Annotated in this window: 51 protein-coding genes (2 of these 51 only partly in view); 26 read left to right on the plus strand and 25 right to left on the minus strand. The window is 49.3% G+C overall.

Annotation, left to right across the window (positions count from 1 at the left end):
- Both atpD and EHSB41UT_RS11150 read left to right on the plus strand, forming a co-directional pair.
- Positions 1-415 carry the 3' end of a F0F1 ATP synthase subunit beta gene (atpD, locus tag EHSB41UT_RS11145; RefSeq protein WP_087109739.1) on the plus strand. Its footprint begins 962 nt before the window's first position, so only the last 415 of its 1,377 coding nucleotides appear in the window; its start codon lies beyond the left edge, outside the window; its stop codon occupies positions 413-415.
- A gap of 22 nt (positions 416-437) precedes the next feature.
- On the plus strand, positions 438-875 hold the full coding sequence (locus tag EHSB41UT_RS11150; protein ID WP_087109741.1) for a F0F1 ATP synthase subunit epsilon: 438 nt from the start codon (positions 438-440) through the stop codon (positions 873-875).
- A 274-nt stretch (positions 876-1,149) separates the two neighbouring features.
- Here the strand turns inward: EHSB41UT_RS11150 and EHSB41UT_RS11155 are convergent, their stop codons facing one another.
- From EHSB41UT_RS11155 to EHSB41UT_RS11175, 5 genes are all read right to left on the minus strand, one after another.
- Positions 1,150-1,827 (minus strand): TetR-like C-terminal domain-containing protein, encoded by a 678-nt coding sequence (locus EHSB41UT_RS11155; RefSeq protein ID WP_087109743.1) that lies wholly within the window; start codon positions 1,825-1,827, stop codon positions 1,150-1,152.
- A gap of 330 nt (positions 1,828-2,157) precedes the next feature.
- Positions 2,158-2,940, minus strand: a complete 783-nt coding sequence (locus EHSB41UT_RS11160) for a hypothetical protein (RefSeq protein WP_087109745.1) — start codon at positions 2,938-2,940, stop codon at positions 2,158-2,160.
- 149 nt (positions 2,941-3,089) lie between these two features.
- Positions 3,090-3,644, minus strand: coding sequence for a carboxymuconolactone decarboxylase family protein (locus tag EHSB41UT_RS11165; protein ID WP_087109747.1), 555 nt, complete (start codon positions 3,642-3,644; stop codon positions 3,090-3,092).
- A 30-nt stretch (positions 3,645-3,674) separates the two neighbouring features.
- Positions 3,675-4,181, minus strand: coding sequence for an NUDIX hydrolase (locus EHSB41UT_RS11170; RefSeq protein WP_087109749.1), 507 nt, complete (start codon positions 4,179-4,181; stop codon positions 3,675-3,677).
- 89 nt (positions 4,182-4,270) lie between these two features.
- On the minus strand, positions 4,271-5,035 hold the full coding sequence (locus tag EHSB41UT_RS11175; protein ID WP_087109751.1) for a sulfite exporter TauE/SafE family protein: 765 nt from the start codon (positions 5,033-5,035) through the stop codon (positions 4,271-4,273).
- A 229-nt stretch (positions 5,036-5,264) separates the two neighbouring features.
- Between EHSB41UT_RS11175 and EHSB41UT_RS11180 the strand changes: the two genes are divergently transcribed.
- The 5 genes from EHSB41UT_RS11180 (at position 5,265) to EHSB41UT_RS11200 (ending at position 11,563) form a co-directional block, all read left to right on the plus strand.
- The gene (locus EHSB41UT_RS11180) at positions 5,265-5,603 is read left to right on the plus strand and encodes a cupin domain-containing protein (RefSeq protein WP_165767225.1); all 339 of its coding nucleotides are present in this window, start codon (positions 5,265-5,267) and stop codon (positions 5,601-5,603) included.
- Complete coding sequence (locus EHSB41UT_RS11185; RefSeq protein WP_087109754.1) at positions 5,530-6,972, plus strand: 2-hydroxycarboxylate transporter family protein; 1,443 nt, start codon at positions 5,530-5,532, stop codon at positions 6,970-6,972. Before EHSB41UT_RS11180 ends, EHSB41UT_RS11185 begins: the two co-directional genes overlap by 74 nt.
- Before the next feature lie 84 nt (positions 6,973-7,056).
- Entirely contained in the window at positions 7,057-7,593 is a 537-nt protein-coding gene (locus tag EHSB41UT_RS11190; protein ID WP_087109755.1) for a YaeQ family protein, read from the plus strand.
- A gap of 360 nt (positions 7,594-7,953) precedes the next feature.
- On the plus strand, positions 7,954-8,973 hold the full coding sequence (locus EHSB41UT_RS11195) for an adenosine kinase (protein WP_242667284.1): 1,020 nt from the start codon (positions 7,954-7,956) through the stop codon (positions 8,971-8,973).
- A 595-nt stretch (positions 8,974-9,568) separates the two neighbouring features.
- Positions 9,569-11,563 (plus strand): cytochrome P450, encoded by a 1,995-nt coding sequence (locus EHSB41UT_RS11200; protein ID WP_087109758.1) that lies wholly within the window; start codon positions 9,569-9,571, stop codon positions 11,561-11,563.
- A 43-nt stretch (positions 11,564-11,606) separates the two neighbouring features.
- Here the strand turns inward: EHSB41UT_RS11200 and EHSB41UT_RS11205 are convergent, their stop codons facing one another.
- Positions 11,607-12,347 (minus strand): TrmB family transcriptional regulator, encoded by a 741-nt coding sequence (locus EHSB41UT_RS11205; protein WP_087109760.1) that lies wholly within the window; start codon positions 12,345-12,347, stop codon positions 11,607-11,609.
- Positions 12,348-12,655: 308 nt separating this feature from the next.
- On the opposite strand from EHSB41UT_RS11205, the gene glmU reads away from it, so the two are divergent.
- Both glmU and glmS read left to right on the plus strand, forming a co-directional pair.
- Positions 12,656-14,026, plus strand: coding sequence for a bifunctional UDP-N-acetylglucosamine diphosphorylase/glucosamine-1-phosphate N-acetyltransferase GlmU (gene glmU / locus EHSB41UT_RS11210; protein ID WP_087109762.1), 1,371 nt, complete (start codon positions 12,656-12,658; stop codon positions 14,024-14,026).
- Between the two features lie 32 nt (positions 14,027-14,058).
- Complete coding sequence (glmS, locus tag EHSB41UT_RS11215) at positions 14,059-15,888, plus strand: glutamine--fructose-6-phosphate transaminase (isomerizing) (RefSeq protein ID WP_087109764.1); 1,830 nt, start codon at positions 14,059-14,061, stop codon at positions 15,886-15,888.
- Between the two features lie 177 nt (positions 15,889-16,065).
- On the opposite strand, the gene EHSB41UT_RS11220 is transcribed toward glmS, so the two are convergent.
- From EHSB41UT_RS11220 to EHSB41UT_RS11235, 4 genes are all read right to left on the minus strand, one after another.
- Complete coding sequence (locus EHSB41UT_RS11220; protein ID WP_087109766.1) at positions 16,066-17,142, minus strand: SAVED domain-containing protein; 1,077 nt, start codon at positions 17,140-17,142, stop codon at positions 16,066-16,068.
- Between the two features lie 20 nt (positions 17,143-17,162).
- On the minus strand, positions 17,163-19,475 hold the full coding sequence (locus EHSB41UT_RS11225) for a ThiF family adenylyltransferase (protein WP_165767226.1): 2,313 nt from the start codon (positions 19,473-19,475) through the stop codon (positions 17,163-17,165).
- On the minus strand, positions 19,390-20,484 hold the full coding sequence (locus EHSB41UT_RS11230; protein ID WP_087109769.1) for a nucleotidyltransferase domain-containing protein: 1,095 nt from the start codon (positions 20,482-20,484) through the stop codon (positions 19,390-19,392). The genes EHSB41UT_RS11225 and EHSB41UT_RS11230 overlap by 86 nt, the downstream gene beginning before the upstream one ends.
- Positions 20,485-20,783: 299 nt before the next feature.
- Complete coding sequence (locus EHSB41UT_RS11235) at positions 20,784-21,815, minus strand: Preprotein translocase subunit SecY (protein WP_087109771.1); 1,032 nt, start codon at positions 21,813-21,815, stop codon at positions 20,784-20,786.
- A gap of 177 nt (positions 21,816-21,992) precedes the next feature.
- On the opposite strand from EHSB41UT_RS11235, the gene EHSB41UT_RS11240 reads away from it, so the two are divergent.
- Positions 21,993-22,436, plus strand: a complete 444-nt coding sequence (locus EHSB41UT_RS11240) for a DUF411 domain-containing protein (protein WP_087109773.1) — start codon at positions 21,993-21,995, stop codon at positions 22,434-22,436.
- 86 nt (positions 22,437-22,522) lie between these two features.
- On the opposite strand, the gene EHSB41UT_RS11245 is transcribed toward EHSB41UT_RS11240, so the two are convergent.
- Both EHSB41UT_RS11245 and EHSB41UT_RS11250 read right to left on the minus strand, forming a co-directional pair.
- Positions 22,523-23,743, minus strand: a complete 1,221-nt coding sequence (locus tag EHSB41UT_RS11245; protein WP_133060478.1) for a benzoate/H(+) symporter BenE family transporter — start codon at positions 23,741-23,743, stop codon at positions 22,523-22,525.
- Positions 23,744-23,855: 112 nt separating this feature from the next.
- Positions 23,856-25,211, minus strand: coding sequence for an FAD-dependent oxidoreductase (locus EHSB41UT_RS11250; protein WP_087109778.1), 1,356 nt, complete (start codon positions 25,209-25,211; stop codon positions 23,856-23,858).
- A gap of 196 nt (positions 25,212-25,407) precedes the next feature.
- Here EHSB41UT_RS11250 and EHSB41UT_RS11255 point away from each other — a divergent pair, with 196 nt between their 5' ends.
- Positions 25,408-26,046, plus strand: a complete 639-nt coding sequence (locus EHSB41UT_RS11255) for a GntR family transcriptional regulator (protein ID WP_087109780.1) — start codon at positions 25,408-25,410, stop codon at positions 26,044-26,046.
- 72 nt (positions 26,047-26,118) lie between these two features.
- Here EHSB41UT_RS11255 and EHSB41UT_RS11260 read toward each other — a convergent pair whose 3' ends face one another.
- Positions 26,119-26,382 (minus strand): hypothetical protein, encoded by a 264-nt coding sequence (locus EHSB41UT_RS11260; protein WP_087109782.1) that lies wholly within the window; start codon positions 26,380-26,382, stop codon positions 26,119-26,121.
- Positions 26,369-27,457, minus strand: a complete 1,089-nt coding sequence (locus tag EHSB41UT_RS11265) for a hypothetical protein (protein WP_087109784.1) — start codon at positions 27,455-27,457, stop codon at positions 26,369-26,371. Before EHSB41UT_RS11265 ends, EHSB41UT_RS11260 begins: the two co-directional genes overlap by 14 nt.
- A gap of 626 nt (positions 27,458-28,083) precedes the next feature.
- On the opposite strand from EHSB41UT_RS11265, the gene EHSB41UT_RS11270 reads away from it, so the two are divergent.
- The 4 genes from EHSB41UT_RS11270 (at position 28,084) to cutD (ending at position 32,369) form a co-directional block, all read left to right on the plus strand.
- Positions 28,084-28,365: a BMC domain-containing protein gene (locus EHSB41UT_RS11270; protein ID WP_087109786.1), complete on the plus strand. Its 282-nt coding sequence runs from the start codon at positions 28,084-28,086 to the stop codon at positions 28,363-28,365.
- Positions 28,366-28,415: 50 nt separating this feature from the next.
- On the plus strand, positions 28,416-28,700 hold the full coding sequence (locus tag EHSB41UT_RS11275; RefSeq protein ID WP_087109788.1) for a BMC domain-containing protein: 285 nt from the start codon (positions 28,416-28,418) through the stop codon (positions 28,698-28,700).
- 78 nt (positions 28,701-28,778) lie between these two features.
- Complete coding sequence (cutC, locus tag EHSB41UT_RS11280; protein WP_207626619.1) at positions 28,779-31,337, plus strand: choline trimethylamine-lyase; 2,559 nt, start codon at positions 28,779-28,781, stop codon at positions 31,335-31,337.
- A 78-nt stretch (positions 31,338-31,415) separates the two neighbouring features.
- A complete protein-coding gene (gene cutD, locus EHSB41UT_RS11285) occupies positions 31,416-32,369 on the plus strand; it encodes a choline TMA-lyase-activating enzyme (protein ID WP_087109790.1) in 954 nt (317 codons plus the stop codon).
- A 77-nt stretch (positions 32,370-32,446) separates the two neighbouring features.
- On the opposite strand, the gene EHSB41UT_RS11290 is transcribed toward cutD, so the two are convergent.
- Complete coding sequence (locus tag EHSB41UT_RS11290; RefSeq protein WP_087109794.1) at positions 32,447-32,800, minus strand: DMT family transporter; 354 nt, start codon at positions 32,798-32,800, stop codon at positions 32,447-32,449.
- A gap of 231 nt (positions 32,801-33,031) precedes the next feature.
- Here EHSB41UT_RS11290 and EHSB41UT_RS11295 point away from each other — a divergent pair, with 231 nt between their 5' ends.
- The 3 genes from EHSB41UT_RS11295 to EHSB41UT_RS11305 are packed head-to-tail and all read left to right on the plus strand — an operon-like array spanning position 33,032 to position 36,140.
- Complete coding sequence (locus tag EHSB41UT_RS11295; protein ID WP_165767227.1) at positions 33,032-33,589, plus strand: paraquat-inducible protein A; 558 nt, start codon at positions 33,032-33,034, stop codon at positions 33,587-33,589.
- Positions 33,586-34,185, plus strand: coding sequence for a paraquat-inducible protein A (locus EHSB41UT_RS11300; RefSeq protein ID WP_087109798.1), 600 nt, complete (start codon positions 33,586-33,588; stop codon positions 34,183-34,185). The genes EHSB41UT_RS11295 and EHSB41UT_RS11300 overlap by 4 nt, the downstream gene beginning before the upstream one ends.
- On the plus strand, positions 34,182-36,140 hold the full coding sequence (locus EHSB41UT_RS11305; protein ID WP_087109800.1) for a PqiB family protein: 1,959 nt from the start codon (positions 34,182-34,184) through the stop codon (positions 36,138-36,140). Before EHSB41UT_RS11300 ends, EHSB41UT_RS11305 begins: the two co-directional genes overlap by 4 nt.
- Before the next feature lie 343 nt (positions 36,141-36,483).
- Here EHSB41UT_RS11305 and EHSB41UT_RS11310 read toward each other — a convergent pair whose 3' ends face one another.
- On the minus strand, positions 36,484-38,034 hold the full coding sequence (locus tag EHSB41UT_RS11310; protein WP_087109802.1) for an SGNH/GDSL hydrolase family protein: 1,551 nt from the start codon (positions 38,032-38,034) through the stop codon (positions 36,484-36,486).
- A gap of 93 nt (positions 38,035-38,127) precedes the next feature.
- On the opposite strand from EHSB41UT_RS11310, the gene EHSB41UT_RS11315 reads away from it, so the two are divergent.
- A complete protein-coding gene (locus EHSB41UT_RS11315) occupies positions 38,128-38,418 on the plus strand; it encodes a Lar family restriction alleviation protein (RefSeq protein ID WP_087109804.1) in 291 nt (96 codons plus the stop codon).
- A 38-nt stretch (positions 38,419-38,456) separates the two neighbouring features.
- On the opposite strand, the gene EHSB41UT_RS11320 is transcribed toward EHSB41UT_RS11315, so the two are convergent.
- The 4 genes from EHSB41UT_RS11320 to znuA form a co-directional block, all read right to left on the minus strand.
- The gene (locus tag EHSB41UT_RS11320) at positions 38,457-39,509 is read right to left on the minus strand and encodes a pyridoxal phosphate-dependent aminotransferase (RefSeq protein WP_087109806.1); all 1,053 of its coding nucleotides are present in this window, start codon (positions 39,507-39,509) and stop codon (positions 38,457-38,459) included.
- Between the two features lie 119 nt (positions 39,510-39,628).
- On the minus strand, positions 39,629-40,567 hold the full coding sequence (locus tag EHSB41UT_RS11325; RefSeq protein ID WP_133060479.1) for a hypothetical protein: 939 nt from the start codon (positions 40,565-40,567) through the stop codon (positions 39,629-39,631).
- Complete coding sequence (locus EHSB41UT_RS11330) at positions 40,564-41,082, minus strand: hypothetical protein (protein WP_087109810.1); 519 nt, start codon at positions 41,080-41,082, stop codon at positions 40,564-40,566. Before EHSB41UT_RS11330 ends, EHSB41UT_RS11325 begins: the two co-directional genes overlap by 4 nt.
- Before the next feature lie 78 nt (positions 41,083-41,160).
- The gene (znuA, locus tag EHSB41UT_RS11335) at positions 41,161-42,141 is read right to left on the minus strand and encodes a zinc ABC transporter substrate-binding protein ZnuA (RefSeq protein WP_165767228.1); all 981 of its coding nucleotides are present in this window, start codon (positions 42,139-42,141) and stop codon (positions 41,161-41,163) included.
- 174 nt (positions 42,142-42,315) lie between these two features.
- Between znuA and EHSB41UT_RS11340 the strand changes: the two genes are divergently transcribed.
- Positions 42,316-42,870, plus strand: coding sequence for a methyltransferase domain-containing protein (locus EHSB41UT_RS11340; RefSeq protein ID WP_087109814.1), 555 nt, complete (start codon positions 42,316-42,318; stop codon positions 42,868-42,870).
- 7 nt (positions 42,871-42,877) lie between these two features.
- On the opposite strand, the gene EHSB41UT_RS11345 is transcribed toward EHSB41UT_RS11340, so the two are convergent.
- Entirely contained in the window at positions 42,878-43,063 is a 186-nt protein-coding gene (locus tag EHSB41UT_RS11345; protein WP_087109816.1) for a PA3496 family putative envelope integrity protein, read from the minus strand.
- A 124-nt stretch (positions 43,064-43,187) separates the two neighbouring features.
- The gene (hexR, locus tag EHSB41UT_RS11350; protein ID WP_242667285.1) at positions 43,188-44,042 is read right to left on the minus strand and encodes a transcriptional regulator HexR; all 855 of its coding nucleotides are present in this window, start codon (positions 44,040-44,042) and stop codon (positions 43,188-43,190) included.
- 182 nt (positions 44,043-44,224) lie between these two features.
- Between hexR and EHSB41UT_RS11355 the strand changes: the two genes are divergently transcribed.
- Positions 44,225-45,637, plus strand: coding sequence for an MATE family efflux transporter (locus EHSB41UT_RS11355; RefSeq protein WP_087109818.1), 1,413 nt, complete (start codon positions 44,225-44,227; stop codon positions 45,635-45,637).
- A gap of 43 nt (positions 45,638-45,680) precedes the next feature.
- On the opposite strand, the gene EHSB41UT_RS11360 is transcribed toward EHSB41UT_RS11355, so the two are convergent.
- Positions 45,681-47,117 carry a histidine-type phosphatase gene (locus EHSB41UT_RS11360; protein WP_087109820.1) on the minus strand — a complete coding sequence of 479 codons (1,437 nt, stop codon included), beginning with the start codon at positions 47,115-47,117 and terminating at the stop codon, positions 45,681-45,683.
- 59 nt (positions 47,118-47,176) lie between these two features.
- Positions 47,177-50,062, minus strand: a complete 2,886-nt coding sequence (locus tag EHSB41UT_RS11365; RefSeq protein WP_087109822.1) for an EAL domain-containing protein — start codon at positions 50,060-50,062, stop codon at positions 47,177-47,179.
- A 274-nt stretch (positions 50,063-50,336) separates the two neighbouring features.
- Between EHSB41UT_RS11365 and uvrD the strand changes: the two genes are divergently transcribed.
- The 3 genes from uvrD to EHSB41UT_RS11380 all read left to right on the plus strand — a co-directional run bounded on the left by uvrD (position 50,337) and on the right by EHSB41UT_RS11380 (position 55,308).
- Entirely contained in the window at positions 50,337-52,529 is a 2,193-nt protein-coding gene (gene uvrD, locus EHSB41UT_RS11370; RefSeq protein ID WP_087109824.1) for a DNA helicase II, read from the plus strand.
- A 146-nt stretch (positions 52,530-52,675) separates the two neighbouring features.
- The gene (locus EHSB41UT_RS11375; RefSeq protein ID WP_087109826.1) at positions 52,676-54,094 is read left to right on the plus strand and encodes a PepSY-associated TM helix domain-containing protein; all 1,419 of its coding nucleotides are present in this window, start codon (positions 52,676-52,678) and stop codon (positions 54,092-54,094) included.
- 89 nt (positions 54,095-54,183) lie between these two features.
- On the plus strand, positions 54,184-55,308 hold the full coding sequence (locus EHSB41UT_RS11380; RefSeq protein WP_087109828.1) for a TRAP transporter substrate-binding protein: 1,125 nt from the start codon (positions 54,184-54,186) through the stop codon (positions 55,306-55,308).
- A 55-nt stretch (positions 55,309-55,363) separates the two neighbouring features.
- Here EHSB41UT_RS11380 and murI read toward each other — a convergent pair whose 3' ends face one another.
- Complete coding sequence (murI, locus tag EHSB41UT_RS11385) at positions 55,364-56,149, minus strand: glutamate racemase (RefSeq protein ID WP_165767229.1); 786 nt, start codon at positions 56,147-56,149, stop codon at positions 55,364-55,366.
- A 173-nt stretch (positions 56,150-56,322) separates the two neighbouring features.
- Here murI and EHSB41UT_RS11390 point away from each other — a divergent pair, with 173 nt between their 5' ends.
- Positions 56,323-56,640, plus strand: a complete 318-nt coding sequence (locus EHSB41UT_RS11390; protein ID WP_087109832.1) for a hypothetical protein — start codon at positions 56,323-56,325, stop codon at positions 56,638-56,640.
- Between the two features lie 65 nt (positions 56,641-56,705).
- A protein-coding gene (gene cdd / locus EHSB41UT_RS11395; RefSeq protein ID WP_087109834.1) for a cytidine deaminase crosses the window boundary here: on the plus strand, positions 56,706-57,391 show its 5' portion. It continues 214 nt past the right edge of the window; only the first 686 of its 900 coding nucleotides appear in the window; it begins with the start codon at positions 56,706-56,708; the stop codon falls past the right edge of the window.

The following is a 57,391-nucleotide window of genomic DNA, read 5'->3' on the forward strand; positions in this document are numbered from 1 at the left end:
CCGTGATATCGCTTCCAAGGGTATCTACCCTGCGATCGACCCACTGGATTCCACCTCTCGTCAGTTGGATCCACTGGTTATCGGTCAGGAGCACTATGAAGTTGCCCGTGGCGTTCAGACTGTTCTGCAGCGTTACAAGGAACTGAAAGATATCATCGCGATTCTTGGTATGGACGAACTGTCTGAAGAAGATAAGCAGACTGTATCCCGTGCGCGTAAGATCGAACGTTTCCTGTCCCAGCCATTCTTCGTAGCGGAAGTCTTCACCGGCTCTCCTGGTAAGTACGTGCCGCTGAAAGAAACCATCCGCGCCTTTAAGGGAATCCTTAGCGGCGAGTATGACTCCTTGCCAGAGCAGGCGTTCTACATGGTTGGTGGCATCGACGAAGCGATCGAGAAGGCCAAGTCTCTCTAAGGGCTGACAGGAGGGATATCCCATGGCAGTAACAGCTAAGACAGTTACTTGCGATATCGTCAGCGCCGAAGAGTCCATCTTCTCCGGTACGGTGGAGATGGTAGTGGCGACTGGTACCGAGGGTGACCTCGGTATCACTCCTGGCCACGCCCCGCTGATGTCTGCCCTGAAGCCTGGCCCTATCCGCATTGTGCGTGAAGGCGGCGAAGAAGAGATCTACTACATCTCTGGCGGCTTCGTAGAAGTGCAGCCAAACAGTATCAACGTGCTTGCAGACACTGCTCTGCGTGCTGGTGATATGGATGAAGCTGCAGCTCTTGAAGCCAAGAAGCAGGCTGAGAAGGCTCTTGCAGATCAGAAGGGCGAGTTCGACTACAGTCGTGCTGCTGCCCAGCTGGCTGAAGCGGCTGCTCAACTGCGTACTCTGCAGGCTATTCGCAAGAAGGTTGGTAAGCGCTGATCCCAGGGTCAGTGCTTCAGCTGGAGCATTGAGGTTATACAGGGCTTAAGTTAGATAAAAAGCTTGGATAACTTTGTGAACAAAATGCTCTAACTGATTGAAAAACAGCCAAATTAAAACCCTCGAAACCAGTTTTGGTTCTCGAGGGTTTTTTTGTATCTGTGGGTATTGTGTTTTTTAGCCTATTTGCTTTGGAATCAGTGAGTTACCTTCAATTGAACAGTGTTATGAACACTGTTTCTCTACCCTTTTGAGGCCTTGTATTCCGGGCTTCTCACTTCAATGTGGACAGTTTGTCTGGCTTCACTGCTGCCCGTGTATAACTTCTGCCGTCACTATTGGTATAGCTCTGCAGGAAGTTGCTGAGAAACATATCCAGCATTTGCTCACCACTGGCATTCTTCTCCTGCAGAACCCCGCCACCTGCTGCCAACAGGCAGATTCCGTGAACTCCTGCCCATAACACCCGTGATGCGATATGAATCTCCTGCAGACTCTTTCGCTTTCCTGCCTCGCTAAGGGCTCTGGTACGACTTAACTGTTCGGTAAACAGGGCGTATAAACGCTCTACACGGCTCTTTTGCCACTCCGGCAGAACTTTCTGATCCGGTATTCGGTGTTCAAAGGCCAGATGCCAGCGATGGGGGTATTTACGGGCATAAGCCAGGTAAACACGTGCCAGCTTTCTCAATCCCTGCTGAGGGTGAGTTTCATCCCGAACAGCCATGGCTGAGAGTGTGTGTAACTCATCAAGTGTTTCAGCATTCGCAGCAATTAACAAGTCCGCATAAGAACCAAAAGAATTGATAATCGTCGCAGGGGCATAACCAATCAATTTGGCTATTTTGCGCAGGCTCATGTCCTGGGGAGGGTAGAGTGTCAGAAATTCTCTCACTGTCTTGAGAGTGAGACGTTGAAGCTCATCCTTGCTGTGATCGTTCCGTCGGGCCATTCCATGTCACCGTTGAGTCTGAATTGTTATCACTGTTCAGAAACAACCCTCAACATCGGCAGACCGCCTGCAGGATTCCAAACACCGTTTATTTCTTTCGCATGAAAAATCGTACAGCGTTTAATTTCAGTCTGGAGGCTCTAGGGCGGGGGCGTCAAGGCGAGAGGTCAAAAATGAAGGGAAGAAAACTGAACACTGCTTTAAAAACAGTGTTCATTTCAAACAGCGTTCAGATGATTTTTCTGAAACAGTGTTAACAATTCCCGATGTATGAACATTGTTCAGGTGAGAACAAAAAACACTGTTCAGACCCTGAATTCTCAACACACTTTAGTGGTGCTCAAATAAGCGGTTCTTGATCACGTTAAAGTCTTTACCCAGTGGCAGGACACTCATTCTCAGTTGGACGCCGAGCCCTACATTGACTCTGGCACCATAGTTGAAGTCAATACCGGTCTGGTTAAAGTCAAAGTCATTGGGAGTATCGATACTTTGTCTGCGCACACCAAGTAGCAATCCCATGCTCATTGATGTTGTTGGCACGAGCGAAACCGGAGAGCGTGAATATTCAATATTCTTCAACGTTCCGGCGGTAATACCGCAGTTGGCACCAAAGCCCAGTCCACCTGTGACTTCAAGGCCTGGGCGTAACTCCAGCCAGACATCCCCCAAAGTGTTGTGGCAGCCGGCAAGATTGACTGAGCCTGTAAGACCAAGAACCCAGGCATCGGCTCCGGCATAGGTACCGAACAACGAACACTCGGATTTGGGATCAGCAAATCCGGAAAACAGTTTCTTGGTAGTGTCCGAAGCCTCCAATAACGAAATCTGGTGCAGGTAGCGCACACGACTGGCAGGGCTGCTGCCTTTCAAAGATTTCTGGATGGCCCAGCAGGAGCTGGATTCTGGAGTATGCGCATCCGGGTTCTCACTGCGAAGAGCTGTTTCGACAATCGTGGCCAGGCTTTGCAGCGTATCAAAACCACCAACCCGTGAATGAACAATCTTGGAAGTGCATCTAAGCAGGCTGTCAAAGTCTGCCTGTGCACTCTGCTGAAATCCGAGGCAGGCTACGAGAGGCAGACATAACTTCCACAAAGGAATAGTTCGCATATTTCTATACCCCGTATATAAGAGGGGTAAAAGTAGGAAAGATGTCGGGTATTAATGTGATTTTTTGTAAGGCGGCGTAGTTTTGTGGTGAATGGAGAAAGCCGTTAGGAGAAGAGAAAGCCTGTATTCGTCATACAGGCTTGAAGCTATTAGCGGGCTTTTTTAGGCATCTCACATAAACCCTGGGCGGGAAGATCCAGGGCTGCATTAAAGCGGGCAGACATATTCTGAAAGGATATGAGTGCAGTCAGTTCCATAATCTGCTGATCAGAAAAATGCTCTTTAAGCTCTGCTCTTAATTCAGGTGTTACCGGACACCCGGTTTCAGACATGGCTTTTGTCCACGCCAGAGCAACCTTCTCATTGGTGGTGAAACTATCACTGGTTTGCCAGTTATCCAGCTCAGTCAGCTTATCTTCTCCGCCAGCCTGTTGGATCAGTGTGAGGCTATTGAGGTCTACACAAAACTCACACCAGTTAAGACGGGCAACATAAACCTGAACTAGTGCCCGCAAGGAAGGAGCAAGAGGAGACTTCTTTCTGCTAAGTGTTGCCCATGTGCTGGCAAAAAGAACAAACAAGGATGGTTTGCGTGCCCACATCAGGGCCGGCTGAAGCATCTGTCCGTAGGTTCTCTCCTGCCGTATGAAGAACCAGCGCAGCCATATCGGCAGCCTGGCAGGATCAGCGGGTTTTATAAGCATAATTGTTATCCACAGGCTGTTACTGAAGCCTTACTCGAGTTGCTTACTTATCCCGGATATATTCTCACGAATGATGTTGCGCGTCTGTGTAAATTGCTCGGGGAAGCGCCAGTTATCTTTGTCGAGGGAGAGCCACGAACGCCAGGACACATCACTGACTTCTTTCCAATCCTGAGTCTCAAGAACCGGCTCGGCTTCCTGAGGTGTGCATTGGTATAGCTGGAAGCCATTATCCAGTTGGGTCAGCAGGTTATTCACTGTGACTTTTACGCCCGTCTCCTCATAGGTTTCCCGGTACGCTGTGCAGCGTGGGGATTCCCCTGTGTCGGAAGTGCCGCCAGGCAGAGACTGCTTACCGGTCAGACGCATGGTAATAATTAATACATCATCACCACGGGTTACCAGACAGCCGGCATTGGCTCCCTGCGTTTTGTCTTCCGCATAGGGGCAGGGGCGTTGAGCCTGCTGCTGACAGCCGGTTATCAACAGAATGGATGCAGTGAACAAGATCCGAAGGCGGGTTTTGGGCGTCATCATGTCCAGACCGAAAAGTGATGGTGAAGAAAGACATTCTTATTTTCGACCTCATCATGTGGCTGAGGTTCACTGCAAAATAAAAAATCTGCTCAGGATGGTATCAGGTTGAATCCCTGCAGTGTCAATGTGACCCCGAGAAGAGCCAGAGATATATAGCAAAACCTGTAAATAAATAGCTGAGATAACCTGTGCAAAAGCCAATAGCCCAGCAGGACTCCTATGGGAGTAAGAGGTAAAAGAACAAGGGAGGTACTCAGATTCTCGGTGTTCAGCTGGCCAACAGTTGCGTAGGCACAGACCTTTGCCACGTTCATGGAGCCGAAAATCCAGGCTTGTGTGCCCATCAAAATTCGGCTTTCCAGCTTCATGGGGAGTATATAAATGCTGAACGGAGGTCCACCGGCATGGATTCCGTAGCTGGCAACACCCGTGAGGCTGCCCCAGAAAAAGCCTTTTCCAGAGCTGACCTGAGACTGTGAGCGAGCTGTTTGCAACAACTGCGATACACAGAAACCAATAGAGACTATGCCGATAAAAAGCCTTAAAGCATCTGGGGATAAGTATTGGAAACCAAAGGCTGCAATAACAACGCCGAAAAGGCAGCCTGGTAACAGAGATTTAAAAACAGCGAGATCCATCTCTCCCCGAAATTTCCATAGAGAGAGCAGATCCATCACCAGAAGCAATGGCAGAAGAATAGCTGCTGCCTGGATAGGATCTATTACCAGAGCCATTAAAGGCACGGATAAACAGCCAAGAATATTGCCCAACCCTCCCTTGGCCATGCCATTGATGACGACAGCAGGTATCGCAAGGCAGTAAAAAATCGGGTCCACCGGGATAGGTATATTCATTTGTCTGAGAGAGTCCACCAGTCAATGCTCGCAGGGAGTCTACACTGCACTGAAAATAACGGTGGATAACAGCATGGCTACTTACAGGCGCGATAGGAGAGCAGAGGCAAACAGGTCTCTAAGTCATTGCTTGATAGGGTTGTGGATAATTTTATCCTGCGGGTATATCAGTGCTGCTTTTGCCGAATCTGATACTTCAGGTTACAGCAGTGCCATCCAGGTTGAGGTCTTGAAACAGTCCGGGCTAACAATAAATGGCGGATTGATTGAATACCCTGAACCCGGCCAGCCAGAGATAACCACACGGAAGGTCACTCTCCCTCCCGGTGCAAAGACCGGCTGGCACTATCACCCAGTTCCGATTGTAGGCTACATACTGGAAGGGGAGCTGGAGCTGCAACTGGCTGATGGGTTGACCAAAACCCTTAAAACGGGAGAGGTGATCTATGAAGCCATTAATGCCGTGCATCAGGGAGTAAACAACAGCAGTAAAGATGTGGTTATTCTGGCCTTTTACCTTGGCATTGAGGGTGAGCCAACCACAATCAAGGTTCCAAGCTCCAAATAATAATCCGACTGGCACATTCTCAATCACCTCTTACTTTATAAGCACCAAAAATGATGACCTTCAAAAAGGTGCAGCGGTGATAGCAAAAAGAATATTCGGCCTACCCATACTGCTGTTTCTGGCATGCGTGGGGGTCATACTTTTATCCCATTACTACAACCAGTTACCCACAGGGATTCCCGGGGCACTGGCCCTTTGCTTTGTGATTGGTGGAATCTTTGGCTGGATTGGTGATCGGCTCCCGATCTGGGATAAGTATATAGGAGGGGGAACCGTACTGGTTTTTATTGGTTCTGCGGCTCTTGTGTATATGGGCTGGCTGACTGATAGAGAAACTGCACAGATCACCCATTTTATTCAGCAATATCAGTATCTCGATTTTTTTATATCGGTGCTGATTGTCGGCAATATTCTCGCTGTCAAAAAAGCCATGCTGATCCGCTCTCTCATTGGTTATGTTCCAGTCATTCTGCTGGCTATTGGTGGAGCCATGCTTTTCGGGCTGGCTGTTGGGCTTTTAATTGGCCTTCCGCTGAATGAAATTATCTGTATCTATGTGCTGCCGGTAATGTGTGGGGGCAATGGAGCGGGCGTTATTCCACTCTCTGAAATCTATGAATCAATTACCGGCTTGCCCAGAGATTCTTATTACTCAAAAGCGTTTTCCATTCTGACTATCGCTAACATTATCAGTATCCTGGCGGCTTCAACACTCAACTGGCTGGGGAAAAAGTACCCGTCGATTACCGGAGAGGGCAGGCTGGTTCGACAGGAACAAGGTCTGCAGGAGGAAGACTCCAGTACCACGAAAAGTGTCAGCAAGAGTGATTTGGCCGGAGGGCTGCTTCTGGCGATGATTCTGTATGTGCTTGCAGAGCTGATGGCCAAGGTCATTCTACCAGGCTGGGGAAATGTACAAATTCACCGTTATGCCTGGCTGGTTGTTTTGGTGGCTCTGGTGAATATCTCTGGGCTTATTCCGGAATCACTGAAGCAGGGTGCAAAATCAGTTTCAGACTTTCTTGGCGGGGAGCTGCTTTGGATTCTGATGGTAGGGATTGGAGTGGTATATACAGACCTTGAGACTTTGTTCGCAGCCGTCACACCAACGTCCGTGTTCTTATCCGCCATGATTGTACTGGGCGCCATAATTGGCGCAGGATTTGGCGGACGGCTGTTCGGATTTTATGAAGTTGAATCGGCTATATCTGCCGGCTTGTGTATGGCCAATCGGGGCGGCACGGGTGATCTTGAAGTGCTGGCAGCCTCGAACCGGATGCAGCTACTGTCCTATGCCCAGATATCATCGCGGTTGGGAGGTGGGATTGTATTGATACTGGGCGCAGTGATGTTCGGGATATTTGCCTGAGTTCTATGTCTTATACACCTCTGGTGGCTTCATTGTATTGGGTCGGGTAGAGTGCTGGCTGCTTAACCTGAATCTGGAATTCCCATGGCACTTAAGGCCACTATTTTTAAAGCCGAGCTGCAGATCGCAGATATGGATCGCGGCTACTACAAGACTCATGCGGTAACGACGGCCCGCCATCCTTCCGAAAATAATGAACGTATGATGGTGCGTCTGCTGGCATTTGCCCTGAATGCATCCGATGACCTTCAGTTTACCCGTGGCCTCAGCACCGATGATGAACCGGATATCTGGGAAAAAGATCTTGTGGGCTCTGTGCAGACCTGGATTGAAGTTGGTCTGCCTGATGAGCGTCGTATCCGTAAGGGCTGCAACCAGTCTGAGAAAATGGTGATTTACGCTTACGGTGATCGTTCAGCACCTGTCTGGAAAGAGCAGAACAAGGCTGTGCTAAAACGGTTTGATTATCTGCAGGTGATTTTCCTCCCGGAAGCTGAAGTTGAAGCCATGGCTGATATGGTTGAGCGCACCATGGATCTGCAATTTACAGTGCAGGATGAAGTCATCATGCTGAGTAGTTCTGCGGGTACGGTGGATATCCATCCTCAAATCTGGAAGTAAAAAACTGAACAAACGTTGTAGTCGAAAAATGCTTATTGTAGGTGTTGCTACTGTTTTGTTCTTTTGAATGTTCGGCTGATTGTGCTTTTGCTTCGGTTGCCGTTATGTTTTTATAATTGTTACCTCATAAAAACACGACAAACAGTAATCATAAGGATAAAAAGAAGAGTTCTCTCTGTGATAGCTTTGCGCGTTTGGTGTGACTGAACAGTTACACACAAGCTAAAGAACGAAGATAGATAGAACAGGGCTGATATTTCCTTTTCTATTCATCGCGCAGATTTCACAGAGAGTGACCAGAGAAGAATCTTCACGGGATTTTATTTCTCTGTGGAAGAGTTTTCCCTTCTGATTTCGTATATGCAAAAACACGACATGAAGAACTACCACATCTACGGTATGGGCGCGGCATTGGTTGATACCGAGATCGAGGTAGATGATGCCTTCCTTCTCGCCAATGGTGTAGATAAGGGTCTGATGACACTGGTTGATGTGGATCGCCGCAACCAGCTGATGGACTCTCTGAAAGGGCATCTGGTTCATGCCCGCCGTGCCAGTGGTGGCTCCGGTGCCAACACTATTATTGCTGCCCGTTACTTTGGCAGTGATGTTTTCTATTCATGTCGTGTTGCTAATGATGAGTATGGTGATTTCTATCTTCAGGATATGAGCCATGCTGGCGTTGATACCTGTGATCAGGATGAAAACAACGAAGGGATCACTGGCAAGTGTCTGGTTATGGTCACTCCAGACGCCGAACGTTCCATGAACACCTACCTTGGTATCAGCGAAACACTCTCTGCCCGAGAGCTGGATGTCGAAGCTATCAAAGCTTCCGAGTACCTTTATATTGAAGGTTATCTGGTGTCTTCTGATGTCAGCCGTGCGGCAACGATCAAAGCGAAAAAGATCGCGGAAGAGAATGGCGTAAAAACCAGTCTTAGCCTATCTGACCCCGGTATCGTGACTTTCTTCCGTGAAGGCATGGAAGAGATGATTGGCGAAGGCGTTGATCTGTTGTTCTGTAATGAAGATGAAGCAATGGCCTGGGCCATGACGGATGATATCGATATTGCGATCTCCGCTCTGCGTTCCATCGCCAAAACCTTTGTTATTACCCGTGGCGCCAGAGGTGCACTGGTCTTTGATGGCACCCAGGAACTGCATATCCCGGCTAAAAAAGTAAAAGCTGTTGATAGCAATGGTGCAGGCGATATGTTTGCCGGTGCCTTCCTGCATGGCCTGACCGCAGGTTATGGTTTCCAGAAAGCAGGTGAACTGGCGTGTGCAGCAGCGGCAGAAGTGGTTTCAGGCTATGGCCCGCGATTAGCAGCAGAAAAGCACAAGGTGATTTTGCAACAGGTTATTTGCCCGGAATAAGGGCTGGTAATCTTTTTAATATTCGAGGGAGCTATAAGAGGCTTCTTTGAGAGAGGGTGGATCTATGGGTCTGATTTCCTTACCAGACCCTAGGATCCCAATCCATTGATAAGATCATCCTGATCTTCGTCATTCCGTGACTGGAACAACACATCCTGTGTTGTTGACTTCCCTAAGTTTGCAGGGGTCTTCCTGACCTTCCCTTTGCCGCATCCAGCAGCGATCCTGCAGGCGTAGAATACGATTTATGTTCAGTTGTCAGTAAGTCGTAAACGTCACTTATATGTGTGGGAAATCTCTCACAATAGCTAATGTGGTTATGGTGACTTACTAAAAAAATGACGGCGGTTGTGTATCTGTTTTGCTGTTATTACTGATTTAAGTATTTTAGGCTGTGGGCTTATTTGGTACGAGTGTTTTGAAAAAAGATAATGTTCTTTTTTGTGATAAGTATTTTGGGGTTTAGCTAACAAGTTATTATAAATTTTACTGATAAAAGCAAACTTCATCAGTTAAAAGCAAACTGAAAATCTTAAGGAAAAAATTGTAATTGAGACTATTTTATCCCCATTGGGAATATTGGAGGGGTAAACGTATGTGCTTTAAGAGTCTCTTTAAAAGGAAAAGAAAACAAAGCAATTTTGGGAACTTAGCACTCTTTTGTATAACGGCACTCTTGTTTTGGAATGAGGCAATTGCGCATGGTGGTAAAGGGCAAGGTCTTGCCCCTCAGCCTGGTTCCGTTGCTGCCATGATGAAGCCTGTTATCAATAATAGTGGGTTACCTGACCTTGGTCATGTACCAAGAAAGAGGCTTGCTGCCGAAAAGAAAGCTACTAATCGAGAGGGGCTGGAGGAATCACCACTTCAGCCAGAGGTAAAGCCACCAATAGTACTCCCTGTAACACCGGTTGGTGATCCTGACCGATTTGAAGAGCTAGTCAGTAATATAGAAACAGACGGTGTTCTTCCAATGGGTGAGTATATGTTGGAAGAAATGACGAAAGCCGCAAAGCAATCTTCCCCTGCAAGCTATGCAAGTTGTAAATATGGGGTTTGCAGGATGAATACTACTCCAAAGCATTGCTTAAAGAGAATGGTTAAGCCTTTCGGTAGAGATAGTTTTTTTAGAAAATTCAATGCTATCCCTGATACTGTATGGGTGTTAAATCCAGACATTGTTAAGGCCATCTTTTCTGATGGTTTTGGTGTCGATACAAAAAAGCTGGATACATTTTATGCCTTTCGCGTGTTGATGGGGGAATATGCACTCTTTTCAAGTGATATGACAGAAGCCCATAAAGAGAGAAGAAAGCAGTTCAAAGCTAATCTTGGTGGGGATACTGCTATGAGGAGCTATGTGACAGCAGCACTTATGGAACATGCAGATCGGTTTGTTGGTGAGTGGACTGATTTACCTAGCTCACAAACAGATGATATAACAAATATCGTTGTGGATTATTTAAGCCCCGGTCTTATACATTCAATATTTGGCGTTGATATAAGCCAACATAAAGAAAAACAAAAAGAAATTGTCAGTCACTTAAGTGGTATCATTCCTCTCTTTGCACTTATTAATAATGACCCTAAATTTTATTTGAGTTACATGTATCCAACACCCATGATGAATCCAATGGGTTATTTGAAGAAAAATTATCCTCTTTTGTTCGAGAAACAACAGCTGATAATGAAAGATCTGGAGTGGTTGATTGGTGAAGCATTTAAACTAGATCCCAGTGAACAGGGATTGCTTTTCAAAAATGTTGTTAAAAAATCCCGCGAAGCTGGTCGTGATCATTTAAATGCTGATGATCTTTATGATCTTATCAATCCAATGATTGCAGGAGGAGATACTGGTGCAGGTCTGCTCACACTTGCGTTAACCGAATTTGCCAGAAGCCCTGAACTTCAGGATGAAATTCTTGAAGAGTTTAGGATTGCGGGGGGGGCGAGTATTAAAGATCAAGATATAGCTGCATCAAAATTACATAAACTGTTTGAATTTATTGAAGAGGTTCTAACACGTTATACGCCGGCACCGATTATTGCCAGAAGAATGGCTGATGATAAAGATCTCATCCTTGTTGATCAGGATACAGGGGAAAGAGTGAAGATTGAATTTAAACGTAATGATCTTGTGTCATTTCCCATATCTTTCCTTAATCCTCATGCTTATAGCCCGAATCCATTTATTTCCCCTGAAGAAAAAACAGCAAGTCATGATGATAGGAAAAAATGTATGGTTACGTTTGCCAATGGAAGTAGTCACCAGTGTGTCGGTGAACATTTAGGTAAACAATTGATGGCTGTGCTTTTAGTTTCTAGCTTTAAAAACAATGTGAAGCCTGGCCTGGTTCAGCCATTTAAAGGTTACAGTGAAGGATGGGCTGGTGTTATTAAAGTCAATGCTAGAGTGCCGCTAAAACTTTACCCTTTAGATGAAGAGCTTGGTGACTTGGCAGCTTATGCAGAAGTTGTGCATGAAGACAAAGATGGGCTGGCGCAAGGAATGGAAAGAATGAAAGTGAAATTGCCTGGTATCAATGAGGCTTCGGAACTTAGGCTGCGTCAACCACAGACAGTTCATTAATTTGGATGTTGTATCTGTTGAGAGAGGTAATTAATTCCCTCTCTCAAAGAAATCTCCACAACGCTTCAAAAACAACTTGCTGTGCCCGGGCAATATCCGGTGACTCAATTACCGTAGCCACCGGATAGTTTTCCGAAGCCATGGATATCATGGCAACCTTTGGCGGGTAGATGGCGATATAGCTGGCATCGACCTGCCCATCGGTTTTCAGCCATTTCCGTTCTGAGTATTCGGCATCCTCTCCCCCTTCACCCAAAGCGATAACCCGTACATTGATCTTTTGTTTAATACGTTGTGCGGTGTAATTGGGGAAAGGTCTGTATAGGTGGTGTCGTATGCTTTTCGTTGAGAAAACACTGTAGGTCTTTTCTTCCAGCTTGCCCACAGTTGCCAGAATATCTTTGAGCACAAATTCAATACCGTCATCCCCTTCATAAAAACGGACGTTGCCGGAAGAAAATTCAGGTTTTAGATGATGGAGACCGGGAATAATCTCGGTCTTTAAAGAGTCTATTGTCTGTTCCAGCGAAGCTCTTTTTTCCTCGGCAAGTTCAAGCAGCTTATCCGGCTCTTCTGCACGAAAAAAACGACGTTTGCCTTTGGGGGCATAACTGATCAGCCCTCGGGCAGCCATCTGCTTGAGAGCCTCATAGGTTGTTCCCCGATTTATTCCCGTGTGGCTGGCAATATCACGGATGGAAGATGGGCCAAGCTGGAACAGTGCCAGATAGAGTGTTATGTCACGCTCGGACATGCCAAGTTGTTGCAGCACCTGAAGGTTCATGGGAGGAAAGGCCGATGGTTGTGGGGAATCTGATTGTGGCTGGTTTGTTTTATTTGTCAAAAAATTTATGACAATTACTATTGTGCTGAGTAAAAAACTCTATAGAGTCAGCCTACTCTGATTATTTTGTCATTACTAAAATGACAGAGATAACAGAGTTTTGATGTGTGGTTCGGTATCGGGTGTTTTCCATTGCCACGACGCAGGCCTTCAGACATAAGCTGAATGCTCCTGTACACCAATGGAAAGCTTCTGGTAGCGAGCCTTTTTTTATTTTGTTTTGGGCGCCGTTCAGGCGAGTAATCAACATGAACATTCACGTTATCGTTCTTGCTGCCGGTCAGGGCAGCCGAATGAAGTCTTCTCTTCCCAAGGTTCTGCACCCGATAGCGGGTCGCTCCATGCTGGAGCATGTCCTGGGTGCTTCTGAGCTGGTTCTGGGCGAAGGTAAGCAGGCACACGTTGTTATCGGTCATGGTGCCGATAAGGTGCGTGAGCGGATGGCCCACACTAATGTGAACTGGGTTGAGCAGACTGAGCAGCTGGGCACTGGCCATGCCGTGATGCAGGCCGCTCCAGCCTGTGAAGGCGCGGATGTTGTGTTGGTTCTGTACGGTGATGTCCCCCTGATTCGCTCCAGCACTTTGAAGTCTCTGGTTTCTGCCTGTGATGGCAAGAACCTGGCGCTGCTGACCGTTGAACTTGCCAACCCGAGTGGTTATGGCCGTATTGTTCGCGACGGGCAAGGCGCGATTCAGGCCATTGTTGAAGACAAAGATGCCACACCAGAACAAAAAGCCATTACCGAAACAAACACCGGCATTATGGCAATCCCGGGCTCTCGTCTGCAGGAATGGTTGAATAACCTGAATAACGACAATGCTCAGGGTGAGTTCTACCTGACCGACATCGTAGCTATGGCGGTGGAAGAAGGTACCGCGGTAGTGAATGCCCGTCCTGGCAGTGAAATGGAAGTGCAGGGCGTTAACAACCGCGCCCAGCAGGCTCAGCTGGAACGTCTCTTGCAGCAACGTAATGCCGAGCAGCTGATGAACGACGGTGTAACTCTGTTGGATCCGGCACGTCTGGACATCCGTGGTCAGCTGACCTGCGGTCATGATGTGGTGATCGATATTAACTGTGTCTTTGAAGGCGAAGTTTCACTGGGTGACGGCGTAGAGATTGGCCCTAACTGCCATATCAAGAACACCGTGATCAAAGCTGGCACTGTGATCAAAGCGAACTCTGTGCTGGAAGATGCGGTTGTTGGTGAAGGCTGTGATATCGGCCCGTTTGCACGACTGCGCCCTGGTACGCGTCTTGAGAACAAGGCCAAGATCGGCAACTTCGTAGAAACCAAGAAGGCTCATATCGGCCTCGGCAGCAAGGTTAACCACCTCAGCTACATTGGTGATGCGGAAGTTGGCGAAGGCGTCAACATCGGCGCAGGAACAATCACCTGCAACTATGATGGTGCCAACAAGTTCAAAACCGCGATTGCAGATGGTGCCTTTATCGGCTCCAACTCAGCGCTGGTAGCACCGGTCAGCATCGGCAAGGATGCAGTCATTGGTGCAGGTTCAACTGTGACCAGTGATGTGCCTGATGAAAACCTCGGCGTAGCCCGCGGTCGTCAGCGCAACATCCCAGGCTGGAAAAAGCCTGTTAAAAAATCCTGAGCGGTCAGAAACAGAATTTAGGGTAGAAAATTATGTGTGGAATTGTTGGTGCAGTAGCACAAAGGGATGTGGCTCCTATTCTGATTGAAGGCCTGAAGCGTCTGGAATACCGCGGTTATGATTCCGCGGGTCTGGCCGTGATCGACAAAGAAGGTGTAATGGGCCGTCTGCGTCGTATGGGTAAGGTTCGTGAGCTGGAAGATGCTCTGCAAGTTGAACCTGTTCAGGGTGGCACCGGTATTGCTCACACTCGCTGGGCTACCCATGGTGAGCCTTCCGAACGTAATGCTCACCCCCATGTATCCGGTGATATTGCTGTGGTTCACAACGGCATCATCGAAAATCACGAAGTGCTACGCGAGCAGCTGAAAGGTCTGGGCTATGTGTTTGTGTCTGATACCGACACAGAGGTTATTGCTCACCTGATTCACCACGAGCGCAAGAGTGCCGCTTCTTTGCTGGAAGCGCTGCAGAAGACTGTTGCTCAGCTGGAAGGTGCCTACGGTACTGTCATCGTTGACCGTCGCGAGCCGGATCATCTGGTTGTTGCCCGCTCCGGCAGCCCATTGGTTGTAGGCCATGGCATCGGCGAGAACTATGTCGCTTCTGACCAACTGGCACTGCTGCCAGTGACTCATCGTTTCCAGTATCTGGAAGAGGGCGATGTTGCAGAAGTCACCCGCGAATCTGTGGATATCTACGACCTGCACGGCAACCCGGTTGAGCGTGAATTGCTGGATAGCGATCTGGACCACGAAGCGACTGAAAAAGGTCCTTACCGCCACTTTATGCTCAAGGAAATCTTCGAGCAGCCGGATGCTATCAACAGCACTCTGGAAGGCCGTCTTACTGACAACCATGTTGCCATTGAATCTTTCGGCCACAACGCCCGCGAGATTTTCAGCAAGGTTAAGGCTATTCAGCTGATTGCCTGTGGCACCAGCTACAACGCCGGTATGGTTGCCCGTAACTGGTTTGAAGATATGGGCATCCCATGTCGTGTAGAGATTGCGTCCGAGTTCCGTTACCGCAAAGCGTTTGTACCGGAAAACTGCCTGTTGGTGACCATCTCCCAGTCTGGCGAAACCGCTGACACTCTGGCAGCTCTGCGTCTGGCTAAAGAGCAGGGCTTTATGAGCAGCCTGACTGTATGCAACGTTCCTGGTTCTTCCATGGTGCGTGAATCCGATATGGCGTTTATGACCCGTGCCGGTGCAGAGATAGGTGTAGCTTCCACCAAGGCTTTCACTACTCAGCTGACCGCTCTGGCTATGCTGGTAACTGCGATTGCTCGCTGCAATAACAAGATGACAGAGAAGGAAGAAACCCAGATCGTTTCTGAGCTGCGTTCTCTGCCACACCTGATCAAAGATGTGCTGCAGCAGAAGGATGCCATCACTGAGTTGGCGGAAGACTTCTCTGACAAGCATCACAGCCTGTTCCTGGGCCGCGGTACTATGTACCCGATTGCTATGGAAGGTGCTCTGAAGCTGAAGGAAATCTCCTACATTCACGCGGAAGCCTATGCTGCCGGTGAGCTGAAGCACGGTCCTCTGGCTCTGATCGATAGCGAAATGCCGGTTGTCGTTGTTGCTCCTAACAACGAACTGCTGGAGAAGCTGAAGTCCAATATGGAAGAAGTCCGTGCCCGTGGTGGTCAGCTGTATGTGTTTGCTGATCCACGCGCCCGTCTGTCTGCCGGCGAAGGTGTGAAGGTGATCAACCTAGCGGAAGTCAGCGATATGATGGCACCAATTGTTTACACCGTTCCGCTGCAGCTGCTGTCGTACGACGTTGCTCTGATTAAAGGCACCGACGTAGACCAGCCTCGCAATCTGGCTAAGAGTGTGACCGTGGAATAATTCCACGATCTTGCTTAAAAATAATGTCCATAAGAGACTGGTCTTTGAGCCAGTCTTTGGACTTGCATGATCTGTTTTAGTAGTTATTCCTGCATTTTTTAATGCAGGATGATGCAATCAAAGTAGTGCTTCCCTTCAAACAGGTTTGGGCTTTGGCTTTAGTGAATCAATAATTGCTTAGGGCATCATATCTTTAGATGTTTCGGTCTCGGTGGTTTCTGAGCTTTGGCACCAAGGCTCTATACCAGACCGGGACAATTCAAGAGACCAGTCATAACTATTTTTTTCTGGATTGAAGTTATGAATTATCCAGTTTTTATGAGTGCCTTCCTGGAACCTTCTACCCAGCTCAATAGCAAGCGTTGATTGTACCGAAAGGAATAAATGAATCCTCTTGCAGCCAGACAAGGCTGACATTTGATCAATCAACTTACTTACTTCACCGCTTAAGCGGGCAAGGTTTTCCTGATTCTTGATCAGGTTTCTGCCGTGATCAGTGTTAGGAGACAGAATGGTGGTGTGGCCTTGCAGTATTACCGGTAGCTGCTCTGCAGTAATGCGGGTGGTAAATCCAATGGCCAGACCAATGTCACCATGTTCGCTAACCTGAGTGACTGGATTAGTTTCCGAGAACGAAACATCTTCGTCAGAATCATTTAGTAACGACCAGCGGCCATCTTTGTAGAAGCGATCAAAGTACACCACCTCACTGGAAATATTGCGAAGAAAAGCGCCATAGGCAACCAGAAAAGGGATTCTGGCCAAACCACCTATGTATAAACGCTGGCCTTTATCATGAAGGATGAAACGCTTAAAAATGTCTGTTTCCAGTTCTGCGTTGTATCGTCTGACTTGTTGGCCAATGTCTTCCTTATACCCCTGTGGCATACCAAGAGTAACTGCTTCGCGAAAGAACTCTTTTTCTGTAGGATCGAGTATCTCATCAGGAAAATCATTAGATGTGCCTTGCAATGAAGAGATGAAAACCTTAGCTGTATGCCGTGTTTTCATATTCCACTCGGAATAAATCAACAGTGCACCAACAACGGCCAAGCCAATACTAACAAACACTGAGTAGAGAGAAGCCTGCTGAGCCGTCAGTTCCAGTGAATCAATAAAGTAGCCACTGGGGAAGTTGACCTTAAAGATACCAAGAGAAAAAGTAGTACCGGCCAGAGCTAGTGTACAGAGTTTTGCTCCCCATAAAGTTCGGGGATATGAGGTTCGTCTGAATCTGAGGAAGGTTAAGAACATCCATTTTATTATGGTCCACCTCATGCGTTGCTACAGGCCTCTGGGTTGGTCGGCTTTAACTCAATTATTTTGTCGTCCATGACGGTATAAACCGCTATCTTCAAACGCCCGACAACTATGAAAAAAAGTTGCCTCTCATGGTTTTCTTTATTGTGTGTTTGCCAGTCAGTGATGTCCGGCATTGATGGTTCAGGGAAATCCTGTGGGTGGGTGTGCCATGTTCCCAGGTAACCCAGCATATGATCAGAGCCTTTAAAGGCAGCATCGACTTCCTGCTGATGAGCCTGTGCATCCAGCTTGAAATGTGCTCTATGCCTGGTATCAGTTTCTTTTGGTGTTGTCAGTTGATGAATACAGGTTTCACCACTGCTTTTATTAAAGCCGATCAGCAACCCTGCTGCTTCTGTCATATTAGGGGATATCTGTCTGTAGGAAGACAGCTGTCTCTCAATGGAAGATGGTATTCGTATTCGCATGGAGCCATGCTGATATTCATTACCATCAATCGAATTACATGTATCACACAGAGGATGAAGCAAAGGATGTTTTTCAAGAGAGGCCTGGAAATTATTGGAGCGGGGCGTAAATTTAAGACCTTCACGCACTGCGTCTGCCCCATCACCTTTCCAGCTGACTTTGGTGGAAGATGTCACCTGCTTGTTTAAGAATCGAATGCCCAGATCTGCAGCCATAACAGCAGTTTGTGTAGAGCTGACAGCCCCGTAAGGGATGAACATTTCTCCACAACCAGCATGGTTTTTAACAATGTCTTGATCCTCTGTCAGAAAATTGAGATTCGATGCTAGGCCACGGGCTCCTGTTTCTGGCTCAACATAAGCACAGCGAAGACAACCCGATTTATTGGGTACACTCAGTACTGCGTGCCCACCAACTCCATATCCCTCTAGCCAGGTGTAAATTGCTGGTGTCTTTATTCCAGATTCAGATATGTACTCGTGAAATAGCCTTTCATGGGTTGGATTACCCACAGCAACAATTATCAGGTCATAGAGCGATAACAGTTCCTTTTTTCTAAGGGACAGCAAGGAATAAAGCTGACCCGTTGCCTTGACCCATGGGTATTTTTTCATGAGCTGCTTAGCTACAGATGTTGACTTGAACTGGTAGATTGAAGACTGATCAAGGGTATGGCGGTAAGTGTTGGAAGGTGTGAATATATCAGTATCAGATATGTCTATTTCACCAACTCCTGCAGCTCCCAGCTTATGTGCTAATTCACTACCCACTGATCCACACCCAACCAGCAGAACATGTTTATCCGCCAGGGTACTTTCTGCTCCACTCCGTGGCATCAGTCGTTCTCTGTTATAAGAATCGACATGAAATAGGGATGCTTTCCACCCTGACATCTTTTCAAATGTATTGGGAAAAGGTTTTTTCTCATCTCTGAAAAGTCGAATGCCAAACCAGCTCTTACCCGACGGTGTAGGTAGGTTCAGTACCAGCCAAAACTCTTTGACCCTCGGGCCCCAAAGCTCTGTCTTGATTATCTTTTTTGTACTTTCACTAACTCTGGCGAGGGCGTCAGCTAGCCATAGTTTCAACTCTGATTCTGTCTGAGGAAAGCTTGTATCAACTTCTTCCAGAGGAATAACAAAACAGAGGCAGTTGGCTCGCGGTGTTCTTTTTTCTTTACCGAAATATTCCGCTATTGCTGCACTCTCACCATTGCTTGGCAAGGCGACGAAAGATGCGGGAATGGAAAATTTAGATCTGCGAGAAAATGGTGAATATAACTCTAATTTCTGACAATCGTCGCCATTTGAAGAGCAAAATAGGTATTTGCTACCAGAATCATACAAATACTCTGCGCTCTTTTGCCAGTTGGTCAGGAACTCACGCTTCAGCTCCATCTGGTTAAAATCCGGGTTCTCAAGCTGAGACTTCAGCAGCTTGATGTGACGACGAATTGATTCTTCAAAGGCCAACTCTGGTCGTTCAAAATTAACAGAAACTGAGTCCAGATGATTGACACAGATGTACCCATATTCATCATAAAAACTGGAGGGTAATACATGTGCCAATGAGCCATAGGCTTTGTAGTTTTTCAGATAAAACTGTGGCAACTGAAACAGCTCATCTGTGCAGATATGAATGATTGATACCAGCTTTTCTGCCGCTTCAAAAGTCACAGACAGTGCATCCTTGTCGTTGACCAGCGCAGGTTCTACATAAAACTCACTGCTTAAAAAATGCTGAAAAATCGTTTCGTAATTGAGAGTCACATCAGGCTCCTTGAGAGGTCCCTGATGCACCTGCGGATGCAAATAAAGCAGCTCCAGCAACAAGTGACGCGGCTTTCTTTTTCTCATCAGCTTCTGGAATGGCGAAATCATCACCAAAAATCATGTTCAGAATACTGCATTGCTTTATTTCGCAACTTTGATCGATAGCTTTCTGGAGTTCAGCCTGAAGTTTGGTCAGTTTGTTTTTAAGCTGCTCTCCCAAGTTTAGGTCGCTGCCTGGTTCTGATTCACCACCAGACACTTTGTGTTGGAAAATATCTCGATGAGGCTTTTTAGGTAGCTCAGTGAATACTCGATAATTTTCGCTGAATAGAGGGGCTCGAATGTAGCTATCATCTAGAATGCCATCGACAGCCTCCTTCAGAGCAACTAAGTCATCCTTTATCTCACTAGAGAACCATCCGGGCTTGTACTGCTCCTTCAGCATAACTGTGAGGCCAATTGAGAACAGCTTTTTTCCAGTTTCTTCGTTGAAGTTAAAGTCTCTCCAACGCTTCATGTACCGGACTAAGCGTTTGTATTGTTTGCCTTTCTCAAGTGGTCCAGCACCATACCGTTCTACATCTCTAATCCAGCCTATGAGCCCTCTAGGATCAGAAGGAGACCACTCCTTATTATTCTGGTCTGAGCCAGCTTTACCGACAGCAAGGTGGTAAGCATTATTGCCAAAGATGTCCTCGCCCTTTTTGTAAACGGTATAATCGATATGCAAATCGATACTCTGGTAGTCAGCGGTGATGCAGGGCTTTTTTATCTTTGGGTTTTTGAAGTTCCGGTCTTCAAGCACTTTTAATACAACTTGCTTTGGCTCTACAGGGTCTTCAGGAGCCTTACTGGCATCAATGACAAGTGCACGATCAATGTCGTAGTCACTTTTAAGGCTGCTGATCGCTGTATCGACAGCAAAGGAGCCTTGTAAGAAAGTTTCGATGACTGGGTAGCCCGCTTCCTTGAATGCTGTTTTTATCTCATCAAGGATACTCTCATCCTTGGCCTTTGCTTTTTTATACCCAGATGATCGTCTGCTGAGGTAAATATTTTCATCGAACTGGTTAAAGTGTTTTTGTATTGCCATGTTCCCTTAGCCTCACTGTCAGCCCTCTCATCATTAATTGGGACGCTTAGGGGGGATTTCAATATTAATTTTTAAAAGATAAAAAAGTGTCGTTTTGTGTGTTGCCAAGCTCTTTCCCCTATGCGTATTAAGTTTCCTGATATAAAACACAAATATTAAACGACCAATTTATTCTAGTGCGGGTAGACTCTGCAGAAGCTGTTAGATACTCGACCACTATTCCACCTAATTGCTCTCCAACAAAAACGCCCGTCATGAATAACCATGACAGGCGTTTTTGTTGGAGAGCCTATTAAGCCTTAGGCGATTTCTTCCGGGCCTATCCACTGAAAATGTTGGTTGGCTTTTCTGCCTAACAGTCCCTTTTCCTGAAACTCATCGAAGATCATATTCACTTCATTCAGGTGCAGGCGGAAGCGTCTTGAGACCGCTTTCTTGCTGCAGGTTAACTCACCGGAAGCCAAAGCTCTGGCTATCTCCTGATGAAGGCTTGGTTTCTCTGGTTCCGATGGTTCCTGAATTTCAGGCTCTTCATCCTTCAGAGGTAAAGCTGCTGTGTAAGTGGTGATATCTTCAGGTATCGCATCAATGGTGACAGTTCGGCTGTCGCGCCAAAAGTTGCGAAAGCGCAGCTCTTCTCCAATCACACCAACAAAGAAGGCCGCGAAGAAGTCCAGCAAAATAGACAGGAAGACGACTAATCCTAACTGTGCCTCATCGGTTTTGATTCCCAACATTTTTGCCAGGGAATCTATCAAGCCAACAATAGATCCCTGAGCAACCGGTGGCAGACTGTCACGCTCTGCTGCGAGCCGCATTTGTTCTTCCCGCAGACGCTTGTTGTCGGCTTGAATACGGGTGACACCATTGGCGATGTATTCCATCTCAATGTATTTTTCAGCCGCCAGATTATTTAAGGCAATCTGGTCGTCAATAGCCTTTATTTGACGGTTAAAAGCGTTGATTTTTGCCTGTTCAATTGCAATCTGTTCGTGGGTGGCATTGGTTGCACTGTTGATGCCGCCAATGCTGCCGCCGATAGAAATCACTGCCAGCACCAGATAAAAAATCAGGGATGCGAAAGCTCCTGAGTAATTACTGTGAGCCCGTCGTTCACCGAATTCATACCAGGCATAAAACTTTCCGGCTTCAAAGATGACAGCCAGCGAGCCGAACAGCCACTTCATGGTCAGGTTGTCATCGATGGAGAGAAACAACAGCAGAGAGAAAATTGTGGATGCCAGAATAGAGGCACCGGCCAGGGCATAAACGGTGACCATGGCGAAGGAACCTTTCGGGTATCTTCTTCCGATGGTGTCTTGATAAAGCATAAAGGACTAAAGACTCGGGCAGGTTCATCCTGAACCAGGATGGGGGCAAAATAAAAAGGTGCGCAGGATACTCGAAAGATGTCTTCCAACATATAAGGGATGTGGCTTGACCTTCCCCTTGTGGGAAGGTTTATCTTCTAGGAAATAGAAATGAATAACCGACAGGGAACAGAAACTATGACAGCAAAGACCCGTCTGGCCGGCTTGATGATGACGCTCTCTTTTTCCAGTGCGACTCTTGCTCAGGATCTTCCTGTGGTGGAGGTCTTTAAATCAGCCAGCTGTGGTTGCTGTGGTAAGTGGGTTGATCATCTGAAAGAGAATGGTTTTGAGGTAGTCGCTAAAAATGTGGATAACGTAAATATCTACAAGCAGCAGGCCAAATTGCCTTACGGATTAGGTTCCTGTCATACCGCATTTGTTAATGGATACGCATTGGAAGGCCATGTTCCAGCCAGCGATGTTCTTAAACTGTTAGCGGAAAAGCCAGCTATCAAAGGTCTGACAGTACCGGGCATGCCGATTGGTTCTCCGGGCATGGAGATGGGTGACCGTAAAGATGCCTTCCAAACACTCGCTTATACCGAGCAAGGCAAAGTGACTGTATTTACCTCTCACTGAAAATAAAAAAGGCCATGCTGAACCAGCATGGCCTCTCCCTCATAAAACCGTAAGTACTATTCCAACTCTATAGAATTCTCCTTGGATTATTTGCTCAGTCTTTCCATAAACGCTTTGGTATCAGTAGACAGTGCAATCACAACACCACCCACCAGAGACCAGAATGGCGCGGTAATACCCAGGAAGCTCACACCGCTCAGGGCGATGATGAATGCGAAGAACGCAGCAATCTGGAAAGCTTTACCTGCCTGGAATGCAGCCTGCATGGAAGACAGCAGAACGTTCACCATGGCCAGACCGGCAATGGTCATGATCAGTGGAACCGGAACCAGCTTCAGGAAGTTGATGGCGTAAGAAGAGAACCAACCGAAAGTCAGACAAATCACACCACAAACGAAAGCTGCTACATAACGCTTGTCTTTCTCTGGGCCAGCAGTGTCAGATGCGGAGATCGCAGTCATAGGGCCAGCGATGTTGGCGTTAGGACCACAGAACAGAGACGTCACCATACCGCCGATGCCGGACATAATGGTCATCTTGCGTACAGGTGGCTCATAACCTTCACCCATCAGTACACCTGTGGCCTGGGCGTTTTCTGCACCGATAACCAGGATAGCGATAGGGATGGAGATAGCGATGATGGCACCCAGATCGAACTCAGGCATAACCACGGTCAGACCTTTGTAGGTGGCATCGAAGGCATCCAGAGAGCTGTGTCCCAATGCAAACGACAGCAACAGACCAACACCGAAGGCAGGAATGATCGGGGAAATCTTCTTGGTCATGCGGCCAGCAACAAAGTAACTCGCTACAGTCAGGCCAGCGATCAGAGGCAGGTTGGCTACGCCGGTGATAATACCGGTACCGAAACGCATCAGAGCACCAGCGATCATCGCCATGATAATCGGTTCTGGAATGAACTTGATGATGCGGGTGATCAGACCGGACACGCCCAGAAGCAGCACCAGAATACCTGCAATGAAGTAGGCGCCTACAGCCTGTTCAATCGGGAACAGCTTCAGGGTTTCGGCCATCATAACGCCGACCGGGATAGACCATGCGCCGGCGATCGGCTGCTTGGTGGTGTAAGCCAGATAGACACCCAGAATACCTCCGAAGAACCATACAGCAGTCAGCCAGCTGGAGATATAGGCTTCCGGCAAACCTGCTTCGGTACCGGAGTTAATGATGATGAAGGATGTTGCGACACATCCGAAAATTGCAGCAAGGATACCGGCAGAGATGTTCTCTGCGGTGAAGTCATCCCAGAGCCGTCTTTTGGCCATGGTCATGCTGAGTGTATTCACAGAACTACCCGAATTAATAACAGCTGCCGGACAGATGACAAGCAAACAGTGATAACGCTATCGGCTTGTCATGTATCTATCCGGATGAGAGGAAAGATTGCTATCCGTCAGATCAGAAACGGCTGCCAGCCTGAACCATTTGCTCACGGACTTCTTCACCACGGATCTCGCGGAAACCACGCTCATCACGCAGGGAGATCACTGCAGCCTGTGCTGCCGCATGGCCATACTCGAAGGTCTGTGCGGTTACCCGTGCAGAAGCCAGAGCTTCGTGCTCGGCAGACAGACAACGACCGGCAACAATAATGTTTTCGCCTTCAGCAGGAACCAGTGCGTTGTAAGGTACCTCGTACCAGTCGTCTAGCAGCCAGTGCAGTTTTGGCTTGGTGCCGGAGTGCAGCTCGATCGGCCAAGGAGTGCGTACGATACCGTCCGGACGCTTGCGGCAGTTCACCACATCATCGTTCATCAGCTTTTCCACACCTTCAATGGAGCGGGTCTGACGGATGCCGACTTCAACACCGGTATCAACCACAAAACTGTCTTCACACCCTGGTACGAACTCTTTCAGGAAACGGGCGTATTCACGCATCTGCTTACGGCCGAAGATTTCTGCTTCAGAGAAGTCCACAGGATCGATAACGTTCAGAACACGACCATCCTGACCTGCCAGACGGGTAGCATTAACCATCAGTTCGTTTGGACGGGTGGTTGGGAAGATCCAGATCTTGTGACGTGGCAGTTCATATTCACCGCTGGCGTTCAGTTCAAGAATCTTTTCGGTCATCTTGGCTGGACAGATGGTGTCTTCGCCGAAGTATTCTAGGTAAGCGTCCATGTCCACATTGCCCAGACGGAAGAACATGGTCGGGTTCTGGATAACACCGTTATCACCAAAGAAGTATTCGCCACCGGCGCGGGCAACAACGGCTGCGTCACCGCTGGCATCAATGATGCGCTTGGCCAGAATGATGGACTGACCGGCATTGGATTCAACGATCACGCCCTGGTAAGTTTCACCGTCCATAATTACGCCGGTTACCGCTGTGTGGTAGAGCACCTCTACACCGGCTTCCATCATCAGTTCATCAGCCACTTCACGCCATACCAGAGGGTCGTGAGTCACGGTGTAGGTCTTGCCGTAGATTTGTGGCTCGGTTACGCCGCCACGCTTTTCCAGACGGCTGCGAAACTCTTCAGTAAAACCAAATACAACCTGTTCAGGCTGTTTATCTTCCTTGTCGGAAGCCATATACATGCCACAGATAGTACCGGACATACCGGCAACCGCTGCGCCACCACAGAAACCATATTTCTCAATCAGAGCAGTAGACAGGCCGTTGCGACCACACATAGTCGCAGCTGCTACACCGGCAGAGCCTCCGCCAACAACCAGAACGTCGACTTCCCGAAGAACAGGCAGTTCGGGAAGGGAGCGAAAACAATTCTCAATTTTCCAGTCTTTCATCAGGCGTACCTCTACTGCTCGCCAACTGATATATCAGATATGTATCAATGGTATTCTATTTGTTCTTCAGGTCGCTGATCTGGATCAAAAGTGCCTTGATAGAGTCGTTTAGTGCGCTAAGTGTTTTCACCTACATACGGAGCTTCCCTTGATAGGCTTAACTTGCCACCAAACTGATATATGAGTTGCGGGATTAATGGAAAGCGATTTCTCCTTAAGTGATAAAGCTTACGAACAGCTGGAATATATGATTCTGCTTGAGGAGCTGAAGGGTGGGGCAATGTACTCGGAAAAGCAGTTATCCGAGCGCTTGAACATGGGGCGGACACCCATACGTGAAGCTTTGCAGCGGCTAGCCTGGGAGCAGATGGTGGTTATTCACCCGCGCAGAGGCATTCAGATCCCGGAAGTTTCGGTAGAGAGTCAGCTGAAACTGTTGGAGGTCCGTCGTCCAATTGAGGCAGAGTGCGTACGTCTGGCCGCTCAACGGGTAACAGAAGATCAGAAAGGCGAGATGAAGGTGCTGGCCGATGGGATCGTCTCATGTGCACGCAACCATGATGATCTGGCCTTTTTAAACTACCTGAGGGATATCCATGCGCTGTTGGTAAAGAGTGCCCGCAATGACTTTTTTATCAAGGCCATGAGACCTCTGCAGGGGCTGTCCCGTCGTTTCTGGTTCCTGAACAAAGAGCCTGATACGGATCATCCGGCTAACCTGCATGCAGAGATTATGAGGAAAATATCCGAAGGGAATGTGGATGGCGCGGTGCAGGCATCCAACAATCTTATTGATTATCTTGTGCAAAACGCCAAGGGTACATTGATCCACTAACACCATGTGCGCAGATATAAAAAAGCCCCGACTGCAGAACAGTCGGGGCTTTTTCTTGCCTTTTAGAAAGGCTTACTCGATGTACGTGTTGATGGTGGCCGCACCTTCTTCATGGGCTCGGTAGTACACGCGCAGTTCGTTCTGGTCGTCCAGTTCAAAGCGGGACTCTTCCAGCAGACCGTTGGCTGCAGCAGTCATGATCGCGGAGATCATGGAGTCTTTCTGGAACGCTTTGAAGTCACCGTACTGTGGCTTCAGAGCTTCCATCACGTCTTGAACGCAGGCTTCAGGTACAGTTGTGAAATGCTTGAGCATTGCGTAATTAAGCGGCTTCATACTGTACAGCTTCCTTTTTCTTGAACAGATCCAGTGGGTTCATTGCGATGGTTACGATACCGGCAACCATCAGGACTGCGGAGAACCAGGCGATTGGTTGCATTTCCCAGCCATCGATACCGAAGAATATGCCCAGGATTACCCAGCAGCACAGAGGGCCCCAGAAGGAGTAGGCACCGTTACAGGACATACCCAGAGCCGCGCCGCACATACCGTTGCCTTTGTACCACAGCATAAAGTTCAGGTAGGCGAAGAAGCCAGCCACTGCGAACCACAGCATGGAAGAATCAGTGAAGGCCTGGGTAACCAGAGACAGGGTCATACCGTCGCCGGACATCATGCCGAAGATTGGAACCAGAATAATCAGGTTGGACAGACCGGAAGTCACCTGACGGATAGTGATAGCCACTTCAGAGTCGATCATTGAAGTGCCGTAACCACATACGCAGCCTTCAAAGCCCCAACCGATGGCAGCGATAAAGCCGAATACCAGACCCAGAGCCATACCTTCAGGAGCATCTCCGCCGAGGCTGGTGCTGGCAATCAGAAGACTGGCCAGGAAGCAGATAGCGATACCAGCCAGGATACGCATGGTCAGCGGCTGCTTGAACAGGAAGCGGGCAATGATCGCACCGATGGCAGGGCAGAGAGCACTGATTGGAACGATGATGGAACCAGCCATTTGCAGACCGATAACATAAGCGGTACTGGCGATAGGGCCACCAAACAAAGCACCCACAACCATCACCTTACCAGGCTTGGTCTTAATGGTGCGGAAGAAGTCACCAATACGGCCACGGGCGGCTGTAATGCTGAAAGCCCAGACGGCACTGGAAGTATCGGTTACTGCTGCACCTAAGGCACCCAGCAGGTAAATCACCGCAAAAGCGGAAAGACCGGTTGTGTTGGCACCGTACCAGTCAGACCAGATACCCTGAGACATGGCGTAGGTCATGAATGCGGTATAAAGACCGTAGGTGATACCGGAGGTCAGGGCGATCGAAACCCCTCTTTTGCGAAAGCTGGAATCAAGCTTTGCTTTCGCGGCAAAGGCTGCTGCAGATGATCCACTCATAGGTGGTACTTCCTGTGCAAGTTATAAAGAAACTGGTTTGAGATGCCCTTAACGAATTAAAACCAGACACGCATGGTTTTAACCTGTTTCTAACAACAGATTGTGACGACGGCACATGATGTTAAAAGCGTCTTTGAATTTAATATTTTTGATATACGTCAATTAAATGAGAGGGACTCATATCAAAAATTAAGGATTCGGGTGTGATAACTGCATTGATTTATTGAGCAGAATCATAAAAATATTTACAGAATTTACTTTTTGAAAAACTGATTTAAATCAGGTCTTGTTGTTTATTGTTTGATGTTTTTTGAACCACTAACAAAAATTGTACATTTTTTAATCTCTACCTGCGTCTTTATCAAATATATGTAAAAAACTGTTCAAAAATTTGCAGTTAACATGTTTATGCTCAGTATTTGTGGTCAATACTTACAGCTCGGAAGCCAATTCAAAACGGTTTCTTGACCTTTCTCAAAAGACCTCGGCAGTGAATCGGTATGATTCCACGCTATCTCAAAAGGCATTTCTACTGGCGATCTAATCAAGTAGGTCATCCTGCTTTTCTAATCGTTTGGCTTAAATTCTTGAAATGCCATATCTCAATTTAGATTTCGGAGAACCGGATGGGCGATGCATTAGGGATGATTGAAACATGGGGGGTTGTTGCCAATCTGGAAGCAACAGATGCCATGAGTAAATCATCTGATGTTGAGTTGATCGGTTACGAGAATATTGGCTCGGGTTATGTAACCACCATGGTTCAGGGAGATGTTGGCGCGGTTAAAGCAGCAGTTGATGCTGGCATCGCAGCGGCCAAAAGAGTGGATGGTTATGTAACCTCCGCAGTGATTCCCCGCCCGCACGACTATGTCAAAAAGATCATGGTCCAGCACAAGCCAGTCTGATCCCCGATTAAAAATAATTTTTGTATTTACGGTTTTGTCAGGAGCGGGAAATGAGTAATGCACTGGGGTTAATTGAAACCAAGGGATTGGTGACCTGTGTATACGCGACAGATGCCATGTGCAAAGCGGCAGATGTGGAACTGATTGGTTACGAGAACGTAGGTTCCGGTCTGGTTTCCGCCATGGTGAAAGGTGATGTGGGTGCAGTTCAGGCAGCGGTGGATGCTGCAAAGGCTGCAGCTAAGGAAGTGGGTGAGATGCAGACCGCACTGGTTATTCCTCGCCCACACAACGATGTAGAGACCATCGTCGCCCAATACCTTCTGGGCGAATAATCCAGCTAGTTGGTTGCGGCCTGGAGCTGAGCAAAGCTCTGGCGCTGTCTTTTAAGGATTTTCTTCGTAGTAATCAGCATGACGCAAAACAGTATTTTCAACGACCCGCGCTTCCAGGGTTGCACCCAGAACACCTCCAGCGATATTAACGAAGAGATGATCCGCAAGATCATCGAAGGTGTTCTGCAGAACATGCCTGCCGGCGGTTCCCAGACCCTGACTCAGACCAACAATGTCCAGCCGACTGCCGGCACTGTGATGGAAGGTCTGACCCCACGTATGCAGCGTCTGCGTGATAACTACCTGACCGCTCGTCCACGTGTTTCCATCTACCGTGCTCTGGCGTTCACCGAAGTTGCCAAAAACAACCCGGGCCTGCCGCCAATCATGCTGCGTGCCAAGTGTTTCCGCCATGCGTGTGAAACCGGCCCTCTGCTGATTCAGGACGATGAACTGATTGTTGGTCATCCTTGCGGCGCACCACGTGCCGGTGCTTTCGCCCCGGATATCGCATGGCGCTGGGTTGAAGAAGAACTGGATACCATGAGCACCCGTCCACAGGATCCTTTCGAGATCTCTGAGGCTGATAAGAAGACCATCCGCGAAGAGATCGTGCCGTTCTGGAAAGGCAAGTCTGTGGATGAGGCTTGTGAAGCTCTGTACCGAGAAGCCGGCATCTGGTCTTTCAGTGGCGAGACTTACGTCAGTGACCTGTCTTACCACCAGATCAACGGTGGTGGTGATACCTGCCCGGGCTTCGACGTAATCCTGGTCAAGAAGGGGATGAACGGCATCAAGGCTGAGGCGGAAGCCAACCTTGCCAAGCTGACCATGGAAAACCCGGAAGATATCGACAAGATCTACTTCTACAAAGCCGCTATCGATACCTGTGAAGGTGTAATGGCCTACGCCCGTCGTCTGGCTCAGCATGCCCGTGATCTGGCGGCCCGCGAGATGAACCCTGCCCGTCGTGCAGAACTGCTGACCATCGCGGAAGTGAACGAAAACGTTCCTGCCAACCCGCCGAAGACTTTCCAGGAAGCGCTGCAGACTGTCTGGACTGTAGAATCCCTGTTTGAAGTTGAAGAGAATCAGACTGGTCTGTCTCTGGGCCGTATGGACCAGTACTGCCTGCCAATGTACGAAGCTGACATCGCTTCCGGCCGCATCACACGTGATCAGGCTCTGGAACTGATGCAGGCGTTCATCATCAAGTGTTCCGAGATGATGTGGATGTCCAGCGAAATGGGCGCAAAGTACTTCGCCGGTTACCAGCCATTCGTTAACCTGACCGTTGGTGGTGTGAAGCGCACCGGTGGCGATGCAACTAACGATCTGACCTACCTGATGATGGACGCTGTGCGCTTCATCAAGGTTTACCAGCCATCCCTGGCCTGTCGTATCCACAACCAGTCTCCACAGGAGTACATGGAAAAGATTGTGGATGTGGTTAAAGCCGGTATGGGCTTCCCGGCCTGTCACTTTGATGATTCCCACATCAAGATGATGCTGCGCAAGGGCTTCGATTTTGAAGACGCCCGCGACTACTGCATGATGGGTTGTGTTGAGCCTCAGAAGTCCGGTCGTATCTACCAGTGGACGTCTACCGGTTACACCCAGTGGCCAATCGCTTTTGAATTTGTACTGAACCGTGGTCGTATGTCACTGTTTGACAGCTATCAGGGCGTAGATACTGGCAGCCTGGATAACTTCAAGACCTTTGAAGACTTCGAGAAAGCCATCAAGGTTCAGGTTGAGAAAATTGTTCGTCTGTCCGCAATCGGTACCGTTATCAGCCAGCGCGTACACCGGGATATCGCTCCAAAGCCGCTGATGTCTCTGATGGTGGAAGGCTGTATGGAACAGGGTAAAGATCTGGCTGCTGGCGGCGCTATGGTTAACTATGGCCCGGGTCTGATCTTCTCCGGTCTGGCGACTTACGCTGACTCCATGGCTGCGATCAAGAAGCTGGTTTACATCGATCGCAAGTACACCCTGGAACAGATTCGCGATGCGGTAAACGCCAATTTTGAAGGTTACGAAGAAATTCAGCGCGACTGTATCAACGCGCCGAAGTACGGCAACGACGATATCTTCGCTGATGAGTTTGCCCGCGACATTACCGAGTGGACCGAGAAGGAATGTCAGAAGTACAAGATGCTCTACTCCAATATGAGCCACGGTACTCTGTCCATCTCTAACAACACCCCAATCGGTGAACTGACTCAGGCGACTCCTAACGGTCGTAAGGCGTGGATGCCTCTGTCTGACGGTATCAGTCCATCCCAGGGCGCTGATAAGTGTGGCCCTACCGCGGTTATCAAGTCCGTAAGCCAGATGAACGTGGAATCCATGAACATTGGCATGGTACACAACTTCAAGTTCCTGAAGGGCCTGCTGGATACTCCGGAAGGCCGCAGTGGTCTGATCACTCTGCTGCGTACCGCCTCCATTCTGGGTAACGGTCAGATGCAGTTCAGCTATGTGGACAACGAAGTGCTGCTCAAGGCTCAGAAAGAGCCAGAGAAGTACCGTGACCTGATCGTTCGTGTTGCGGGCTACAGCGCCTACTTCGTAGAACTGTGTAAGGAAGTTCAGGACGAAATCATCAGCCGTACCGTTATCGACGGCTTCTGATCGAGTGGCCGGTGAGGTGTCTGGCTTTGAACGCCGACACCTCACTGGTGTTTACCACAGTTTGAGTTGAGTAAATTGATGCAAGGCCACTCTATTATTGCCTCCACCGGCTCTGACCAAGAGCTGCGAGGCCGGATTTTTAATATCCAGAAGTACTCCATCTATGATGGCGATGGCATCCGTACTCTGGTGTTCTTCAAGGGCTGTAACATTCGCTGCCCATGGTGTGCGAACCCTGAGAGCATCAGCTACGGCTACCAGGTCATGTTCAACGAAGACAACTGCGTGAAGTGTGGCCGCTGCGTGGAAGTCTGCCCTGTTGGTGTACACACACCAAACGGCATTGATCGTACAGTCAGCTGTATTGGTTGCCGCAAGTGTGAAGAGGTCTGCATTGGCGGAGCCCTGAAGATCATGGGTCAGGATATGACTGTCCAGGAACTGATGGATGTCATCATGCAGGACTACAACTTCTACCTGGCCTCCAATGGTGGTGTGACCCTGAGTGGTGGTGAATGTACTCTGCAGGCGGACTTTGCTGCCAAGCTGCTGGCTGAGTGCAAGCGGATGCAGATCAACACGGCCATCGAAACCAATGGTTCAACCGCGCTGGAGAACTACGAAAAGCTGGCACCGTTTGTTGATCTGTTCCTGTTTGATATCAAGCATATCAACTCCATCAACCACAACATGATTCTGGGAATGGGTAACGAGCCGGTTCGCCGCAATCTGGAGCGCCTGGTTGAGTTGAATGCCAATATCGTTATTCGTATGCCTTTGATTCCAGGCTACAACGACTCTTACGATGCCATCACAGGTGCCTTTGAGTATGTGATGGACCTGGCCAAGCGTAACGACAGCATCAAGCGTATCGATGTTCTGCCTTATCACCAGATGGGTAAGACCAAGTACGACATGCTGGGCATTGATTATCCTGCAGAGCATGTGAAGGCTTACAGCGGTGAGCAGCTAGCTCAGCTGGAGATGTTCTTCAAGACTTTCGATTTTGATATTCGCTTAGTTCGTCACTAACCAGTATCAGGTCTCTAAAACCACAAAACCCCAAAAGTAAGGATGCTTTTGGGGTTTTGTTTTAGGGAGAGGTTCGGTTAGTGAGCCACTGATTTAGAGAAGGCCTGAGTGATAATCGTGCCTCCCATAATCATCCCCATTCCAATAATGGCCGGCAGGTCCAACTGCTGACCATGCCAAAGCCAGCTGATCATTGAGACAAGGATGATGCCTGCACCGCACCAGATGGCATAGGCGACACCAACCGGCATACTTTTTACTGTGATTGAAAGCAGGAAGAATGCCAGTGCATAACTGGCCAGAGTAATCAGCGTGGGAACTGGCTTGGTAAATTGCTCTGTTTTCGGCAATGACGAGGTGGCAATGACTTCACAGGTAATAGCTATACCCAGAGCCGCCGCAGGGGGCAGGGCTGAGAGAAACTGCAGCATAGGAACCTCTGACAAGGGGAAATTATTGTCGTTTGCTAAGTGTCAGTATTATCTCGATTTTCTGCCAACGTTGGTTGACGCAAGTCGGGTTTGGATAACCGAGCAGTTGTTTATCATCGTTGTTGGTAACCAATCCATAGCCTATATAGACCGCCATTAACCGATCTGAATTCATACCTGTCCATGTCATCATCTTTTCTTTGTCCGGATTGTGACTTGCTGCTGTCGCGTATGACTTATGCGCGAGGTATTCGTGTGCGCTGCCCCCGGTGTGCACATGTGATTTATCCCTGTCGTAACACGTTAAACAGGTGTCGTGCAGCTCTGCTGGCAGCACTTATTCTGTTTTTTCCGGCCAACATTATTCCTGTGCTAACGGTTGAGGTTGGCTTCAGCAGCCAGACCAGCACTATTTCTACTGGTGTTTTCACGTTGTGGCGTGAAGGCATGCCAGTTGTTGCTTTTATGGTGCTGTTGTTTGCCATCATTGTGCCGTTCCTACGGCTGGTTATCGCAGGGCTGGCATTACTGCCTCCACAGGTTCTTAAACGGCGTGGTTTGCTGGTGATGCGCTGGCACCACATACTGGAAGACTGGGGCATGGTGGATATTTTTATGCTGGGTGTTCTGGTGGCTATCGTGAAGCTGAATGATTTTGCCACCATTACTGTGGAACGCGGCTTCTGGTTTTTGGCCGCCATGATGGTTATGGAGTTACGGGTGGTTCAACTCATGCCCGTTGAACAGCTCTGGCAGCGCTATCATAAGTTTCAGGTGCAGTCTCAATGATCCGTTGTCGTGTTTGTGGCATCAATAATGAGGCCGAGGCTTCCCGTTGTCAGAGATGTTTTAGCAAGGTTTCCTGGCGCATAGATAACAGTGTCTCGAAAACCTGGGCTCTGCTGATCACTGCTTTGCTGCTTTATATTCCGGCTAATCTTCTGCCGATCATGTCTATCTCGAAACTGGAGATGGTACAGCTGGATACCATTTTTTCCGGAGTTATCAGTCTGGCCAGCAGTGGAATGGTACCTATAGCCATTCTGGTTTTTGTTGCCAGTATTCTGGTTCCGCTTATCAAGATTCTTGGCCTGGCCACATTACTGCTCAATGTGCAGGGCGTTCTGCACGGCAATATTATGCATCTCAGTCGTTTATATCGGTTTATTGAGTGGGTTGGCCGCTGGTCGATGCTGGATATTTTTATGATCGCTATTCTTGTCTCTGTTGTTCAGGGGCGGTTGCTGACCATCCATGCCGGACCGGCAGCCACAGCTTTTGTCAGTGTGGTTATTCTGACCATGCTGGCGAGTCGCTCTTTTGATCTCAGGTTGTTGTGGGACCGACACCTTGAAGAGGTACGGTTCAGCGAGGAAAAACAATGAAAGATTCCGGTGGTATCAGGGACCCTCATCAGCCTTTGATCGAGAAAAAACACCAATGGTTTATCTGGCTGATCCCCTTGATTGCCTTGTCTATCACCGCCTGGATGGGCTGGGAAGCCTGGGAGAACAGGGGCATTAATATCACGGTCTACTTTTCTGATGGTGATGGCATTGTGGCTGGTAAAACACTGGTGCGTTATAACGGCCTGCAGGTCGGAACGGTTGAGAGTGTCCATCTGACCAGTAACCTGAAAAGCGTAGTAACCGAGGTTAATGTACGACGGGAGCTTGAGGACTGGCTGACGGATAAAACCAGCTTCTGGCTGGTTAAGCCTGAGATTTCGATGGCGGGAGTGACAGGCATTGAAGCCTTGATGTCCGGTAACTACATCACCTTCAACCCGGAGCGTGGTAATCGAACGTTGAGTTTTGAAGCACTCAATGAAGCTCCGCCATTGGCAACCAGCAAGCCGGGATTGCATCTGACTTTAAAGGCCAGTGATGCTGGTTCTCTGATGGCTGGCAGTCCGGTTTATTCCCGTGAAATCAAAGTGGGTGAAATTGAGCAGGTGCATCTGGCAAAGGATGGGCAGTCAGTGGCTGTCCATGTCTATATCGAGCCGGAATACACCCAACTGGTGAAAACCAATACCCGCTTCTGGAATGTGAGTGGCCTGGATATTTCTGGTCCGCTGTCACAGCTGAAAGTGCATATGGCTTCTGTTGTCTCACTGGTCAAAGGTGGTATTGCATTCTCGACGCCTGATTGGGAGTCTTCTACTCAGTCCGCGATAAACAGCACATCCTATACACTGTACAAGGACTATGCGGCAGCGAAGACCGGAATCCCGATCGATATTGAGTTCCCTCTTGGTACTGAGATTGTGCCTGTTGGAGGGCGGGTTCTGTTTTATGGTGTCGAGGTGGGCGTAGTTCGTGATTACAAGATCAGTAAAGACATGCAGTCGTTTGTTGTGACTGCTGCCATTAACCCTATGGCGGATAAAGTTCTCGTCGATGGTGCACGCTTCTGGCTGGTAGAAACCAAGGTCACCCCAAAAGGTATTCAGGGATTGAATGCATTGTTTGAGGGGCCTTATATCGCCATGGATATCAGTGAAACGGCAATCAATGCCGCCAAAAAGAAGAGCCGTTTTCAAGGGTATCTCAGCAAGCCGCCAGCCAGTCCGAATGCGCCGGGTCTGCACATGAAACTCATCACGGATGATGCCAGTGGTATCAGTGCCGGCAGTGGTGTCTGGATGCACGGTGTACAGATTGGCTCGATTGAAAGTGTACGGCTGAAGCCCGGGCATGTTGAGATTGCGGTGCTGATCCAGCGTCGCTATCAGTCACTGATACGCAAAGGTTCAAAATGCTGGAACACATCCGGGGTGAAAGTGTCGGCGGGTTTGAATGGCATAGAGCTTCGCACTCGCCCGTTTGAATCCATGCTGGCCGGTGGAATTACCTGTGAAACCGGCAATGAAAACCTTCCGGCGGCTGAGAATGGGCAACGCGTAAAGCTCTATGCCAGCAGGGATGAAGCCTTTGTTTCCGGAAAGGTCTTTTTCCTGACTGCGCAGAATGCACCCTCTTTAGTCACTGGTGCTCCTGTTTATTACCATGGTGTTGAGGTTGGGGTTATTGAAAAGATGGGGCTGGATGATCCGGCCAGTCAGGTGTTGATACAGCTAAGAATCAAGCCGTCTTATGAGTCTCTGGTCACCAGTGCCAGCCAGTTCTGGAATGTCAGCGGCTTTGATGCCCGGTTCAGTCTGTGGGATGGGGTGAAGATCAAAAGTGAGTCGTTGGAGTCTCTGGCTTTTGGAGGGGTGGCTTTCGCGACACCTGCTCAGGCTCTGGCTGCTCCTGCAGATATGCGCTTCCCGCTTCATAACGGGCCCAAGGCTGAGTGGCTGGGCTGGAACCCTGATATCTACCTGACTGAATAAAAACGATACGCCGCCTGCCCTGCGGGCGGCTCAAGAAGGCTTATCCATCGCCGATAACTGACATTCCCTTGGAAAAAGGCCGGGTCTGGGAACCAACACTCAGCTTCGTAGTCCAAGCCTTTCCCTCTGGGATTGAATGCAATAAGAAAAGAATGGATACAGCTATGAACAACAATAAGGGCTATAAGCCAACAACAGAGAACCATACAGCTCAGCGGAAACCTGGCTCTTTCTTAAGGTTTAGCAGCCTTAAGCGCCGTTCTATTCCGCAGCAAGCGAAAGAGCGAGCTTTAGAAACAGGTAAAGCCTCCTGACAGGAGCCGGTATCCACCGACTCCATCACTTATCTGCACTGATAGCCATTGCTAGCTAAAAGTTTGCAAACCAAGTCTGCAACAATAGTGTGTCCGTGGCTGGTGAGATTGAAATCATCGTAGAACAGGTGCTGCTCGGGGTTATTGCAGCGGGAAACCCTGTGACCAAAGAAGCGATAGGTCGCCTGCAGTGAAGAACCGTTCCGAACAATGTCATCGGTGAACAGAGTACGGTTGGTCATACTGGGAACATGAACCACCGAAGCGTTGGCGGGTTCTTCCTCGTTCTCATCAATAACATTCAGGCAGGGCTTCAAACTGAGTTGTTGCGCTTTGGCCTCTTTGAGCAACTCTTCACCACCTGACAGTGTGGTGATCCGGACACCTTCGTTCTCGGTGGTGAGATCTCTGATCATGTCATTCAACAGGATGTTGTGCTCACTGACTTTGGAAAGCATGGTGTCGGCTTTTGCCTTGTTCATGGCTTTAACGGCCGGTAGTTGACTCAGGTGGGAGAGATGAGTCACCACAATGTGCCTGGCCTGATCTTTGTTGATCAGTGCGCTCAAACCTTTGCGTAGAGTGGATATCACATCGGACGGCAAGGCATCATCAATAATGTAATCGTCCGGTCCGTAAATAATCAGATAGAGAGTTGAGTCGGGAGGGTTGGTCTCCTTCAATGTCTGGTTGTTACTGTAGCCATGGACCAGATATTCAAAGCTGGGAGGAATATCGTTTTTCAACAGGTTCTGGAATTTATCCAGCCCGTCTTTACTCATGTTTTTGGCAGCAATATTCCAGAAAGAATCTTTCTCGGTCGGCATCTTATGCAAAAGGGTGTCGAGAAAGTTTGAACCAAGCGCCAGATAGTTCAGCCACTCACTGAATGAAAGAAAGTCATCGCCAGAAAGCTCATCTCGGACATGACTACCGGCATAGGCCAGACTGATAAAGTCTTTGCGGTTGTCCGGGTTCAGCCCCATCCGTGTTGCCAGCATCTCCGCCCAAACCCGAGGGCCGTTAGTGAATCGTCCACCGGCATCATAAAGCTGGCCGGGAGGCAGAACAGGAAGACCAATGCTCGGATACAGCCACAGCATGGATTGCAGCAACAGTTCACTTCTGTCGATCACAAGATCGAGCGGCTTGGCCAGCAGGTGGGCAAGGCCACTGTGATAAAGCAGAGTTGCGACCAAAGATATGCCGGCCGCGCGGGAGAGCAGGAAGTAATCTTCAGCGTAGGGAATCTTGTCGATCAGCTTGTCCCAGTGCATATAGCTGAAGCCAAACCAGAGCCCACTGGAAAACAGCATGGAAGACGCTGCATCAATAATGTCGGGCCCGTGATGGCGCATATCATCCCGTAAACGAGAAGGTCGTTTACGCCCGGCCAGTTCATCAAACAACTCACAGGTGTTGCCGTTATCGCTGAGGGCATTGCCGAAAACAACAATATGTTTGATTTTTACCGGCTGATCTTCGGGGTTATCTTCTGAAGCGGGTGAGCCGGGACTAAAGGCCAGAGCAAGTATTAGGGTAAGGCTGGATAAGGTTAGACAGTGAGAGACCCTAAGCATCTGGCAAAACCTCTGAGACAAAATCCCGGGTGATTGAGATTAGTTGCAGAATGCTCGCTATGCTGAAATAACAGGGTTCAGTGACGAAAAAATATGGACAGTCTAAAACCATGCCCGTCGTGTAATGGCGATGCTGAAGTGATTCAGTTTCCGGTGGCTGATGACATGCTCTGGCAAGTGAACTGCCAGGATTGCGGAATGGCAACGGAGATGGATGATGAGCGGATCATCTGCATTCAGCACTGGAATCGGCGAGTTAAAGAAGAACGGCTTCGCTATCTGGTTACCTTGCTGGGAGTGTTATTGCCCGCCGGGATGTTGCTGATGTTTTTTTTAGGGGCCCTGCTGGGTGTCTCTATGATCAGTGGGAATGCATTGGGCTGAGGTGATGTATTCATCACCTCATACATGTGCCACACGTCTTATAAACAACGCTCAAGAACCTGAATCAGTCTCTCAGTCTGTTCCTGGGTTCCCAAAGTAATCCTTAGACCTTTGTTTCCGTCACTATCATCTTTGGGGCGCACAAGAATATGTGCAGCCATCAGTTCATTGAACATAAGCTCCGGATTTTGCGGGAACAGCCAAAGGTAGTTGGCTGCGCTGGGCCAGTAAGTGATCTGATGCTTATCCAGCCATTGTTCCATTATCGGTTTGGAAACCGACATTACCTCTTTCACATACTCGTGGGTATATTCCGGATGTGAAAGTGCGGCTCTGGCAGCCACCAGGGCAAGCTGGTTTACATCATACGGGCCACGAATATTCAGCAGAGCCTGGATGTTTTCAGCAGCAGAAAGCACGTAGCCAAAACGTATAGAAGGCAGCCCCCAGGTTTTGGAGAAAGTCCGGGTGATCGTCAGGTTGGGGTACTGATCCAGAGCGTCACAGACGGTTGCCTTGGTGTACTCGAAATAACATTCATCCACCAGAATTGTGCAATCCGGTGCAGCAGCGGCAATTTTCAGAATATCTTCCCGGGGAACTTCTGTGCCACTGGGGTTGTTAGGGTTGGCGATAACAATCAGACGGGTTTTGTCGTTGATTGCCGCAAGAACATCCTCAGTGGGGAAACCATTTTCACGGGTATAGGCAGGCTCAATAATCGAGAGATTTTCGATCATGGCGCATTGGTTATACATAGGAAAACATGGGCCGGGAATAATCACTTCATCGCCTTCACGGCATGAAGCGCGAATGATCAGATCAATGCCTTGATCAGACCCGTTAGTGATCATCACCTGTTCGTCTTTAGCGCCGCAGTAGTCAGCCAGCTGCGCAGTGATATCACCATAAAACGGATAGGTTTGCAGGGAGCCATCGCGGATATAGTCCACCAGAGCATCTTCAATAACCTTGCTGACTGGCAAGGTGCGCTCGTTAAAATCCAGAAGAAGATGGTGATGAGGATTACGCCCTTCAAGTGGTGGCTTATAGGCGCCCATCTGGCGGATATGTGATTTAAAAATACTCATATCGCTTCCCATCTCTGGTGAGAAAATTATTGGATGTATTTATTGTTGTCTGGCGGAGGGTAAAGCCCGCACAGGGATAGTATGCAGGGTAAGGACGCTTTACCAGCGCCCGGAACAAATTACTGCTTCTTCCGGGCGTGGCTCTCCATCTGTTGCAGTTTCTGCTGATGTTTTTTGAACTCTTCCGGCGTGGTACGCATGCGGAATTCGATTTGCGGATCATTCAGATCGGACTCATGACCAGCCGGTTGTTGCTTGCTCTGTTTACCGGCTTTAGCTTCCATTTTGCGGTTGAGCTCGGCAATGGCTTCCGGAGACAGCTTTTGGGAAGGGTCGAAAGGACCACGGTGGAAAAGCATCGTGGACTTGTCGCTTTGCAATTGCTGTTCAATGGCACTGGTAAGCAATTTTGAATAGAAGCTGGGCCACTGGAAATTGGTATCGCCGAGCATCTCGGACGCTTCAATCATCTGTTGCCGATAACTGGCGTAGTCTTGAAGCATCTGTGTTTCCGGACGTTTGCTGTGCAATTCTTTTTGCAGATGGGCTGTTTCCGTCGATAGAAAATCCACGTATGAGCTGCGCACATCTTGGGGGAGAGCATCTTTACCTTCCAAAGGTGGAAATAGTTGAACAGGCTCTTTGGCCCCCGGAGGCTGAACCTTGATTACAGCACCCATCAGCTTTGCCATTTCCGGGTCTTTGATAATGTCCTGAATATTGGCCAGCTGGTCTCTGACCCACATATCAGATACCAGCTGATACAGACTTTTTTGTAATACCACCCTCTGCGCTTTGAGCTGTTCTATGGCCGCTGCCTGTTGAGGATTAACCGCAGGCGAGGCATTTGTAGGGCTGGCTGATCTGGGAGCCCCCGCGGGCATCTGACCCTGAGATTGCTGGCCTTGTTGCACAGAGTGTTGAGCATTGGGTTGCGTTGTTCCAACCCTGCGCTGATTACTTTGACCAGAGTTGTTATCCCCGGAGGGGCTCGGTGGTTGCTCGGTGGTGACAGGCGCGGTCTGGCCGCCTCGGCCTATTGGTCCTGGAGAACTCATGGCGTTAGCTCCCGAAAGGAGAAGTCGCTGATAACGTAATTATCAATATCCGCTGCCAGCGGGATTACGGTGCCTTCCTGCGCCACCGAACCTTTAAAGATGGTTCTGATCTTCAGGACTGGCTTTCGACCCTGCAGGGCGATGTAGCTGAGAACTGTGAGATCGGGATCCGGGGTTGGCGTGATCATCGGATCAGTCAGATTGCGGCCGTAGACCAATCTCACACTCTCTTTGTTCGCCTGCTCGGCATAGATTCCGTCTGCTCTGTAGCTCAGAGGAATCTCAACCGTGTTGGAGCGTGGGATATCAATCTGGAAATCCGTGCTGATCTGCTGATCGCTGGTGACGCTGTCGAGGGTGATAACCGCCAGCCGGCGTTCTCCCTTCATGGTGCGGTAAATCAGCGTAGCCTGCATCTCCTCATCGGAAGCTGGCGGCCAGCTGGGAAGGTGCAGGCATCCACTGGTGAGAATGACGATAAGCGAAAGAATAATCGTTCGGGAGTAATGCCACATAAGCAAAGCCTGAGCCGGGTCTGTTAACAGATCATCGGCTACAAGGCTTTGGAAATAAGGGCTTTGGGGACAGGAGGCTTATTTGGCCGGCTTTTGCCCTGCATCTGCCAGGCAGTCACGGATAGTCACTGCCAGTTCGCTCATAAACTGTGGATAAGCATCCGGACCGGGTTTGATATCCGAAGCCAATGGATCCAGAACGTCGACAGAGGCATCGGTCTTATCGGTCATGGTCTTCAGATAGGATGGCTTGAACTGAGGCTCACGGAAGATACAGGTGTTGCCTGCCTCAAGCAGCTGATTGCGCAGCTGGACCATATGCCGTGCGCCGGGGGCCTGTTCAGGGCTAACGGTAAAGGTATCCAGCACAGTCAGGCCATAGTGGCGGGTGAAGTAGCCCCAGGCATCGTGAAATACAAAGAAGCCCTGCTTTTTGGCATCTTTCAGTACGCTCTGGTTCAGCTGGTCAGTTGCCTGCACCTTATCGGCAAAGGCCAGATAGTTATGCTGATACTTCTCGGCATTGGCTTTATCCGCTTCGGAAAGCGCCTGCGTCATGGTACGAGCCATGGCGATGGCATTCTCCGGGCTTAACCAGATATGAGGGTCATGGGATCCATGATTGTGGCCGTGATGATCGTGTTCATGGCCGTGTTCATTAGCATGATTATGTCCGGCGTGTTCATCTTCGTCCTGCTCAGCTGTAAGCAGGTTTTTCACTTCCACACCTGGCACATCCATTAAAGGAATGGAGCGGTTCTTATCAACATGGCGATCCAGCAGATCGGTCATAAAGCTCTCGAGATCTTCTCCCACCCAGAAAACCAGATCCGCATTGGTCAGCTTGCGGACGTCAGACGGGCGCAGGCTGTAATCGTGGGGTGATGTGCCGGGAGGCAATAACAACTCCGGCTGGGAGACACCGTCAGTGATGGCAGAGGCTATCAGCTCCAAAGGCTTGATGCTGACCAGAACCTTGGCAGGGGAGCTGCTGGCTGATGCCCACGCTGGCAGGAGAATAAGAGAGAGAGCAGCAGCTTTGGTAATTTGACCAGTCAAAGCTCGGAGGCTGGAGAAAAGCATCTTTGTACGTCGTCTTGGTAAAGTGAGTGTTATGTTATTACATTTCTATTTGTTGGCAAGTCTACAGGGGATTTTTTAGGCAGGCTATCCCGCAGAGGGGATCTTTTCTCTTTTTCTTATAAGTAAAACCAATCAACCGACATAAAGCTCATGGACTTAACTTCTATACAGCTTTTCCTGCTGGTTGCCCCCGTTCTGGCTGCGATGTGGCTGGTCGCCATAAGTATTCGCAATGGTATCGGCCCAATGCCCAGCTCACGTCCGGTTACAAAAGCTCTGAAGCTTCTGCTGCCTGAGAAGGTGAATGGAAGCATTATAGAGCTCGGCTGCGGGTGGGGGCGTGTGGCCATGCAGCTGGCCAGACATTATCCGGGCAATCAGGTTCTGGCGGTGGAGAATAATTTCCCGGTCTGGCTGGTGTGCTGGCTCAGAGTCAGATTCTCAGGGCTGAGAAATATTCGGGTGGTGTATGGAGATATATACCAGTTTGATCTTACCAATGCCGGATTGGTGTATTGCTATCTATTCACTGGGGCTATGCAGAGGTTGGGGGATCTGTTTCAGGAGGGGCGGAACGAACTGACACTGATATCAAGCACATTTGCACTCCCTGACCGGGAGGCCAGTAACATCGTTGAAGCGCAGGATTTATGGCGCAGCCGGCTTTATTGCTATGAATTACCGGCTGCGCAATCTCTCAATTAGTTAAGATTTACAAATTATCCCAGTAGCTGTCCTCGGACATCTCCTCCAGCCGTTTTTGTTCCATACGATCTTCAATCGCCCGCCGGATATAGAGCTGCTTCTGGGAAGTCTTCTCCGGCATTTCTGTATTATCCTGCCCAGGGGTCAGGTCATAGAGGTCGGAGGCTTTTTCTTCAACGACTGTAGTCGCCATAGGTGATCCCCTTTCTTCTTTTTGTTGTTGGGTCAGTACTACTCGGGTCTTAACTCAAGACCACAATCTGACTTTACTCAGGCAATCCTGCCTGTTCCTGTCGGCTAAAAAGCCATCCCAAGCATCACTGCTGGGTAATACGCAGAGTACGCAAGTTTTGTTTCACTTTCTCAAGTTGCTCTGCAAGCTCCGGGCCACGGGTGCGTGCAACACCCATCGCCAGAATATCAATCACCGTTAAGTGCACAATGCGTGAAGTCAGCGGCGTATAAATGTCGGTATCTTCAGGTACATCCACAGCAATAGTCATTTCAGTATGCTTGGCCAGTGGTGAATCACCCGGGCAAAGAGCGATCACATGGGCGCCCTGTTTGCGGGCAAGAGTCACCATATGAAGCAGCTCACGGGTTCGGCCGGTTTGTGAAATAGCGACAACAGCGTCGTCTTTTCCAAGAGTGGCTGCCGAAATAGACTGCATGTGAGGATCCGAATAGGCCGATGCACTGACCTGAAGCCGGAAAAATTTATGCTGGGCATCGTGAGCTACGTTGCCTGAGGCGCCGAAGCCATAGAACTCGATTCTCCGTGCGCCACTTAATAGCTTGATGGCTTTATCCAGCACGGATGAAGAGATGGAGTTGCGTACTTCCAACAGACTGTGGATGGTGGCATCAAAGACTTTGCGGGTAATTGAGCTGGTATCGTCATTATCGGCAATGACAAAACGGGAGAAGTCATTTCCTGAGGCGAGCGTCTGAGCCAGCTTCAGTTTGAAGTCCTGAAAGCCTGTGCACTTGAGGGCTTTGCAGAAACGAACCACTGTTGGTTCACTGACTCTGCATTGGGCTGCAAGTTCTGCAATGCTGGTACGAACAACGCCAGCCGGATCTTTTTCTATAAAGTCCGCAACCTTGAGTTCCGAAGGTCTCAGCTGATCTCGTTTTTCTTCTATCTGCCTGAGCAGGTTGATGCTGGCCATGCTCTGGAGCAACGCTCTTTAACCGGATATTAATTATTGTTGAACGTTATACATTAAATTTCGGTATACCACTATCTCTCATTTCGGCAAAACAGTTATCTAATAGCCTGTTTTTGCGCCGGTTTACGCAAAATTTCACCACTAATGCGTTTCATATTTATAAATAAGACTTGGGTTTAATAATGTCTCCGTTCGCTCGTGTTTTGCATCCGGATAGTAAGGATTTCCTGCGGAGGCTCTGGCATCTGGCGGTGCCTGTATCCATTCAGGCCATGATGTTTTCCATTCTTGGCCTTATCGATATTGTGATGGTTGGTCATCTGGGTGAGTCCGCAGTCGCGGCTGTTGGCCTGGGTAACCGTATATTTTTCTTTAACCTGATTCTGACGGCTGCACTGGGTGGCGGCATGAGTGTGCTCGCCTCTCAATTTATCGGGGCGGGAGATGAAGGTGGTTTGCGGCGAACGCTTTGTCAGGCTCTGGTATCAGCTGTGTTGATGAATCTGCCGTTTATTCTCGCGTACCTGTTTGTACCGGAATGGCTGTTGGGGCTCGCGAGTAGTGATGCCACTTTGCTGGATCAGGCTGTGACCTACATGATGATCACCGGCCCATCGATTTTCTGTACGGCTGTGGTCGTACCAATTGAGGCAGCTCTCCGTGCATCCGGTGATACCAAAACACCAACCTGGGTTGGTTTCTACGCCATCGTAGTAAACGTCATTCTTAACTATGTGCTGATTTTCGGGGAGTTTGGTTTTCCGGAGATGGGCGTAGCCGGTTCGGCTTGGGGCACAACGCTTTCGCGGCTGTTCCAGACCTTGGTTTTGGCAGTGTTTATTTACCGCCAGAAGAGACACCTGATTCCATCAGCTGAAGATATCGCCAAGGCCAGCCAGAAAAAGGAGATCCAGCGCTACTTGGGTGTTGCTCTTCCCGTGCTGCTGCAGGATGGCCTTTGGGCATTCGGTGTCGTGCTGTACAACGTGATTTATGCCCGTATCGGTGTGGATGAACTGGCAGTTATGAGTGCGGTGTCTTCCATAGAAGGCATTCTGATGTCTCTATTCATTGGCTTCGGAATCGGCTGCTCGATCATGCTGGGCCAGGAGTTGGGAGCCAAACGCTTTGATCGCGCCTGGGTTCAGGGTGTTACGGTGATGGGCATCGCGCCTCTAGTGGCATTGTTAATTGGAGCGCTGTTGATTGTGTTCCGTACCAGCATTGTCTCACTGTTCGGTCAGTTTGATGCGGAAACCCAGAGCCTTGCAGATACCGTTATGGTGATCTCCGGCTTGGCGCTGTTTATTCGGGTGATTAACTTTACCGGGATTATTGGTCTGCTGCGCAGTGGTGGTGATGTTCGCTACAGCGCGGTGCTCAATATTATCGGGATGTGGGGCTTTGGTGTACCAATGGCTTTGTGTGGTGCATTTATCTTCAAGTTGCCGCTTTACTGGGTTTTCGTCTGTGCCCTGAGCGAAGAAATCGTGAAGATGTTTATGGTGGTTTGGCGGATTCACTCCAAGCGCTGGTTAAAGAACCTGGTGGCCGATCCTGTTGATGAGTTGATGGAAGTTCATAAAGCCGCTTAAGCGCAAAAGCCGCCCGACAGGCAAAGAACCTTGTCGGGCGGTTTTATTGGTTGTCCCGATAAGTATCGGAATAATCCAGTGAGACATCTCCACACACGTCATTCAGGCTTACTCCTCTGTAAAGGGATGAGTAAAACGCCTCAACCGTCTGCCACTCGCATAAACCATCAGCACGGTCACAACCCGCGACAGGAAATGGCATAACTCTCTCGTTCATCAGCATGCGGGTTTTGTAAACATCCGCACTATCACCCTCACAGCGATAGGTCTGCCAGACAAGATTGGAAGACATGGGACAAAGACTTGAGACATTCCAGGTTATCTCACCCTGCTTGTTTGTAGAGTTCTCATAATTCACCAAGTTGAGTGCCTGCATCAGGCGCAGCAACGTTGACTCATGGGCAAAGCGCAGCTCAACGAAAGGTGTTGAATCTGGGTTTTCGATAGCTGCTGATGTTGTGGACAGAAAACTGTCTAAAAGCACAACGGCGGATGTGGCATTTAATCTGTCGTGTTCTTTCGCTGGGCCTCGACCATAGAACTGCCTTCGGTTGGATATCTGACCATAAGCCTCAAACAGGGTTTTGAACTCAGGTGCCTGTGACAGCAAATGGCAAATACCCAATTCGTAATTCTGGTTGGCATCCAATGCGCAGAGCTTGTGAGCCAGCTTGTTGAAGTTCAGCGACTGTTTTGCATTCAGGTCCGAAATAAAAGAGCTCGAAAAGCTCGACATTTTCTCCCTTACCTCAGGGGTATTCCGTGGCTGATAGATAGTCTCGAGATTGTTATCAACAACCTCTTTCCAGCCCGTCACCATCTTTTTGCAAACCTGATAGAACTGCAGCTCCGTATCAAGCTCATCTTTTGTGGGAGTTTGAAACGCAACATTTAAAGCCTTTTGATTCTCAACCCCGAGTGTGCGCTCCCAGCCCTGAAGGAATGCGATGCGACTGGTGTGTGTTCGGTGAACAACCGTGCTTTTGGCAATGGCTGAGCGTCGCTTTAGATTATCAAGAAACGCCTCTGCGCTCAGGCCGCTGCTGGCGATCAAGCGTTCTGCGATCGCAGCCTGCTCCTGTTCCCCCTGTTTGGTTATCTCTCCGGCTGGATTCAGGGGGCCGTTATAGAGCGCGATTTGCTGTTGGATAATTGTGGCAAGAGCCTGACCTGCGGGTGTTAGTGATGAGCTCGATGGATCTGCAAGCCCCAAAGCCTCGGCGGGCTTTTGGAACTCCTTTTTCCAGACAGCGTCGCCACCAGGGTAGCGTGAACCATGACGCCCCAGATGGTTGATATGCACCAGAGAACAGTTGGGCGGTGGGGCGGCAATAATATCCGGATGTGTATAAGGACGTTTGGTCCCGAGATGGGGCTCTATTGAATTACGGACTTGTTCACGAAAAGTATCACCCGGCGCAGAAAAGCCAAAGGGTGTGATCAGACTGCCAAGCAGGAAAACAATCCCTGTTTTCTTCATGGTGTATGGGTTCTGCCAAGGTTTTTCCTTAGGTTAGCCCATAGGCTTTAAGTCTTCTTTCAGCCGGCCTTAAGCTTGGTTTCTATAAACTCGTTGAACTCACTCACTGGCAGCGGTCGGCTGATAAAGTAACCCTGCACCTCATCGCAATCATGCTGGCTCAGGAACTGAATATGATCTTGAGTCTCAACGCCTTCAGCGATAACCGTCAAATCCAGGCTGTGTGCCATAGCGATAATTGCCTTAGTGATTGCAGAATCATTATCGTTCTGGTCGATGTGTGAGATAAACGAGCGGTCAATTTTGAGGCTGTTTACCGGCAGGCGCTTCAGATAACTCAGGGATGAGTAGCCGGTGCCAAAATCATCAATGCTGAGGGTGACGCCAAGATCGCGAATGCGGGAGAGCAGTTCAATCGCCTGATCAATATCTTCCATGACCTGGCTTTCGGTAATCTCCAGCTCCAGCAGATGTGCCGGAATATTATGCTTATCCAGCAGCTCGGATATCTGATCTGCCAGATTTCCGCGGCGCAGCTGGCCGGCCGCGACATTCACAGAGATACGAATCTCCCAGCCCCGGCTTAGCCAGGAGCTGGTCTGCCGGCAGGCTTCTTCCAGAACAAAGTCGCCAATCTCATTAATCAGACCGGTCTCTTCTGCAATGCCGATAAATGAGCCCGGCATAATCAAGCCCTGCTCGGGATGATTCCAGCGAATCAAAGCTTCGGCCGTGGTGATGCTTTCCTCGTTCAGGCTCATCTTGGGCTGGTAATACACTTCAAGCTGATCGCCGCTGATGGCCTGACGCAGGCTGCTTTCCAGCGCCAGCCGCTCCTTGGATGTTGTGCTCAATGAGCTGTTGAACAGCTGAACCGTGTTGCCACCCAGAGTTTTGGCCTGATTCATGGCCAGGTCAGCCTGACTGATCAGGCTCTGCATCTCACGGGCATTTTCCGGGTAACGGCTGATGCCGATGCTGACGCCAACCAGAAGCTCGTGGTCGCCAATCACATACGGTGTTGAGAGTGTGCTGATAATCTCTTTGGAAAGCTCTTCCAGAATCTCCGGCTCGGTCCAGTTGTCGATAACCAGAGCAAACTCATCACTGCCAAGACGTGCGGTCGTGTTCATTCGAGCCGTATGTCTGAGCAGTCGCCGGGACACCTGCTTGAGAAGTTCATCACCCGTGCTGTGGCCAAGGGTATCGTTGATCTGCCGGAAACGATCCAGATCAATCATCACCAGAGCGACATCGGAATGATCCTGTTCAGCCTGGATGAGAGCATCGTGCAGGCGGGATTGAAGAAGAGTCCGGTTAGTCAGGCCAGTCAGAGGATCATAATTGGAGAGATACTGCAGGCGCTCCTGGGTTTCCTTATGCTGGGTCAGATCACGGAACAAGCCGACATAGTGCAGAATCTTTCCAGCCTTATCTTTAACGGCCTTAATCTGCAGCCAGATAGGGAAGGGTTGTCCGTTCTTCTTATAATCGACGAGCTCACTTTCTGCATGGCCTGACTCGGAAAGTTCCTGCAGCATGCTGAAGTAGCGTTCACGCCCGTGGTTTGGGTGCAGCTCTAGGGTCGATTTGCCAATAATATCCTTGTCTTTATAACCGGTCAGATCCCGCATGGCCTGATTGACCGTCATAAACCGGAATTTTTTATCCAGAACAAAAATACCATCGCTGGTATTTTCAAAAACCGTAACGGCCAGCTGAGCCTCTTGCTCATACTTCATTTCCAGACTGATATCGCGGCGTGTTCCCAGCATGCGGACGGCGCGCTTACGGTGATCCCACTCCACAACCTGACCGCGGTCTTCTACCCAGACCCAATGGCCAAGGGCATGGCGAATCCGGTAGCGGGCAATGTATTGCTCGGTTTTACCCCGGAGATGAGATTTGATGGCGCGCCTTACCTTGGTGACATCATCCGTGTGAATCATGTGTTCCAGATGGCCTTTAAAGCCATCCAGTTGCTCGATGTTGTAGCCGAACAGCTCCTCGAACCGGCTGTGGTAAATCTGTTCGGACTCCATGTTCCAATCCCAGAAACCGAGGCGACTGGCAGAAAGAACGCGGGTCAGGCGTTGTTCACTTTCCTGTAAGGCTTCGCTGGCCTTCTCTCTCTGTCCGATCTCTTCACTAAGGCGATCATTGGTCAGAGTCAGCTCACGGGTTCTGTTGGCAACAATCTTTTCCAGATTGAGCCGGGCATCTTCCAGCTCCTGGCGGGCCGCTTCGGTTTTGCGGTTCTCGTTAGAAAGACGCTGGCTCAGGGAGCGGTTCATCAGTTGTCTGGAAAGGGCAGAGAGCGACATCTGATGAATAAAGTAAGCGGGGTAGGAAACAGCCAATAGCAGAATAGGGCCGGCGATTGCCCAGCCCTGCAGAGCTGTACTGCCGGTTGACCAGAGCCAGATGGACATTCCCAGGACCAGCGGCGTACTGAAGAAGAAAAATGCGGGCAGGTAGGTTGAGTAAAATATTGCGCAGCTAAATACGGCAATCATCATCACCGTAAAGATAGTAACCACATGCCAGGGTTCGGAAATGGAAAAGAAGGCATAGGTTGAGCCTGCCAGCAGCAAGCCTCCGGCAAGGTTGGAAAAGTTAAACATTCTGAGCCACAGCTTTTGCCGCTTGGGCAGGCTGATCTCACTCTGGAGAAACGTCTTGCTGAGGAGTATGCGTACACCGCCGAAAGCACCAAACCCGACAACATAGAGCAGAGCTGCGGTGAGCAGGGCATCATCCCAGAACAGCCCAAAGAAGACCGTTGAACAGAGCAGGACAATGATAAATAAGCGCAGGGAGCCTTTGTGCAGAAGACGTAACTGCTCGGTGCGAATAAGTGTGCCAAGAGCGCCATCTTCATTGAGATCGGAAGATGTGACCTTTGTAGGCTCTGAAACTGAGAGAGTGTCTGTGGCCTGGTTCATAATCGCAGAATAAGGGAACCCCTGGTTACCGAGGTATCCTTACCTGTTCTTATTATTATCAGCTTGAGGGGCATCCATGCGCCCACCACTCAACAAAAACTGCTCATTTGTACTGCAGCGTGAATACCCATGCTAACGGCTCAGTATGCATTGGACAACTGTTGTATGAGGATTACTTGTAGTGAGTGCAGTGCACAATGATTACTGAACAGCAGCCAAGCTTTTCGATAAACTAATGCACTTGGCTTTTTCTCCGGAGTGACTGGCCCGAATTATGGACGTTACCGAAATTCTTGATTCCCTTAACGATGCCCAGCGTGAAGCGGTGACTCTACCGCTGAGTTCTGGTCTTGTTCTGGCCGGGGCCGGTAGTGGTAAAACACGGGTACTGGTTCACCGTATTGCCTGGCTGGTGCAGACCGAAGGTGTTTCGCCCTGGTCGATTATGGCGGTAACGTTTACCAACAAGGCTGCCGCAGAGATGCGTGGCCGTATTGAGCAGATGCTGGACATGCCTGTACGTGGCATGTGGGTGGGAACCTTCCACGGCATTGCTCACCGATTGCTGCGTGCCCACTGGAAAGAGGCAGGCCTGCCGGAGAATTTCCAGATTCTCGATAGTGATGATCAGCTGCGCATCGTGAAGCGCATCATGAAAGCCATGAATCTGGACGACACCAAGTGGCCACCGCGTCAGGCCCAGTGGTATATCAATGGTAAGAAGGACGAAGGTCTTCGCCCGCACCATATTGATCCGGGCTATGACGTCTATGAAAAGACCATGCAGACGGTCTATGCCACCTACGAACAACAGTGTCAGCAGCTGGGCGTTGTCGATTTTGCCGAACTACTGCTGCGCTCCAACGACCTGTGGCTGACCAATGAATCCCTGCGCATGCACTACCGGGAACGCTTTCGCTACGTGCTTGTGGACGAGTTTCAGGATACCAACACCGTACAGTACGCCTGGTTGCGTAATCTGGTCGGTGATCGGGACAATCTGATGGTGGTTGGTGATGATGACCAGTCTATCTATGGCTGGCGTGGCGCAAAGATCGAGAATATTCAGCGTTTTACCGAAGACTTTAAAAACGCCAAAACCATCAAGCTGGAACAGAACTACCGCTCAACCAGCACCATTCTGCAAGCAGCCAACACCGTGATTGCCAATAACCCGGGCCGTCTAGGTAAAGAGCTGTGGACTGATGGTGTGGAAGGCGATCCGATTCGGGTTTATGCCGGCTTTAATGAAGTGGATGAAGCCCGCTTTATCTGTGACCGTATCCGTGATGCGGTTGCCAGTGGTATGGCTCACAACGATATTGCCATTCTTTATCGTTCCAATGCACAGTCCCGTGTGCTGGAAGAAGCCCTGCTGCGTTCCGGTCTGCCTTATCGCATCTACGGTGGTCAGCGCTTCTTCGAGCGTGCAGAAATCAAGAATGCTCTGGCTTATCTGCGTCTGGCCAGCAACCAGGATGATGACACCTCTTTAGAGCGTGTTATTAACGTTCCACCTCGGGCGATTGGTGAGAAAACCGTTCAGGTCATCCGTGATGCTGCCCGGGAAGCCAATGTTTCCATGTGGCGAGCTGCTCGACAGATTGTTGCCCAGAAGACTCTGCCCGCCCGTGCCTCCAATGCCATCGCCAACTTTATCGAGATGATCGAAGGCTTATCGGCTTCCGGTGATGATCTGCCTCTGCATGAATTCTCTGATCACGCCATTCAGATCAGTGGTCTGATCGAGATGTATCAGAAAGAGAAGGGCGAGAAAGGCCGTGCCCGTATCGAGAACCTTGAGGAACTGGTGTCTGCCTGCCGTGAGTTCGATCCGGAAGAAACTCTGAGTGATGAAGAGCAGGAAGCCATGTCTCCACTGGATGCTTTCCTTGCTCATGCGGCACTGGAAGCGGGTGATACTCAGGCTGACCAGTTTACTGACAGCGTTCAGATGATGACTCTGCACTCTGCCAAAGGTCTGGAATTCCCGCTAGTCTTTCTGGCCGGTATGGAAGAGGGACTGTTCCCGCACAAAATGTCCATGGAAGATCCGGACGGTTTGGAAGAGGAGCGTCGTCTTTGCTACGTGGGCATTACCCGTGCGAAGGAAGAGTTGTACATGACTTATGCAGAGAACCGTCGTCTGTATGGTCAGGATACTATGAACCGGCCGTCTCGTTTCCTGCGTGAAATTCCACGGGAGCTGCTGGAAGAGGTGCGCCTCAATGCCAGTATCAGTCGTCCGGTTACAGCTTCTGTGCGGGCAACAGGTCGAGGTTTTGCCGGTTCTGACGTTCCGGGAACGGAGCTGCGGCTTGGTCAACGGGTTGAGCATGAACTCTTTGGTGAAGGTGTTGTTCTGAACTTTGAAGGACAGGGCGCGCAGGCACGGGTACAAATCAACTTTGATAATGAAGGCAGCAAATGGCTGATGGTGGCTTACGCTAAGCTCACGCCTTGCTAATGCTCTAAGGGTTAACAGACCCTAGACAGCTGCGACTTTTTGCCACATTTCATGGGAAATGTGGTCACGTAATATACAGAGCACAACGATCGGGTTGTGCTCTGGCTCCCGCCCGAAAGACCAATAATCTTCTCTAATAAAAATCTATGAATAAGAAATTTTATGTGTCTGTATGGCGCTGGCATTTCTTTGCCGGGCTTTATGTTATCCCCTTTATGCTGATGCTCTCGATAACCGGTTTGGTCATGCTGGCTTATCCATGGATTGATGCCTGGCAGTACGGCGAAAAACTTACAACGGTTGAGCAGGCTTCCACTTCGACCTCTCTGGAACAGCAAGCCTCTGTCGTACGTGCCGCTTATCCCGATGATAGGGTCGCCCAGTATTTGCCTCCCATCAATGAGCATCGTTCAAGCATCTTCAAGCTAGCTCGCGAAGGTAACAGCACATTACTGGTGTTTGTGAACCCTTACAGCGCAGAGATTCTGGGTAGTTTTGATAACGCAGATCGCTGGTACACCATCAGTGATGATATCCATGGAACACTCTTGCTCGGTGAAGCAGGTGATGCGCTGATTGAACTGGCTGCGGGGTTAGGCTTTTTACTTTTGATGACGGGGCTGTATCTGCACTGGCCAAGCAGTGCTTCAGGTATCACTCGTATGCTGATGCCTTCATTTTTAAACCCGGTTTTATGGCGGGATAGAAAGCGCTCTTCCTGGAAAAGTGTTCATGGTTCGGCTGGTTTTTATCTCAGCTTCTTCCTGTGGTTCTTTCTTCTAACCGGAATGGCCTGGACAGGAATATGGGGCGCTAAACTTATTCAGCCATGGAGTTCTTTTCCTGATGAGCAGTCTGCAGCTGTCTGGCAATCAGAACCTGATGCCATAACACACGCGCAGCTTAATACCGATAACCTGCAAGAGGTACCCTGGGGGTTGGAAGTGTCGGCTGTCCCAGAGTCAGACAATGATCAAAACCTGTTGCCTTTAACTCTTGATCAGGCTTTCCGCCGAGCCGGAGAGCTTGGCTTCAATGTTGAGGATAAAGGTGCTTTCAGTCAGAGCTTTCGTATTGCCTTTCCGAAAGGTGAGACAGGCGTGTACAGCCTGATGTCTGTGACCATGAGTCGGGATAATACCAACCCGTTTGGTGATCGCACGGTGCACCTGGATCAATACTCTGGAGCCGTTCTGGCAGATATCGGCTTTGAGGATTACAACGCTGTTGCTAAAGCTATGGCGGCAGGCATTGCCTGGCATATGGGGTCGGCCGGTTGGTGGAATGTTATTTTGGCGGCCGCTATCTGTTTAGGTTTCATTGCATTGTCGGTAACGGGTGCTGTGCTTTGGTGGAAGCGTCGTAACGCCACATCAGGAATGCTGCCAGCGGCTCCGCCTCAGCCTTCAGACGTCACTGTACCCATGTCAGGAAAAGCGTTGATTGTATTGGTTGTACTGACCGGAGTGATATTTCCGGTTTCAGGAGCGGTTATCGCGGCCTTGGCTTTGTTCGAGCTGGGTAGATATCGGGCTGTTTACCAGCAGGGGGAAATAACATCCTGAGAAAAGAGCCAGAATATGGCGATTCACTACATGAATGGATAGTATGGTTTGGCAGAACAATAACAAAACAAAAATAAAAGGGAGAGAGAATGAAACGTCGTCACGTTCTCACCGCACTCGGAGTTGGTGCAGCCAGTGCAGCACTGGCCGGTTGCAATGGTTCAAAGGAAGAAGCTGCTTCTACTGAAGCCAAACCAGTCGCCCCCGCTGCCAAACAACAGGAAACCTATAACTGGAAGCTGGTCACCTCCTGGCCCAAGAATTTCCCGGGTTTAGGTACGGCTCCGGAACGTTTCGCCAAAATGGTTAGCGAGATGAGTGCCGGACGTTTGAATATCAAAGTGTTTGGTGCCGGCGAAATCGTCCCTGCCTTGCAGGTGTTTGATGCAGTACAAAACGGTACTGCAGAAATGGGCCATAGCGGTGCTTATTACTGGAAGGGCAAAAGTCCGGCGACGCAATTCTTTACCGCAGTTCCTTTTGGTCTGAATGCTCAGGAGATGAGTAGCTGGCTGCATAATGGTGGTGGTCAGGAGCTTTGGGATGAACTGTATGCCGGCTTTAATCTCAAGCCTTTTGCTGGCGGCAGCACCGGGGTGCAGATGGCTGGCTGGTTCAACCGTAAAATTGAATCTCTGGAAGACCTGAAAGGCCTGAAGATGCGTATCCCGGGTCTGGGCGGCGAAGTCCTCAAGCGTCTTGGTGGTTCTCCGGTGAACGTACCCGGGGGTGAACTGTTTACTGCCCTGCAGACCGGCAGCATTGATGCCACTGAATGGGTTGGTCCTTACAACGATATGGCCTTTGGTCTCTATAAGGCTGCGAAGTACTATTACTACCCAGGCTGGCATGAGCCCGGTTCAACGCTGGAATTCACCATTAATTTGGAAGCGTGGAATGCGCTGCCAGATGATCTGAAAGCTATTGTTGAATATGCGACGAAAGCTGCACATCTTTCCATGCTGGATGAATACACGGCACGGAATAATCAGGCACTGCAGCAGTTGAAGAATGATCATGGCGTGCAGGTCTTGAAGCTGCCAGACGATGTACTGATTAGTCTTCGCGAGACAGCAGAGCAGGTTGCTAAAGAAGTCGCTGCGGGTGATCCGATGTCCGGTAAGGTTTATGCGTCGTTCAGCAAGTTTGCCAAGCAGGCGGCGGAGTATCACAAGATCTCCGAAATGGCTTACTACGATGCCCGAATGCTGTAAGGCATCTTTATGAAAAACGAAGGGCGGCTATCAACAATAGCCGCCCTTTCTGTATTCAGGGGAGAACGCTTAAGGCGTGAAACCCTCTGCCTGCAATAGCAGAAGTAAAGAGTTGGGCTTGCTCACCGTCACCTGTTAAATGGGCAATATGTTTGGGAGTCGCTGTTTCCTCGTTTATATGGTTACCCAGAAGGCTAAAAACTCTTCGAGCGATGGCTTCACCGGAATCCACCCACGTAACATCAGGCATAACAGTAGAGAGTTCTTCTCTTACTAATGGGAAGTGTGTACAGCCCAGAACGATATGGTCGGGTTGAACATCCGCTTCAAGAAATGGGTGCAGAATAGTTTCCAGCTTCTGTGTGGATATAGCCTCACCACAGAAGGATGACTCCGCTATATGTACCAGATCTGTTGAACCAACCTTGATAACGCTGCAATCGCTGGCGAATTCGTGAATCAGGTTGTCGGTATAGTTGCGGTTCACTGTTCCCGGTGTAGCAAGAAGGCCAATGCATCTATTTTGGGAAAGCGTCGCAGCGGTCTTTATGGCAGGAACGACACCCACAACCGGAATATCCAACCGTTCCCTTGCTGCTGTTAAGGCTACGGTGCTGGCTGTGTTGCAGGCGATAACAACCAGAGCCGGAGAGTATCGTTCGTTAAGAAGCGAAAGGTAATGACAGACTCTTTCCGTTACCTCGTCTTCCGGCTTTGGCCCGTAAGGAAATCCTGCGTTGTCTGCGCAGTAAACCACCGGCAGCCAGGGCATCATCCGGTTGATTTCATCAAAAACAGTCAGGCCTCCGGCGCCGGAGTCCAGTATCACAATTGGGTTCAAGAGAAGCTCGTTCCGTAGGGGTTCCGTTATTCCTTGCTCTTATCATTGTAAAGGCTAATACCATGAGGCCAATACGAGGGATTACTTTTTAGACCTGTTTCTCTCTCGGCGTGTAAATTTGCCAAACTGCTCTATCTTTCCGCCGACCATTTGAAATATTGGGAGCAGCCAACATGCAGATGATTAAAAGATTCGCGTTAGTGGTTGGGTTGGGTATGGCTGCATCAGGAGCGAACGCAGGTCTGTTTCTCTATAGCTTCTCTTTTATGAACAGCATCACTGTGCACTTGTTCAATAATGGTCAGCCCGTCAGCGGTGGTACTGTTGATGTTTTCAATGCCAATGGTCGCAAGGTTGATACCCTGCAGGTAGAGAACGGAGAGGCCCAATTCCGCTTTCCATTCCTGGGGCCTTATGTGCGTCTGGTTGCCCATGCTGACGGTCTGTCCGCACAGTATTTTCAAAACAGAGAAAGCTACGTAGATCATTGATTCTATTTGACTTGTTGGCGACCAATTGTTAATCATGCTTCCCCTTAACCGTAAGGCTGATTGCTATGCCTCTGTTCTCTTTCGATCGAAGTGTTCTGGATCAATATCCGGCTCAAGCACACTCTCTGTTGGAGACTTTAGTATTCACCCAGGCTGGTGTTCTTAAAGCCGCCCAGGTCAGTGAACTTACTGCGGCCCTTTCAGTAGATGAAGAGGCATTGCCCGAACGTCTGCTGGCTATCGCTGCTGCCTGTGCAGTTGTTCCCGTCTCAAACTTTTATGTAGGTGTCGTCATCAAAGGTGGTTCCGGAAACTATTACCTCGGAGCCAATATGGAATTTGATGGTGGCTTCCTTGGCCTCAGTATTCATGGTGAGCAGTCAGCGATAAACAATGCCTGGCTGCATGGCGAGAAGAGTATTGAGTCTCTCACTGTTAACGCAGCACCATGTGGCCATTGTCGTCAGTTCCTCCATGAGCTGAACACCTCTGACAAACTGCAGGTCAACATCACTCCCCCTGAAGGCAAAAAGCACAGCGGCTCATTGCAGCACTTTCTTCCTGAAGCTTTCGGTCCTGCCGATCTGGGTGTTGATGGTGGTCTGCTGACCGGTAAACCGATCGACCTTCACATTGAAACCGATGATGAATTGGTGCGTATGGCAGCTGATGCAGCATGTCACAGTTATGCGCCTTATTCCGGTGGCTATGCAGGTGTGGCACTGGAAACTGCTGATGGCCTGCGCGTTGT

It is taken from the genome of Parendozoicomonas haliclonae, from assembly GCF_900174585.1.
GTDB lineage: Bacteria > Pseudomonadota > Gammaproteobacteria > Pseudomonadales > Endozoicomonadaceae > Sansalvadorimonas > Sansalvadorimonas haliclonae.

Coding starts and splice junctions, on each gene's coding strand:
- EHSB41UT_RS11150 (WP_087109741.1), top strand. CDS start 438: ATGGCAGTAACAGCTAAGACAGTTACTTGCGATATCGTCAGCGCCGAA.
- EHSB41UT_RS11155 (WP_087109743.1), bottom strand. CDS start 1,827: ATGGCCCGACGGAACGATCACAGCAAGGATGAGCTTCAACGTCTCACT.
- EHSB41UT_RS11160 (WP_087109745.1), bottom strand. CDS start 2,940: ATGCGAACTATTCCTTTGTGGAAGTTATGTCTGCCTCTCGTAGCCTGC.
- EHSB41UT_RS11165 (WP_087109747.1), bottom strand. CDS start 3,644: ATGCTTATAAAACCCGCTGATCCTGCCAGGCTGCCGATATGGCTGCGC.
- EHSB41UT_RS11170 (WP_087109749.1), bottom strand. CDS start 4,181: ATGATGACGCCCAAAACCCGCCTTCGGATCTTGTTCACTGCATCCATT.
- EHSB41UT_RS11175 (WP_087109751.1), bottom strand. CDS start 5,035: ATGAATATACCTATCCCGGTGGACCCGATTTTTTACTGCCTTGCGATA.
- EHSB41UT_RS11185 (WP_087109754.1), top strand. CDS start 5,530: ATGTGGTTATTCTGGCCTTTTACCTTGGCATTGAGGGTGAGCCAACCA.
- EHSB41UT_RS11190 (WP_087109755.1), top strand. CDS start 7,057: ATGGCACTTAAGGCCACTATTTTTAAAGCCGAGCTGCAGATCGCAGAT.
- EHSB41UT_RS11195 (WP_242667284.1), top strand. CDS start 7,954: ATGCAAAAACACGACATGAAGAACTACCACATCTACGGTATGGGCGCG.
- EHSB41UT_RS11200 (WP_087109758.1), top strand. CDS start 9,569: ATGTGCTTTAAGAGTCTCTTTAAAAGGAAAAGAAAACAAAGCAATTTT.
- EHSB41UT_RS11205 (WP_087109760.1), bottom strand. CDS start 12,347: ATGAACCTTCAGGTGCTGCAACAACTTGGCATGTCCGAGCGTGACATA.
- glmU (WP_087109762.1), top strand. CDS start 12,656: ATGAACATTCACGTTATCGTTCTTGCTGCCGGTCAGGGCAGCCGAATG.
- glmS (WP_087109764.1), top strand. CDS start 14,059: ATGTGTGGAATTGTTGGTGCAGTAGCACAAAGGGATGTGGCTCCTATT.
- EHSB41UT_RS11220 (WP_087109766.1), bottom strand. CDS start 17,142: ATGTTCTTAACCTTCCTCAGATTCAGACGAACCTCATATCCCCGAACT.
- EHSB41UT_RS11225 (WP_165767226.1), bottom strand. CDS start 19,475: ATGAGAAAAAGAAAGCCGCGTCACTTGTTGCTGGAGCTGCTTTATTTG.
- EHSB41UT_RS11230 (WP_087109769.1), bottom strand. CDS start 20,484: ATGGCAATACAAAAACACTTTAACCAGTTCGATGAAAATATTTACCTC.
- EHSB41UT_RS11235 (WP_087109771.1), bottom strand. CDS start 21,815: ATGCTTTATCAAGACACCATCGGAAGAAGATACCCGAAAGGTTCCTTC.
- EHSB41UT_RS11240 (WP_087109773.1), top strand. CDS start 21,993: ATGACAGCAAAGACCCGTCTGGCCGGCTTGATGATGACGCTCTCTTTT.
- EHSB41UT_RS11250 (WP_087109778.1), bottom strand. CDS start 25,211: ATGAAAGACTGGAAAATTGAGAATTGTTTTCGCTCCCTTCCCGAACTG.
- EHSB41UT_RS11255 (WP_087109780.1), top strand. CDS start 25,408: ATGGAAAGCGATTTCTCCTTAAGTGATAAAGCTTACGAACAGCTGGAA.
- EHSB41UT_RS11260 (WP_087109782.1), bottom strand. CDS start 26,382: ATGAAGCCGCTTAATTACGCAATGCTCAAGCATTTCACAACTGTACCT.
- EHSB41UT_RS11265 (WP_087109784.1), bottom strand. CDS start 27,457: ATGAGTGGATCATCTGCAGCAGCCTTTGCCGCGAAAGCAAAGCTTGAT.
- EHSB41UT_RS11270 (WP_087109786.1), top strand. CDS start 28,084: ATGGGCGATGCATTAGGGATGATTGAAACATGGGGGGTTGTTGCCAAT.
- EHSB41UT_RS11275 (WP_087109788.1), top strand. CDS start 28,416: ATGAGTAATGCACTGGGGTTAATTGAAACCAAGGGATTGGTGACCTGT.
- cutC (WP_207626619.1), top strand. CDS start 28,779: ATGACGCAAAACAGTATTTTCAACGACCCGCGCTTCCAGGGTTGCACC.
- cutD (WP_087109790.1), top strand. CDS start 31,416: ATGCAAGGCCACTCTATTATTGCCTCCACCGGCTCTGACCAAGAGCTG.
- EHSB41UT_RS11290 (WP_087109794.1), bottom strand. CDS start 32,800: ATGCTGCAGTTTCTCTCAGCCCTGCCCCCTGCGGCGGCTCTGGGTATA.
- EHSB41UT_RS11295 (WP_165767227.1), top strand. CDS start 33,032: ATGACTTATGCGCGAGGTATTCGTGTGCGCTGCCCCCGGTGTGCACAT.
- EHSB41UT_RS11300 (WP_087109798.1), top strand. CDS start 33,586: ATGATCCGTTGTCGTGTTTGTGGCATCAATAATGAGGCCGAGGCTTCC.
- EHSB41UT_RS11305 (WP_087109800.1), top strand. CDS start 34,182: ATGAAAGATTCCGGTGGTATCAGGGACCCTCATCAGCCTTTGATCGAG.
- EHSB41UT_RS11310 (WP_087109802.1), bottom strand. CDS start 38,034: ATGCTTAGGGTCTCTCACTGTCTAACCTTATCCAGCCTTACCCTAATA.
- EHSB41UT_RS11315 (WP_087109804.1), top strand. CDS start 38,128: ATGGACAGTCTAAAACCATGCCCGTCGTGTAATGGCGATGCTGAAGTG.
- EHSB41UT_RS11320 (WP_087109806.1), bottom strand. CDS start 39,509: ATGAGTATTTTTAAATCACATATCCGCCAGATGGGCGCCTATAAGCCA.
- EHSB41UT_RS11325 (WP_133060479.1), bottom strand. CDS start 40,567: ATGAGTTCTCCAGGACCAATAGGCCGAGGCGGCCAGACCGCGCCTGTC.
- EHSB41UT_RS11330 (WP_087109810.1), bottom strand. CDS start 41,082: ATGTGGCATTACTCCCGAACGATTATTCTTTCGCTTATCGTCATTCTC.
- EHSB41UT_RS11340 (WP_087109814.1), top strand. CDS start 42,316: ATGGACTTAACTTCTATACAGCTTTTCCTGCTGGTTGCCCCCGTTCTG.
- EHSB41UT_RS11345 (WP_087109816.1), bottom strand. CDS start 43,063: ATGGCGACTACAGTCGTTGAAGAAAAAGCCTCCGACCTCTATGACCTG.
- hexR (WP_242667285.1), bottom strand. CDS start 44,042: ATGGCCAGCATCAACCTGCTCAGGCAGATAGAAGAAAAACGAGATCAG.
- EHSB41UT_RS11355 (WP_087109818.1), top strand. CDS start 44,225: ATGTCTCCGTTCGCTCGTGTTTTGCATCCGGATAGTAAGGATTTCCTG.
- EHSB41UT_RS11360 (WP_087109820.1), bottom strand. CDS start 47,117: ATGAAGAAAACAGGGATTGTTTTCCTGCTTGGCAGTCTGATCACACCC.
- EHSB41UT_RS11365 (WP_087109822.1), bottom strand. CDS start 50,062: ATGAACCAGGCCACAGACACTCTCTCAGTTTCAGAGCCTACAAAGGTC.
- uvrD (WP_087109824.1), top strand. CDS start 50,337: ATGGACGTTACCGAAATTCTTGATTCCCTTAACGATGCCCAGCGTGAA.
- EHSB41UT_RS11375 (WP_087109826.1), top strand. CDS start 52,676: ATGAATAAGAAATTTTATGTGTCTGTATGGCGCTGGCATTTCTTTGCC.
- EHSB41UT_RS11380 (WP_087109828.1), top strand. CDS start 54,184: ATGAAACGTCGTCACGTTCTCACCGCACTCGGAGTTGGTGCAGCCAGT.
- EHSB41UT_RS11390 (WP_087109832.1), top strand. CDS start 56,323: ATGCAGATGATTAAAAGATTCGCGTTAGTGGTTGGGTTGGGTATGGCT.